Here is a 57,671-nt window from a genome sequence, read left to right as displayed (position 1 = left end):
TGCTCGCACACGTAGCTCATCCCGTGCTCGAACACGCGGCCCTTGCACTTCGGGCACGCGCCGACCGGCTCCTGCGCGGAGAAGTCCGGCGCCTCGCCTTCCTCGCCGCCCTGGTCCTGGCCGAAATCGAACTCCAGCTTGTAGTTCTTCGTCTCGTCGTCGAACGAGAGCTTCAGGATTGCCGAGAACGGCCGCCCCATCTTGCTGCGGAAACCGGACAGCGGGCCGATTTCCTTCTTCTGCAGCAGCTCCTCGACTTCCGCGATCTCGAACTGCCGGCTGCCCGGGATCTTCGAGATCGAGAACTCGCACTTCGTGCACGCGAAGCGCCGGTAGTTTTCCTTCACCTGGCCGCCGCAGTTCGGGCACGGCGTCTCGAGCGTCGCGTAATCGCCGGGGATCGTGTCGGAATCGTATTCCTTCGCGCGCTTGACGATCTGCTGCGTCATGCGGGCGATTTCCTGCATGAACGCGTCGCGCCCGAGATTGCCGCGCTCCATCTGCGACAGCTTGTATTCCCATTCGCCGGTGAGCTCCGGCGCGGTCAGTTCCTTCACGCCGAGCCCGCGCAGCAGGGTCATCAGCTGGAACGCCTTCGCGGTCGGGATCAGCTCGCGGCCTTCGCGCACGAGGTATTTCTCGCCGAGCAGCCCTTCGATGATCGCCGCGCGCGTGGCCGGCGTGCCGAGCCCCTTCGCGGCCATCGCCTCGCGCAGCTCGTCGTCCTCGACCAGCTTGCCCGCGCCTTCCATCGCGGAAAGCAGCGTCGCTTCCGAGTAGCGGGCAGGCGGTTTCGTCACGAGCGCCACCGCGGCGATCTCGTCCGTTTTCACCTTCTCGTCCTTCTGCACCGGCACGAGGTTCGCGTCCGCGCCTTCGGCGTCGCGGCCGTACACCTGCAGCCAGCCCGGCTCGACGAGCACCTTGCCTTCGGTCTTGAAGTGATGGCCGGCCACTTCGGTGATCCGCGTCGTGACCTTGTATTCCGCGGCGGGGAAGAACACGGCGAGGAAGCGCTTCACGACGAGGTCGTAGAGCTTCTGTTCCGGCTCGGACAGCGATTTCGGCGCCTGCAGCGTCGGGATGATCGCGAAGTGGTCGCTGATCTTCGAGTTGTCGAAAATCCGCTTGTTCGGCTTCACCCAGCCCTTGTCGAGCACCTGCTTCGCATGCGGCAGGTAGTTGTGGCTCTCCTTGAGCATCTCCATCGTCGACTTGACCGTCGCGATGTAGTCTTCCGGGAGCGCGCGCGCATCGGTACGCGGATAGGTCAGCACCTTGTGCTTTTCGTACAGCGCCTGCGCGAGACCGAGCGTGTTCTTCGCGGAGAAGCCGAAGCGGCTGTTCGCTTCGCGCTGCAGGCTCGTCAGGTCGAACAGCAGCGGCGAGAGCTGCGTCGACGGCTTCGATTCCTCGCTGACCGTGCCGATCTGGTCGCGGCAGGCCGCGACGATCGTCTCGGCAGCGGGCAGGCTCCAGAGCCGCGAGTCGCGCTTTTCCGGATCGAATTCGTCGCGCTTGAATTTCGGGTCGTACCACTTGCCTTCGTAGAAGCCGCCCGCGCACGCGAACGCCGCCTTCACTTCCCAGTAGTCGCGCGGAACGAAACGGCGGATTTTCTCTTCACGTTCGACGACGATCGACAAGGTTGGCGTCTGAACGCGGCCGACCGTGGTCAGGAAGAAGCCGCCGCCCTTGCTGTTGAACGCGGTCATCGCGCGGGTGCCGTTGATCCCGACGAGCCAGTCGGCTTCCGAGCGGCAGCGGGCCGCGTCGGCGAGCGGCTGCATGTCGGAGTCGCTGCGCAGGTGCGCGAAGCCGTCGCGGATCGCCTGCGGGGTCATCGACTGCAGCCACAGGCGCTGGACCGGCTGCTTCGCCTTCGCATGCTGCACGATCAGGCGGAAGATCAGCTCCCCTTCGCGCCCCGCGTCACATGCGTTGACCAGGCGGTCGACGTCCTTGCGCTTCATCAGCTTGGTCAGCACCTTGAGGCGCGACTCGCTCTTGGCGATCGGGTTCAGGTCGAAATGCGGCGGAATGACGGGCAGGTGCGCGAAGCTCCACTTGCCGCGCTTGACCTCGTACTCTTCCGGGGCCGCGATTTCGAGCAGGTGGCCGACAGCGGACGACAAGACGTATTCGTCGCTCTCGAAGTAATCGTCATGCTTCGTAAAGCCACCCAAAGCGCGCGCGATGTCGTTCGCGACAGAAGGCTTTTCCGCAATGATCAGAGCTTTGGACATGACTGTGTGTGTGGTAGACCGGGTTTGCCGGTTGTGGGTCCCTTTTACGACGGCTTTATAGCACACGGCGCCATGACGGCGGCTCGGCGTGCAAAAAGCGGCTCATCATAGTGGGGGGGCGTGACGGCGGCAAGCGTGCGGCGCAGCAGAGTGCGCTTTCGCGCGAAATACCGCGGCGCCGGCATGCGGCTTAGGCCTCGACGTTCAGGATGTTGCGCAGTTTTGGTGCATGCGGCACGCCCGGCAGCGCGGTCAGGTCGGACAGCATGCGCTCGACGATGGCCGCGTGCGGAAGCACCGTGCCGAAGAAGCGCGCGGCGTTGGCGTCCTCGATCAGGATCGTCGGGAAATTCTCGACGTCGAGATCGTCGAGCCGGTCGGCATGCGTTTCGATGTCGATCCACGCGAAGCAGGCGTCGGGATGCGCGTCGGCGAGCTGGTCGAAGGCGGCGCGGTATTCGCGGCAGGTGCCGCACCAGTCGGCGCACAGGCAGGCGACGAGCAGCGTGTCGGGATGGCCGAGGCGCTCGGCGATCCGATCCGCGTCGGTGTCGAGATTCAGCGCGGGCATGGGTTTCCTTGCATGAAGTCGGCGGGCGGCGCAGCCGCCCCTATGCGGGGGAATGTAGCACGCCGCGCGCAAGCTGCGGCGCGGCGGGACCGCCGAGCCGGACGAAGCGGCCGCCCGGCAGGCTCGCGACGCGGCCGGCCAGTTCGAGCGCGAGGAGCGCCCGGTGGAGCGCGTCGTCGGACAGGCCGCTGCGCTCGGCCAGCCATTCGTAGGTCACGGGGCCATATCCGAGCGCGGCGAGGACGGCCTGCTCGGCCGCGTCGCCGGATGTCGCCGCGGCCGGCGGCGCGTCGCCCGGCGATTCGGTGCGCAGCCCATATTCGTCGAGGACGTCCTCGGGCGTCGCGGTGAGCTTCGCGCCGTCGCGGATCAGCGCGTGGCAGCCTTGCGCAAGCGGCGCGTGGATCGAGCCCGGCATCGCGAACACGTCGCGGCCCAATTCGTTGGCGAGCCGCGCGGTGATCAGCGAGCCGGAACGCGGCGCGGCCTCCACGACGAGCGCGCCGCTCGCCAGTGCGGCAATCAGCCGGTTGCGCTGCGGGAAGTGCGCGGCGCGGGCCGGCGTGCCGAGCGGCCACTCGGAGACGATGGCGCCGTGCGCGGCGATCTCGTGCGCAAGCGCGCGGTGCCGCGCCGGATAGACGAGATCGGCGCCGGTGCCGATCACCGCGATCGTGCTCGAGCGGCCGTCCAGCCCGCCCCGGTGCGCGGCGCCGTCGATGCCGAGCGCCAGCCCGGAGACGATCGCGAGCCCGGCGTCCGACAGGATGCGCGCGAAGTGCGTCGCATCCGCGAGGCCCTGCGGCGTTGCGTGCCGGCTGCCGACGATCGCGATCCCGCGCGCGTGCAGCAGCGCGACGCGCCCCTTTACATATAGCAGCGCCGGCGGGTCGTGCAGGTCGAGCAGCCGCGGCGGATACGCGGGATCGCCGAGCGGGACGATGCAGTTGCCGGGCGCGTCGCGCCACGCGAGCGCCGCGGCGGCCCGTGCGTCCAGGTCGGCGCGCTCGCTCGCGCGCACGGCTTGCGCCGCCGCCGGGCTGCTCGCGGCGGCGATCGCGTCGTCCGGCGCGTCGATGAGCGCGCGCGGCGAACCGAACGCGTCGAGCAGCACACGCAGCACCGCGGGCGTCAGTCCGGGCGCTTCGGCGAGTTGCAGCCACGTGCGCAGCTCGGCGGCGCTCAGCGGGTGCGGCGACATGAGGAAACCGTCGAATGCGACGGCCAGCGAGACGCGTGTCGCCATGTTAAAATTTTCATCATCCGAAATAATCCGATGAGGCTGCGCGCAGGCGCGCGGCCGGTTGCAGGTCGCGTGATCCGCGGGCGTTGATACGCCGCGCGTCCGCCTCATCTTCATTGCATCCCCGCGGCTGGGCCAGTCGGCCGGATGGCCGACGCGAACCGCCGATTTACCGATTACCGAACGCCATGGCTTTGCTGAACATCATTCATTACCCCGACAAGCGGCTGCACAAGGTCGCCAAGCCCGTCGACAAGGTCGACGACCGGATCCGCAAGCTCGTCGCCGACATGGCCGAAACCATGTATGCCGCGCCGGGCATCGGCCTTGCCGCGACGCAGGTCGACGTGCACGAGCGCGTGATCGTGATCGACATCTCGGAAGACAAGAGCGAGCTGCGCGCATTCATCAACCCCGAGATCGTGTGGTCGAGCGACGCGAAGCAGGTCTACGAGGAAGGCTGCCTGTCGGTGCCGGGCGTCTACGACGAAGTCGAGCGTCCGGATCATGTGCGCGTGCGCGCGCTCGACGAAAAGGGCGAGACGTTCGAGCTCGACTGCGAGGGCCTGCTGGCCGTGTGCATCCAGCACGAGATGGATCACCTGATGGGCCGCGTGTTCGTCGAATACCTGTCGCCGCTCAAGCAAAGCCGCATCAAGTCGAAGATGAAGAAACTCGAACGCGCGATGTGACGCGTGTTCGCCCTGCCTGACCTCGATCCGTTGTCATGACACATTCGTTGCGCGTCATTTTTGCCGGCACGCCGGAATTCGCCGCGGCCGCACTCGCCGCGATCCACGAGGCCGGGTTTCCGGTGCCGCTCGTCCTCACGCAGCCTGACCGCCCCGCCGGGCGCGGGATGAAGCTGCAGGCGAGCGCCGTGAAGCGCTATGCCGTCGAGCACGGCATGCCCGTCGCGCAGCCGCCGTCGCTGCGCCGCGCGGGCAAGTATCCGGCCGAGGCGGCCGAAGCGATCGAACTGCTGCGCGCGACCCCGCACGACGTGATGGTGGTTGCCGCATACGGCCTGCTGCTGCCGCAGGAGGTGCTAGACATTCCGCGCCACGGCTGCATCAACATCCATGCGTCGCTGCTGCCGCGCTGGCGCGGCGCCGCGCCGATCCATCGCGCGATCGAGGCGGGCGACGCTCAGACGGGCGTCACGCTGATGCAGATGGACGCCGGGCTGGACACCGGCGCGATGCTGCAGGACGCGCGCGTCGCGATCGCGCCCGACGACACGACCGCGACGCTGCACGACCGGCTCGCAGCCGAAGGCGCGCGCCTCATCGTCGACGCGCTGGCGCAGCTCGAGCGCACCGGCAGCCTGCCGGCCACGCCGCAGCCGGCCGACGGCGTGACGTACGCGGAGAAGATCGGCAAGCACGAGGCCGCGCTCGACTGGCGCGAGCCCGCGGACGTGCTGGCGCGCCGGGTGCGCGCGTTCGATCCGTTCCCGGGCGGCGTCGCGACGCTCGACGGCGCGGCGCTCAAGCTGTGGGCGGCGGCGCCCGTGGACGCACGCGGCGACGCGGCGCCGGGGACGATCGTCGACGCGGGCCCGGAGGGCGTGATCGTTGCGTGCGGCAGCGGCGCACTGCGCGTCACGCAGCTGCAGAAACCGGGCGGCAAGCGGCTGCCGGCGCGCGAATTCCTGGCCGGCGCGCCGCTGGCCGCAGGCCAGCGGTTCACGCTTCCCGACGCGTCCTGAGCGTCATTCGACACGGCTCGCCGGTGGCGCGCAATCGGCCGAACGGCCGAGTCGCAACGTACGGCGCGCGCGCGTAGAATTTCCTTGCGCTTTCCCGGCTCCGAGGTTTCCATGCTTGGCATCACCCATTTCGGCTTCTTTCTCCTGGCGGTGTTCCTGCTGAACGTCACGCCCGGTCCCGACACCGCGTACATCATCGGCCGCAGCGTCGCGCAAGGCCGCGGCGCCGGGCTGATGTCCGCGCTCGGCATCTCCGCCGGCTGCTGCGTGCACGCGCTCGCCTGCGCGTTCGGCCTGACCGCGCTGCTGGCCGCGTCGGCCACGGCGTTCACGGTGATCAAGCTGGTGGGCGCGGCCTACCTGATCTACCTGGGCGTGCGGATGATCCTCGCGAAGCCGGCGGCCGGCGCCGGGACCGACACGGCGCGGGCTGCGCCGGTCGCGGCCGCCAAGCCGTTGCGCCAGCTGTTCATGCAGGGCTTCTGGACGAACGTGCTGAACCCCAAGGTCGTGCTGTTCTTCGTGTCGTTCTTCCCGCAGTTCGTGTCGGCCGACAGCGCGCACAAGGCGCTGGCGTTCCTGACGCTCGGCGCGGTGTTCGTCGTGATGAGCACGATCTGGAACAGCATGCTCGCGTGGGTCGCGGGCAGCGTGACGCGCCGTTTTTCCGGCAAGCCGGGCGTGAAGAAGTGGCTCGACCGCACGGTCGGCAGCGCGTTCGTCGGGCTCGGCCTCCGGCTCGCGGCTTCGCAACGCTGAGATTGAATTTTTCCGATACGCACATATCTAACAGATCGCTTACAATTTTCCGCCGCGCCTCGAGGCATCCGGCGGGTGCTGCATTCGGACAAGGAGTGGACGTATGTTCAATTGGGTCAAAACCGCGATGCTGATGGCCGCGATCACGGCCCTGTTCATCGTGATCGGCGGGATGATCGGCGGCTCGCGCGGCATGACGATCGCGCTGCTGTTCGCGCTCGGCATGAATTTCTTCTCGTACTGGTTCTCCGACAAGATGGTGCTGCGCATGTACAACGCGCAGGAAGTCGACGAGAGCACGGCGCCGCAGTTCTACCGGATGGTGCGCGAGCTGGCGACGCGCGCGAACCTGCCGATGCCGCGCGTGTACCTGATCAACGAAGACGCGCCGAACGCGTTCGCGACGGGCCGCAACCCCGAGCACGCAGCCGTCGCGGCGACGACGGGCATCCTGCGCGTGCTGTCGGAGCGTGAGATGCGCGGCGTGATGGCGCACGAGCTCGCGCACGTGAAGCACCGCGACATTTTGATCTCGACGATCACCGCGACGATGGCGGGCGCGATTTCGGCGCTCGCGAATTTCGCGATGTTCTTCGGTGGGCGTGACGAGAACGGCCGTCCGGCCAATCCGATCGCAGGCATCGCAGTCGCGCTGCTCGCGCCGATCGCCGGCGCGCTGATCCAGATGGCGATCTCGCGGGCGCGCGAGTTCGAGGCGGACCGCGGCGGCGCGCAGATTTCCGGCGATCCGCAGGCGCTCGCGACGGCGCTCGACAAGATCCATCGCTACGCGGCGGGCATCCCGTTCCCGGCGGCCGAGGAGCATCCGGCCACCGCGCAGATGATGATCATGAACCCGCTGCACGGCGGCGGCCTGCAGAACCTGTTCTCGACGCACCCGGCCACCGAGGAGCGCATCGCGCGCCTGATGGAAATGGCGCGCACGGGCCGTTTCGACTAAGCCTCCCTGCCGCCTCACGCGCGGCAATGGACGCGCACGCTTTGCCCCACCCCGCATGCGCTGCGGGGTGTTCCATTTGTGCGTCCCGAAAAAGGGCGCGGATGCTCCCACGCTACAATGCGCGGTTTGGGATCGCGGCGGCCACGCAGCCGCCGCGGCTCCCGTTGCTTGCCGACGCCTCGATCCGATGACACGAAACCGCACCTCCGCCAAACCTTCGTCCGGCCGCCCGGCTCGCCTGTCCGCACTGCATCTCGCGCCCGAATCGCTCGGTTTTGCGCTCGATGCGGCCGCGCAGGCGGTCGACGCGGTGCGCCGCGGCACCGCGCTGCCGGCCGCGCTGGCGACGGTGTTCGCGGGGATGGCGTCCGGCGCGCAGGCGTTTGCGCGCGGCGCGACGCAGGACGTCGCCTACCGGACGATGCGCCGCCTCGGCAGCGCCGACTGGCTGATCGGCCGGCTCGTCAGCAAGGCGCCGCCCGCGCATGTCCAGGCCATCCTCGCGTGCGCGTTCGCACTGCTGCTCGATGAAGGCGACGCCGCCGCGTATCCGGCGTTCACCGTCGTCGACCAGGCCGTGACCGCGATCGGCGCGCGTCGCGAGGTCGCATTCGCGAAAGGGATGGTCAACGCGGTGCTGCGGCGCTTCCTGCGCGAGCGCGATGCGCTGGTCGCGGCGATGCAGGACGATCCGGTCGCGCGCTGGAACTACCGTGCGTGGTGGCGCGACGCAGTGCAGGCCGCGTGGCCCGACGGCTGGCAGGCGATGCTCGCGGCCGGCGACCGTCCCGGCCCGCTGACGCTGCGCGTGAATGCGCGCCGCACGACCGTCGACGCGTATCTCGACACGCTGCGCACGCACGGCATCGACGCGGCCGCGATCGGCAAGCATGCGGTGCGCCTCGCGTCGCCGCTGCCGGTCGAACGAATTCCGGGCTTCGCCGACGGCGTCGTCTCCGTCCAGGACGCGGGCGCGCAGCTTGCCGCCGAATGGCTCGGCGCGGCCGACGGGATGCGCGTGCTCGACGCCTGTGCCGCGCCCGGCGGCAAGACCGGGCATATTCTCGAGCTCGCCGACGCGGAAGTCGTTGCGCTCGAAAGCGACGCCACCCGCGCGACGCGCATCGGCGAGAATCTCGCGCGGCTGTCGCTGGTCGCGGACGTGCGCGTCGGCGACGCGGGCGCGCCCGGCGAATGGCACGACGGCCGGCCGTTCGACCGCATCCTCGCCGACGTGCCGTGCTCGGCGTCCGGCATCGTGCGCCGTCATCCCGACATTCGCTGGCTGCGCCGCGAGGCCGACATTCCTGCGCTCGTCGCCGAGCAGCGCCGCATCCTGTCGGCGCTGTGGCCGCTCGTGAAGCCGGGCGGCGAACTGCTGTACGTGACCTGTTCGATCTTTCCGGAAGAGGGCGAGCTGCAGGCGCGCTGGTTTGAAGCGGCCTGTGAAGATGCGGTACGATTGGACGCGCCCGGCCAGCTGCTGCCGCGCGCCGCCTCGGGCGGGGCGCAGGCAGGCGCGGCCGGTCCCGACCAGAACACCGATCACGACGGATTTTTCTACGCGCGGTTTCAGAAACGGTGACGATCAAACACCTTTTTCCAATTCGGCTCGCGGCCGTGCTGACGGTCGCACTGGCCCTGTGCCTCGCGGTCGCGAGGCCGGCGCGCGCCGAATCGATCGCCGTGCAGCGCGCGTCGCTGCAGTTCGACGGCAGCGGCTGGAGCCTCGACGCCCGCTTCGACTTCGAGCTGAATTCGAACCTCGAGGACGCCGTCAACAAGGGCATCCCGCTTTACTTCACGACCGATTTCGAGCTGAGCCGCGCGCGCTGGTACTGGTTCGACGAACAGCCGGTGTCGGTGTCGCAGACGATCCGCCTGTCGTTCCAGCCGCTCACGCGCGAATACCGCGTGTCGACGGGCGGCCTGCAGCTCGGCTTCGGCACGCTGAAGGACGCGCTCGCGGTCGTCAAGCACATCACGTCGTGGCACGTGATCGACCGGAACCAGGTGCACCAGGGCGAAACCTATACGGCCTCGGTGCGGATGCAGCTCGATACGGCGTTGATGCCGAAGCCGTTCCAGGTCGACGCGGTGAACAACCGCGACTGGACGCTCGGGTCGGACTGGAAGCGCTTTACCTTCACGGTGACCGAACGTGCTAAATAGAGTGCGCCGCGCGGCCAGCGGAAAGAGCCTGCTCGTGCGCGTGATCGTTACGACCGTTGCACTCACCGCGCTGCTGCTGCTCGTGCTGCTGGCGGCCGCGAGCGCGAACACCGAATTCTTCGACCGCTACTACTCGTGGCTGTACGCGACCAACATCGTCGTCGCGCTGGTGTTCCTGCTCGTCGTGCTCGGCCTGATCGGCATGATCGTCGTGCGCCTGAGGAAGGGCAAATTCGGCACGCGGCTGCTTGCGAAGCTCGCGGTGTTCTTCGCGCTCGTCGGCGTCGTGCCGGGCGGCATCATCTACATCGTGTCGTACCAGTTCGTATCGCGCAGCATCGAATCGTGGTTCGACGTGAACGTCGAAACCGCACTGACCGCCGGCCTTAATCTCGGCCGCGGGATGCTCGACGCATCGCTGTCGGACCTGCAGACGAAGGCGCGCCTGATGTCCGACCAGCTCGCGAGCGCCGATACGAACACGAACGGCACGACGCTCACGCTGCTGCGCCTGCGCGACCAGTTCGGCGTGCAGGACGCGACGATCGTCGAGCCCGGCCGCAACGGCCCGGGCGCCGCGCCCGACCTGCACATCGTCGCGCAGGCGTCGGGTAATTTCGCGGCGCTGATCCCGGACGACCTGCCGACGCCGCTGATGCTGAACCAGGCGCGCGAACGCGGCGTGTACGCGGCGATCGAGGGTGAGGTCGACGGCGATCCGCATGCGCACGGCGCGAAGGGCGCGCTGCGGCTGCGCGTCGTGCGGCCCATCCCGGATGCGTCCACGTCGCTGCTGCAGCCGGCCGAACGCTTCCTGCAGCTCACGCAGCCGGTGCCGCCGACGCTCGCGCACAACGCGGACGCCGTGCAGCGCGCGTATCGCGAGTACCAGGAAAAGGCGCTCGGCCGCACGGGCCTGCGCAAGATGTACATCGGCACGCTGACGCTCGCGCTGTTCCTCGCGACCTTCATCGCGATGATGCTCGCGCTCGCGCTCGGCCAGCAGCTCGCGCGGCCGCTGTTCCTGCTCGCGCAGGGGACGAAGGAAGTCGCGGAAGGCGACTACACGCCCAAGCGCGAGATCAAGTCGCGCGACGAGCTCGGCTTCCTCACGCAGGCGTTCAATGCAATGACGCGCCAGCTGTCCGAGGCGCGGCTCGCGGTCGAGAACAACCGCATCGCGCTCGAGCATTCGAAGGCCTATCTCGAGAGCATCCTCGCGAACCTGACCGCGGGCGTGTTCGTACTCGACCGCCAGTTCAGGCTGACGACCGCGAACCGCGGCGCCGAGCGAATCTTCCGGCAGCCGTTCGATGCGCTGATCGGCGCGACGCTCGACCAGGTCGGCGTCGTCGCGGAATTCGGCGCGATGGTGCGCAAGGCGTTCGCCGATCGCGAGGCGGCGTCCGACGGCGGCAGCGGCGATCACGGCCATTGGCAGCAGCAGTTCGCGGTCGAAGTGCCGGGTGAAGCCGATCCGCTGACGCTGCTCGTGCGCGGCACGCGTCTCGTGTCGACGGTGGAAGGACAGGCGGACGATCCGCAGACGTCCGGCTACGTCGTCGTGTTCGACGACATCTCCGACGTGATTTCCGCGCAGCGCTCGGTTGCGTGGGGCGAGGTCGCACGGCGGCTCGCGCACGAGATCAAGAACCCGCTGACGCCGATCCAGCTGTCGGCGGAGCGGCTGCAGATGAAGCTGTCCGACAAGCTCGCGCCGACCGATGCGGACGTGCTGAAGCGCGGTGCGACGATGATCGTCAACCAGGTCGCGGCGATGAAGCGGATGGTCGACGATTTCCGCGAATATGCGCGCACGCCGCCGGCGGTGCTCGCGAACCTGCAGCTCAACGAACTGGTGAGCGAGGTGCTCGGGCTCTACGGCGTCGGCGAGGGCAAGAGCACGATCGTCGTCGAGCTCGCGCCGCTGCCGGTGATTCGCGGCGACGCGACGCAACTGCGCCAGGTGATCCACAACCTGCTGCAGAATGCGCAGGATTCGGTGGCGGATGTCGCGCAGCCGCGTGTGTTGATCGAAACCAAGACAGTAGAATATGGCGATCCCGACACCGAGGGCAAAACGCGTGTCGCGGTTCGCCTGACCGTGTCCGACAACGGTCCGGGCTTTCCGGCACGCATCCTGACCCGCGCATTCGAGCCTTACGTGACGACGAAGGCGAAGGGCACGGGCCTCGGGCTGGCAACGGTGAAGAAAATCATCGACGAGCACGGCGCGCGGATCGATCTGCGCAATCGCATGCACGGCGAGGTCGTCGAGGGTGCGCAGGTGTCGATCCTGTTCCTCCAGCTGGCGAGCGATGCGCCGGACGCCGGGCATGGCGTACAGGGCGTGCAGGGCGGGACGGCCCCCGCAAAGACAAAAGCAAGTGTGCAGACAAAGGCAGCGTAAATGGCAACCATCCTGGTGGTAGATGATGAAATGGGCATCCGGGAATTGCTCTCGGAGATCCTCAGCGACGAAGGACATGTCGTCGAGGCGGCGGAGAACGCGCAGGCCGCGCGTGACTACCGCCTGAATCAGACGCCCGATCTCGTGCTGCTCGATATCTGGATGCCCGATACCGACGGCGTCACGCTGCTCAAGGAATGGGCGGCGCAGGGGCTGCTGACGATGCCCGTGATCATGATGTCCGGGCATGCGACGATCGACACGGCCGTCGAGGCGACGAAGATCGGCGCACTCGATTTCCTCGAGAAGCCGATCGCGTTGCAGAAGCTGCTGAAGGCGGTCGAACACGGGCTCGCGCGCGGCGCGGCGCCGGCGACCGTCAACGCGGCGGCGAAGCCCGGAGCAGGGCCGGCCGCGGGGCCGGTGGCGATCGCGTCCGCGGCCGCGTTGCCGACGCTCGGCGACGACATGGTCGCGACGCTCGGCCTCGCGGGGCAGACGGCGGCAATTCCGTTCGACATCCCGTTGCGCGAGGCGCGCGACGCGTTCGAGCGCGCGTACTTCGAGTATCACCTCGCGCGCGAGAACGGCAGCATGACGCGCGTCGCGGAGAAGACGGGCCTCGAGCGCACGCACCTGTATCGCAAGCTCAAGCAGCTCGGCGTCGAACTCGGCAAGAAGCCGCCGGAAGGCATCGCGTAAAAATTTTCACGAAAGTGCTTGCGCAACGCCATATACGCCGATATACTTTCTCTTCTTCGTTGGCCCGGTAGCTCAGTTGGTAGAGCAGCGGATTGAAAATCCGCGTGTCGATGGTTCGATTCCGTCCCAGGCCACCAGCATTTCGAACCCCAAGAATCGCCAGATTCTTGGGGTTTTTCGTTTGTGGTGGCGCGCGCCGCCCGGCGGCTTTCGCGGCGACGTGATAAAATCCGTGCCCGCTCAATGACTTAGCGCGTCGTTTCGCGAGCATCGCGAAGCGCGCGGTCCGGCATCGCGCCGCTGTGAGGCGCCGCTGTCGCGCGATGGGCGGCATAAGCGTCCCGTCGTCTTTGAAGCAGGCGGCCCCGCCTATACTGGTCGAGCCGGCGCAGCCGGCACGCGTCGGGCCGCTCTCGCGACAGCCGGTCGCTCGGTCGCGACGCGAGCCTACACATTCACGGAGTATCACGGTGATTCGGACAGACGCTAAAGACGGCGCGCTCGTGTTGTTTTCCGGCGGGCAGGACTCGGCCACGTGCGTGGCGTGGGCCCTCGAACGCTATCAGACGGTCGAGACCCTCGGCTTCGACTACGGTCAGCGCCATCGCGTCGAGCTGGAGTGCCGCGAAGGCGTGCGCGACGCGCTGAAGCACCAGTTTCCCGCATGGGCGGGCCGGCTCGGCGACGATCACATGATCGACCTGTCGGTGCTGGGCGCGATCAGCGACACCGCGATGACGCGCGCGATCGAGATCGAGACGTCGGCGAACGGCCTGCCGAACACGTTCGTGCCGGGCCGCAACCTGCTGTTCATGACGATCGCCGCGGCGATCGCCTACCGCCGCGGGCTGCGCGTGCTGGTCGGCGGGATGTGCGAGACCGACTTCTCCGGCTATCCGGACTGCCGCGACGACACGATGAAGGCGCTGCAGGTCGCGCTGAACCTCGGCATGGACACGCGCATCGTGCTCGAGACGCCGCTGATGTGGCTCGACAAGGCGCAGACCTGGCAGCTCGCCGAGCAGCTCGGCGGCCAGGCGCTCGTCGAGCTGATCCGCGTCGAGACGCATACGTGCTACGTCGGCGAACGGGCGGAGCTGCACGACTGGGGCTTCGGCTGCGGCGAATGCCCGGCGTGCAAGCTGCGCAAGCGCGGCTACGAGGCCTACCTGAAGGGCGAGCGCGTGACCGAAGCGCCGCTGTGACGCCCGTGCGCCGGCGGCGCACAATGATGAACTGATCGAGAACGAGCGGCGCGAGCCGGATCCAGGACGATGACTTACGCGGTCAAGGAAATTTTCTACACGTTGCAGGGCGAAGGCGCGAACGCAGGCCGTCCGGCCGTGTTCTGCCGGTTCGCCGGCTGCAATCTGTGGTCGGGCCGCGAGGAAGACCGTGCGGAGGCGGCGTGCCGCTTCTGCGACACCGATTTCGTCGGCACCGACGGCGAGAACGGCGGCAAGTTCAAGGACGCGGCGGCGCTCGCCGCGCAGGTCGCGAGCCTGTGGCCGGACGGCGAGGCACACCGCTTCGTCGTCTGCACGGGCGGCGAGCCGATGCTGCAGCTCGACCAGCCGCTCGTCGACGCGCTGCATGCGGCAGGCTTCGAGATCGCGATCGAGACCAACGGCTCGCTGCCGGTGCTCGAATCGATCGACTGGATCTGCGTGAGCCCGAAGGCCGACGCGCCGCTCGTCGTCACGAAGGGCAACGAGCTGAAGGTCGTGATCCCGCAGGACAACCAGCGGCTCGCCGACTATGCGAAGCTCGACTTCGACTATTTCCTCGTGCAACCGATGGACGGCCCGTCGCGCGACCTCAACACGAAGCTCGCGATCGACTGGTGCAAGCGCCATCCGCAGTGGCGCCTGTCGATGCAGACCCACAAATATCTGAACATTCCCTGATTCACCGGCTTTTGACATCGTGCTGATTACCCGAAAACTCGAATTCGACGCGGGACACCGCATTCCCGATCACCGCAGCCAGTGCAGGAACCTGCACGGCCATCGCTACGTGCTCGAAATCACGTTGCGCGGCGATCTCGTCGATACCGAGGGCGCGCCCGACCGCGGCATGGTGATGGATTTTGCCGACGTGAAGGCGCTCGCGATGGAGCACCTGGTCAGCAAGTGGGATCACGCGTTTCTCGTCTACGCGCGCGACGAGGTCGTGCGCTCGTTCCTCGAGCAGATGGCCGATCACAAGACCGTCGTGATCGACCGGATTCCGACCGTCGAGAACCTCGCGGCGATCGCGTTCGACATCCTCGCGAACGTCTACGACGCGCATTACGGGATCAACCTGCGCCTCGAGCGCGTGCGCCTGTACGAAACGCCGAACTGCTGGGCCGACGTCGAGCGCGAGCCCGGCCGCTGAGCTTCCCGGCGCGGCAGCTCCGCCCGGTCGACGCGGACTGCCGCCGCGGTCCATGGCGGTAATCCCTTAGCCGTTCCGCCCCTTCCCACATTCCGCCGCGTGCCGCGCTATGATCGTTGCGTGGCGTCGCAAAACGCGTCGGCGTTTCTGCGCCGGCGCCGCCGCTGAACGGTTCCGCCGGCGCAGCCCGGCGCGTCGCGCCCCGTCCCGCCCGTTGCTTGTCCCTTTCGAATGCCCGTCCGTCTGGAGGCCGTTTCGATGAGCACGCTGACCAATTCCCTCAAACAACGTCTGCACGACGGCGACGATCCGCTGTACGGCCTGTGGCTGACGCTCGCGAGCGACGCCGCCGCCGAGGCGCTCGCTCACGCCGGCTACGACTGGCTCTGCATCGACATGGAGCATGCGCCGAACGACAGCGACGACGTCGCGTCGCAGCTGCGGGCGCTGGCCGCCGCCCATCTGCCGAGCGAGCCGGTCGTGCGCGTGCCGGCGCGGGAGCCGTGGCTCGTCAAGCGCGCGCTCGATGCGGGCGCGCGCACGCTGATGTTTCCGAACATCGAAACCGTGGACGACGCCGCGCACGCGGTGCGGCTCACCCGCTACCCGTCGCCGGAATCGCCGGACGGGCTGCGCGGCGTGGCGGGCATGGTGCGCGCGGCGGCGTTCGGGATGCGGCGCGATTACCTGCAGACGGCGAACGCGCAGGTCGCGGTGATGGTGCAGATCGAATCGGCGCGCGGCGTCGACGAAGTCGAGCGGATCGCCGCGATACCGGGCATCGACTGCCTGTTCATCGGTCCCGCCGATCTCGCGGCGAGCCTCGGGCATCTCGGCGACATCCGGCATCCGGCCGTCGAGGCCGCGATGGCGCGCGTGCTCGCGGCGGGGCGGCAAGCTGGCGTCGCGGTCGGCATCTACGCGGCCGATACGGCCGCGGCGCGGCAATACCGCGACGCCGGCTACCGGGTCATTTCGCTGTCCGCCGACGTCAGCTGGCTGCTGCGCGCGACGCGGCAGGCATTGCAGGAGGTGCGGTCATGAACGCGAGTGCCGGCGCGTGTCGCCGCAACTGCGCGCGCGCGTTGCGGGCGGGCGGCGCGGCGCTCGGCCTGTGGGCCGTCTGCGGCGCTGCGTTCGCGCAGGGCGCGCGAGCGCAGCCGGAGCCGGCGCGCGAGACGGAGTCCGCGATCGCCGATTACAACGCGGGCAATTTCCGGGCGGCGCTCGTGCAGTTTCACGATGCGGCCGAGCGGGGCAACCGTCTCGCGCAGTTCAATTACGCGATGATGCTGATCACGGGCGAGGGCGTGACGGCGAACGTCGACGAGGGGCTGCGCTGGCTGAGGCGCGCGGCCGACGCGAACATGTCGCACGCGCAGTACGTGTACGGCCGGATGCTGGATGACGGCGATTTCGTCGCGCGCAATCCGGCCGAGGCGCATCGCTGGTTCCTGAAGGCGGCGAAGCAGGGCCACGTGCAGGCCGCGCTGTCGCTCGCGAACCAGTTCCTCGACGGACGCGGCACGCCGCGCGACAACCGTCAGGCGTTCGTCTGGTACAAGCAGGCCGCCGATGCGGGTGATCCGACCGCGCAATACGTGACCGCGTCGTTCTACGAGCGCGGCGGCGACGGCGTCGAGCAGAACCTGAACATCGCACGCGCGTACTACGCGGCGGCCGCCGCGCAGGGCGACGAGACTGCGGGACTCAAATTCAAGGAACTCAGCCAACGCGTGAAGGCGCAGGGCCCGGCGAGCGGCGGCGGCGCCGGCGCCGGCGCGGCGCCGCCGCAATGACGAAGCGGCGCATGATGCGCCGCCGCAATGACAAAGCGGCGCATGTTGCGCCGCTTCGAGTTGATTTTCCGCGCGGGTCAGGTCTTCATCAGCCGCCTTTGCCGGCCGACGCTCATGATCATCCCGATCGCGATGCCGAGCGTCGTGAGCGCGGTGCCGCCGTAGCTCATGAACGGCAGCGGCACGCCGACGACGGGCAGCACGCCGCTCACCATCCCGATATTGACGAACGCATAGACGAAGAACGCCAGCGTGAGCGACCCGGCGAGCAGCCGGCCGAACTGCGTCGCGCCCTGCGCGGCGATGTACAGCCCGCGCGCGATCAGCGCCATGTACAGCGTGAGCAGCACGAGGCCGCCGGCGAGGCCCCATTCCTCGGAGAACACCGCGAAGATGAAGTCGGTGTGCTTTTCGGGAATGAATTCGAGGTGCGCCTGGGTGCCCTTCAGGTAGCCCTTGCCGAGCGCGCCGCCCGAGCCGATCGCGATCACCGCCTGGATCGTGTGGAAGCCCTTGCCGAGCGGGTCGGACGTCGGGTCGAGCAGCGTGCAGACGCGGTGCTTCTGGTAGTCGTGCATCAGCGGCCACTGCACTTCCGGCTGGCAGATCCGCTCCTCGAATACCGCGATCGAGCCGACCGCGATCACGCCGGCAATCAGCACCGGCACGATCAGCTTGAACGACAGGCCCGCGAGATAGATCACGAAGAAGCCCGCCGCGAACACGAGCAGGCCGGTGCCGAGGTCCGGCTGCTTCGCGATCAGCCCGACCGGCACCAGCAGGATGCCGAACGCGGCGATGAAGTCGTACCAGCGCACGCCGCCTTCGCGGCGCTGGTAGTACCACGCGAGCATCAGCGGCGTCGCGATCTTCAGGATCTCGGACGGCTGGATCACGACGCCGACGTTCAGCCAGCGCTTCGCGCCCTTCTTGGTCATCCCGAACAGCGCGACGGCGATCAATAGCGCGACGCCGAACGAATACAGCGGCACTGCGAAGCGCATCAGCGTCGTCGGCGGGATGTTGGCGATCACCCACATCAGCACGAACGTCAGCAGGATGTTGCGCAGTTGGTCCTCGACCCGGCCCGGCATGTCGATGCTCGCGCTGTACAGCGTGACGATGCCGACGCACAGCAGCAGGAACACGATGAGGGCGAGCGGGCGGTCGAAGCCCGCGAACATCTGCTTGATCTTGTCGAGCCAGGCGCGCTTGTCGAATTGCATGCCTTTCTCCGTCAATGAGCGGTGCCCGCGTCCGCCGCCTTCGCGGGGGGCGCTGCACGGTTGTCGTTGCGTGGCGCGGCGGCGAGCGGCTGCGCTTCGCCGGCCGGCTTGTGCGGCCGATGCGGCATGCGCCGGAACGGCGGCATGCTCGCGGCGGCCGGCGCCGCGGCGCTTGCCGTGACGGGCGCGGAAAGCTCGGCGGCGTTCGCGCCCGATGCGGGATTCGCGCCCGGCGCCGATGCGCCCGACGCCGCTTCCGCCGCGCTGGCCGCGCCCGGCACGACCGGCTGCGGCAGCATCTTGAAGCCGGCCGCGACGGTGACGGCCTTCGACGCGTCGCCGATCACCGGCGCGTTGATCGGCTCGGTCGCCGAGGCCGCGGCGGCCACCGCGGCCGCCTCGTTTTCCGGTTTCTGGCGCTCGACGAGGTAGAAGTCGAGCACGCGGCGCGCGATCGGTCCTGCGGACTGCGCGCCCCAGCCGCCGTTCTCGACGATCAGCGCGAGCGCGATCTGCGGATGGTCGACCGGCGCGTACGCGATGAACAGCGCGTGATCGCGCAGGTGCTCGGCGAGCAGGTGGCCCTTGTAGTTGCCGCCCTGCAGCGAGAACACCTGCGCGGTGCCGGTCTTGCCGGCCGCGAGGTACGGCGCGCCGCGGAACACCTTGTACGCGGTGCCGGACGGGTTCTCGATCACGTTCTCCATCCCGCGCTTCACGACCTCGATGTCCGACTGCTTGAGCGGGATCGTGTCGCTTTCCTTCGGCACGGTCAGGTGGCGCCCGCGCGAGATCGGATCCTCGACTTCCTTCACGAGGTGCGGCTTCATCACGACGCCGTCGTTGGCGAGCGTCGCGGTCGCGTGCGCGAGCTGCAGGATCGTGAACGAGTTGTAGCCCTGGCCGATCCCGAGGCTGATCGTCTCGCCGTCGAACCACTTCTGCTGCGCGGCCTTCTTGAAGGTCTTGCGCTTCCAGTCCGGCGACGGCAGGATCCCGCGCGCCTCGCCCTGGATGTCGATGCCGGTGATCTGGCCGAAGCCGAACGGCTTCATGAAGTTCGCGATCGCGTTCACGCCGAGGTCGCGGGCGAGCATGTAGAAGTAGGTGTCGTTCGACACCATGATCGCCTTGTTCATGTCGACGAAGCCCTGGCCCGAGCGCACGTCGTTGCGGAACGTATGGCCGCCGAACGTGAAGTAGCCGGGATCCTGGATGCCCCAGCTCGGCGTGCGCTTGCCGAGCGTAAGGCCCGCGAGCGCCATGAACGGCTTGTACGTCGAGCCCGGCGGGTAGGTGCCGTGCAGCGGGCGGTTCAGGAGCGGCTTGTCGGGCGAGTTGTTCAGCTCGTCCCAGGTCTGCTGGTCGATGCCGTCGACGAACGAGTTCGGGTCGAAGCTCGGCGACGACACGAACGCGAGCACGTCGCCCGTCTTCGGCTCGATCGCGACGAGCGCGCCGCGCTTGCCGGCGAACGCCTGCTCGGCGACCTGCTGCAGCCCGATGTCGAGCGACAGCACGAGGTTGTTGCCGGGCGTCGCCTGCGTGCGCGACAGCGTGCGCACCGGCCGGCCGCCCGCCGTCACCTCGACTTCCTCGAAGCCGGTCAGGCCGTGCAGCTCGGTCTCGTAGCTCTGCTCGACGCCGATCTTGCCGACGTAGTCGGTGCCCTTGTAGTTGTTCGCGTCGCGGCGCGGATCGTAGTGCTCCGGGTCGCTGTCGTTGTCGTCGCTCATCGCGTCGATCCGGTCCTGGTCGCGCTTCGAGATGCGGCCGATGTAGCCGATCACGTGCGCGGCCGTCGTGCCGAGCGGGTACTGGCGGAACAGCCGCGCGCGCACGTCGACGCCGGGGAAGAGGAAGCGCTGCGCGGTGAAGCGCGCGACTTCGTCGTCGGTGAGCCGGGTGCGGATCGGCAGGCTTTCGAAGTTCTTCGAGTCTTCCTGCAGCTTCTTGAAGCGGCGGCGGTCGCGCGCGTCGATCTGGACGATCGTCGCGAGCTTGTCGATCGTGTTCTCGAGCGTGTCGGTGAGCTTCGACGGCGTGATTTCGAGCGTGTATGCGGAGTAGTTCTTCGCGAGCACGACGCCGTTGCGGTCGGTGATGATGCCGCGGTTCGGCACGATCGGCGCCACCGAGATGCGGTTTTCCTCGGCCTGCAGCGCGTACTTGCCGTGCTGCCAGAGCTGCAGGTAGAAGAAGCGGCTCGCGAGCAGCCCGAAGCAGACGAACACGAACACGCCCGCCGCCGCGACGCGCAGGCGGAACCTCGAGAGCTGCTGTTGGGTGTCGTTGAATTCGGTCATGCGGTTACGGTCGAGCGGACCCCGGCGCGGCGGGTGGAGGGGCGGCGGGTGTTCAAGGCAGGTCCTGGCGGCGCGGGCGCGCTCAGATGGGGCGCGTGTCGTCCGGATCGACCGGGCGGCGTTGCGGCATCAGCAGCAGATGGCTCGCGATCGGCCACAGCGCGGCCTCGACGAAGCCGTCGACCAGGTAGCGCCAGCCCGGGAACGCGGCGCCCATCAGCAGGCGGATCACGAACGGCACGAGCTGCGCGACGACGAGGAGCGGCGTGACGTACAGCACCTGCACGCCGATCGGCATCCACAGCACGCGGCGGTGAAGCGTGATCGCGCCGTACGACAGCAGCGTGTAGGCGAGCGCATGCTCGCCGAGCAGGCCCGCTTCGTGCACGTCCATCAGGATGCCGAGCGCGAATGCGACGCCCATCCCGACCTTGCGCGGCTGGTGGATGTTCCAGAACAGCAGCACGAGCGCGACGAAGTCGGGCACGCCGGGCAGGTGGCCCCACGGCATCAGGTTCAGCAGGAACGCGGCGGCGAGGCTGAAGACGATGAAGTACGGGTTGACCGGCTGCAGGATGTATTGCGGGCGATTCATCGCTGGGCTCCTGATTGCCCGGCGGCGGGCTTCGCGGGCGCGGCGGGCTTGGCCGTTGCGGCAGGGGCCGCAGGGGCCGCAGGGGCGGCGGGCGCAGCCGGCGCGGGCGTCGCGCCGGGCTGGGCTGCGGCGCCGGCCGCCGGCTTCGCGCCCGCGTCGGCCGCCTTGTCGCCTTTGTCACCCTTTTCGCCCTTGGCGGCGCCCTTCGCGCCCTTCTTGCCGCCCTTCGCGTTCTTGTCGGCCGACTCCGGCTCGGCCGGGCGCGGCGGAATGGCGTTCTGGTAGTGCAGCACCAGCATCTGGCGCGCGCCGCGCACGGCCGCGACCGGCGCGCAGGTCACGCGCGCGAACGCGGTGTCGGCGAGCTTGTCGACGCGCATGACTTTCGCGACCGGCAGGCCGGGCGGATAGACGCCGTCGAGGCCGCTCGTGACGAGCTCGTCGCCGGCGACGACGTCGGCGCTCGTCGGCACGAAGCGCAGGTCGAGCGAATCGCCGCGCGGGGTGCCGTAGATCACGCTGCGCAGGCCGGTGCGCAGCACCTGGACCGGAATCGCGAGATCGCGGTCGGTGATCAGCGTGACTTCGGCCTGCAGCGGGAACACGCGGGTGACCTGGCCGACCACGCCGTCCTCGCTGACGACGGGCGCGCCGCCCTGGATGCCTTGCTGCATGCCCTGCCCGATCACGATCTTCTGCGTGAACGGGTCGGCGGTGTCGTACTGGATCTCGACGGGCGTCGACTGCGTCGCGATGTGCTGGCGCAGCTCGAGCACCGCGCGCAGATGCGCGTTTTCCTGCGTGAGCACGGCGGCCTGGTTGGCCTGCGTCGACAGCTGCAGGTTGCGGGCGCGCAACTGATCGTTCTCGTGGCGCAGCGTGGCGCCGGTGGTCGCGATTTCGGCCGCGCCCATGAACAGGTCGCGCGGCACGAGCGCCACGCGCTGCAGCGGATACAGCACGGTGCCGAGCACCCCGCGGACGATTTCGAGCGTGTTGAAGCGCGCGTCCGACACGAGGAGCGCGATGGCGACCGTGACGAAGAAAATGAGCCGCGCGAGGGCGGGCGGACCTTGCTTGAAGAGGGGCGGCGGACTGTATTCCATGGTCGGCGCCGGGCGCGAATGATCGGTTAAATGATGCTCAGACGCGCAAACGGCGCGGCGGTTCGTTCTGAACGAGCGAGCCGGCCACGCCGCGGGTGCGTCATATCAAACTGGACTGCTTAGACGATCACTCGTACGAGAAGATGCTGCCCAGCTTGTCCATGCGCTCGAGCGCCATGCCCGAGCCGCGCACCACGCAGGTGAGCGGATCTTCGGCGACGAGCACCGGCAGGCCGGTCTCTTCCGCGAGCAGGCGGTCGAGGTCGCGCAGCAGCGCGCCGCCGCCCGTCAGCATCATCCCGCGTTCGGCGATGTCCGCGCCGAGTTCCGGCGGGGTCTGCTCGAGCGCGATCTTCACCGACGACACGATCTGGTTCAGCGGATCGGTGAGCGCCTCGAGGATTTCGTTGCTGGAGATCGTGAAGCTGCGCGGGATGCCTTCCGACAGATTGCGGCCCTTCACTTCCATTTCCTTGACTTCGGAGCCCGGGAACGCGGAGCCGATTTCCTTCTTGATCGCCTCGGCCGTCTGTTCGCCGATCAGCATCCCGTAGTTGCGGCGGATGTAGTTGACGATCGCCTCGTCGAACTTGTCGCCGCCGACGCGCACCGAGCCCTTGTAGACGATGCCGCCGAGCGAGATCACGCCGACTTCGGTCGTGCCGCCGCCGATGTCGACGACCATCGAGCCCGTCGCTTCCGACACCGGCAGGCCGGCGCCGATCGCGGCCGCCATCGGCTCCTCGATCAGGTAGACCTGCGACGCGCCGGCGCCGTGGGCCGCTTCCTTGATCGCGCGGCGCTCGACCTGGGTCGAGCCGCACGGCACGCAGATGATGATGCGCGGCGACGGCGAGAACATGCGCGACTCGTGGGCCGTCTTGATGAACTGCTTGATCATCTGCTCGGTGACGGTGAAGTCGGCGATCACGCCGTCCTTCATCGGGCGGATCGCCTCGATGTTGCCCGGCACCTTGCCGAGCATCTGCTTGGCTTCCTTGCCGACCGCCTGGATCGTCTTCTTGCCGTTGGGGCCGCCTTCCTGGCGGATCGACACGACGGACGGCTCATCGAGCACGATGCCCTTGCCGCGCATGTAGATCAGGGTGTTTGCGGTACCGAGGTCGATCGCCAGATCGTTGGAGAAGTAGCTGCGCAAAAAACCGAACATTCAGAATCCTGTTTCGCTCTGCGCCGGCCCTGCATAGCGAGCGCTGAGGGCGGCAGCGGAAAAAATAACAGCCTCGGATCGTGGCGGAAGCGGCCGCCGCGGCGCTCGAAGCTGCGAATGAAATTTACCGGGAGCCGCTCGAAGCCCGCACGGCTTGCCGACAAGGGGCTCAGCGGTACGGGAAAAGGCTGCCGGGTTTGGGTCGAACGCGTAATGATACCTTATAATTTCGCCGTATTTGAATCGAAACGGACGGTATTTTTCCCGCTTCGTACCCGATTTTTGAGGGTGGGATCGCACCCTCCAACCCACGCCGCAGCGCCGCTTTTCGCGCGCTGCGCCGCCCTGTTTTCCGGTGATTGCATGGCTCTGACCCTGACCGACGTGAAACGCATCGCGCACCTTGCGCGCCTCGAAATGGCCGACGCCGACGCCGAGCATACGCTCGGCCAGCTCAATGAATTCTTCGGCCTCGTCGAGCAGATGCAGGCGGTCGACACCGCCGGCATCGCGCCGCTCGCCCATCCGATCGAACAGATCCAGGAAGTCGCGCAGCGCCTGCGCGACGACGCCGTCACGGAAACTGTGAACCGCGACGACAACCAGCGTCCGGCGCCGGCCGTGCAGGACGGCCTGTATCTCGTGCCGAAGGTGATCGAGTAAGCGTTCGATGACAAGCGTGCGCGCCGCTTCACGCCGCACGCGCCCCAGAATTCCCAGGAAAACCACTCAATGCACGCAAAAAGCCTGACCGAACTGCGCGCCGCGCTCGCCGCCAAGGAATGCTCGGCCGTCGAGCTGGCGCAGCACTATCTGAAACGGATCGACGCCGCGCAGGACCTGAACGCGTTCGTCCACGTCGACGCCGACCTCACGCTCGCGCAGGCGAAGGCCGCCGACGCCGAGCTCGCGCGCGGCGCGGCCGGCCCGCTCGCCGGCCTGCCGATCGCGCACAAGGACGTGTTCGTCACGCGCGGCTGGCGCTCGACCGCCGGCTCGAAGATGCTCGCGAACTACGCGAGCCCGTTCGACGCGACCGTCGTCGCCCGCCTGTCGGCGGCCGGCATGGTCACGCTCGGCAAGACCAACATGGACGAGTTCGCGATGGGCTCGTCGAACGAGAATTCCGCGTTCGGCCCGGTGAAGAACCCGTGGGACACCAACGCGGTGCCGGGCGGCAGCTCGGGCGGCAGCTCGGCCGCCGTCGCCGCGCGCCTCGCGCCGGCCGCGACCGGCACCGACACCGGCGGCTCGATCCGCCAGCCGGCGTCGTTCGCCGGCGTGACCGGCATCAAGCCGACCTACGGCCGCGTGTCGCGCTACGGGATGATCGCGTTCGCGTCGTCGCTCGACCAGGGCGGCCCGATGGCGCAGAGCGCCGCCGACTGCGCGCTGCTGCTCAATGCGATGGCGGGCTTCGACGAGCGCGACTCGACGAGCCTCGAGCGCGCCGACGAGGATTTCACGCGCCACCTCGGCCAGCCGTGGGCGCCGGGCAACGACGCGGGCAAGCCGCTCGCGGGCCTGCGCATCGGCCTGCCGAACGAATACTTCGGCGACGGCCTCGCCGCCGACGTGCGCGCGACGGTCGACGCGGCGCTCAACGCTTATGAAGCGCTCGGTGCGACGCTCGTGCCGGTGTCGCTGCCGAAGACCGAGCTGTCGATCCCCGTTTACTACGTGATCGCGCCGGCCGAGGCGTCGTCGAACCTGTCGCGCTTCGACGGCGTGCGCTACGGCCACCGCGCCGCCGAATACGGCGACCTGCTCGACATGTACAAGAAGTCGCGCGCCGAGGGTTTCGGCCCGGAAGTGAAGCGCCGTATCCTGATCGGCACCTACGTGCTGTCGCACGGCTACTACGACGCGTACTACCTGCAGGCGCAGAAGATCCGCCGCATCATCGCGCAGGATTTCCAGGAAGCGTTCAAGTCCTGCGACGTGATCATGGGCCCGGCATCGCCGACGGTCGCCTGGGACATCGGCGCGAAGGGCGACGATCCGGTGCAGATGTATCTCGCGGATATCTATACGCTGTCGGTGAGCCTCGCGGGCCTGCCCGGCATGAGCGTGCCGTGCGGTTTCGGCGCGGGCGCGAATGAGAAGCGCCCGGTCGGCCTGCAGATCATCGGCAACTATTTCAACGAAGCCCGGATGCTGCAGGTCGCCGACGCGTTCCAGCGCGCGACCGACTGGCACAAGCAAGTTCCGGCGGGGGTGTAAGCAATGACTCAGTGGGAAGTCGTCATCGGTCTCGAGACGCATGCGCAGCTGTCGACCGTCTCGAAGATTTTCTCCGGCGCGCCGACGCAGTTCGGCGCGGAACCGAACACGCAGGCCTGCCCGGTCGACCTGGCGCTGCCGGGCGTGCTGCCGGTGCTGAACCGCGGCGCGGTCGAGCGGGCGATCCGCTTCGGCCTCGCGATCGGCTCGACCATCGCGCCGCGCAGCATCTTCGCGCGCAAGAACTACTTCTACCCGGATCTGCCGAAGGGCTATCAGATCAGCCAGTACGAGATTCCGGTCGTGCAGGGCGGCCAGATCACGATCCAGGTGCCCGCCAACGAAAAGGCCGGCAAGGAAGCGTATTCGAAGACCGTCAACCTGACCCGCGCGCATCTGGAAGAAGATGCGGGCAAGTCGCTGCATGAAGACTTCGCGGGGATGACGGGCATCGACCTGAACCGCGCGGGCACGCCGCTGCTCGAGATCGTCACCGAGCCGGAAATGCGCAGCGCGGCCGAGGCGGTCGCCTACGCGAAGGCGCTGCACGGGCTCGTCGTGTGGCTCGGCATCTGCGACGGCAACATGCAGGAAGGCTCGTTCCGCTGCGACGCGAACGTGTCGGTGCGCCCGGTCGGCCAGGAGAAATTCGGCACGCGCGCCGAGATCAAGAACCTGAACTCGTTCCGCTTCCTCGAGGAGGCGATCAACTATGAAGTGCGCCGCCAGATCGAGCTGATCGAGGACGGCGGCGAAGTCGTGCAGGAAACCCGCCTGTACGACCCGGACAAGCGCGAGACGCGCTCGATGCGCAGCAAGGAAGACGCGCACGACTACCGCTACTTCCCCGATCCGGACCTGATGCCGCTCGTGATCGGCGCGGACTGGGTCGAGCGCGTGAAGGCCGGCATGCCCGAGCTGCCGGCCGCGATGCAGCAGCGTTTCGTCGAGCAGTACGGCGTGTCCGCCTATGACGCGGGCGTGCTGACGTCGAGCAAGGCGATGGCCGCGTACTTCGAGGCGGTGGTCGCGAAGGCGGGTGCGGCGAACGCGAAGATCGCCGCGAACTGGCTGATGGGCGACGTGTCGTCGCAGCTGAACCGTGACGGCATCGAGATCGACGGGATTCCGGTATCGGCCGCGCAGCTCGCGCTCGTGCTGCAGCGGATTGCGGACGGCACGATCTCGAACAAGATCGCGAAGGAAATCTTTGCGATGATCTGGGACGAGAAGGCGACCGACGAAGCCGCCGCCGATCGCATCATCGACGCGAAGGGCCTGAAGCAGATCTCCGACACCGGCGCGCTGGAAGCGATCATCGACGAGGTGCTCGCGGCGAACGCGAAGTCGGTCGAGGAATTCCGCGCCGGCAAGGAAAAGGCGTTCAACGCGCTGATCGGCCAGGCGATGAAGGCGACGAAGGGCAAGGCGAACCCGCAGCAGGTCAACGAGCTGCTGAAGAAGAAGCTCGGGTAAGCGGCGCACGCGCCTGAATCGCGCTTGACCACGGGCCGCCGCCGAACCTGTTCGGGGCGGCCCGTTGCAACTGGTGCGCACGCGGCGTGCGCGCCGTCACACGGAGGAACGCATGGCGAAACAACCGTCGCTCGACGATTACCGGGTGCCGTACCACACGCGCGAGAAGGACGCGGCAGCGTTCTCGCTCGGCACATACGATCCGTCCGCGAAGCCGTTCTCGTCGGGTGCGAAGGAAGCCGACCGCGAACGGCTGTCGGCTGTGTCGATGGAGCTCGACGTGCAGCAGGAGCGGCTGCACACGCAGCAGAAGAAGCGCGTACTGCTGGTGCTGCAGGGGATGGACACGAGCGGCAAGGACGGCACCGTGCGCGCGGTGTTCCGCGAAGTCGACCCGCTCGGCCTGCGCGTCGTGTCGTTCAAGGCGCCGACGCCGCTCGAGGCCGCGCACGATTTCCTGTGGCGCGTGCATGCGCAGGTGCCGGCGGCCGGCGAGCTCGCGATCTTCAACCGCAGCCATTACGAGGACGTGCTCGTGCCGCGCGTGCTGGGCGCGATCGACGAGAAGGAGTGCGAGCGCCGCTACCGGCAGATCCGCGACTTCGAGACGATGCTCGTCGAAAACGGCACGACGGTCGTCAAGTGCTTCCTGCACATCTCGAAGGACGAACAGCGCGACCGGCTGCAGGCGCGTATCGACGACCCGGTCAAGCACTGGAAATTCGACATCTCGGATCTCGATGCGCGCAAGCACTGGGATGCGTACCAGGACGCGTACCGCGACGCGCTCGCCGCGACGTCGGCCGAGCATGCGCCGTGGTACGTGATTCCGGCGAACTCGAAGACGCACCGCAACGTGATGATCGCCGAGCTGCTGCTACGCACGCTGACCGACATGAAGCTGGAATTCCCGCCGGCCAAGCCCGAGCTGGAAGGCGTGAAGATCCGGTAAGCAGGCGCTACGATACGAACGAATATTGAACGGAAACCCGACATGATGCGAGTGATTACCGCCAACCTGAACGGCATCCGCTCCGCCGCGAAGAAAGGCTTCTTCGAATGGCTCGGCGAGCAGAACGCCGATTGCGTGTGCGTGCAGGAGATCAAGGTGTCGGCCGACGACCTGCCGGCCGAATTCGTCGAGCCGCACGGCCTCAGGAGCTATTTCCATCACGCCGAGAAGAAGGGCTACAGCGGCGCGGGGCTGTACAGCCGCCACGAGCCCGATGACGTGATCATCGGCTTCGGCAGCAGCGAATTCGATTCCGAGGGGCGCTACGTCGAGGCCCGCTACGGCAAGCTGTCGGTCGTGTCGGTGTACGTGCCGTCCGGCTCGAGCGGCGACGAGCGGCAGCAGGCGAAGTACCGCTTCATGGACGAATTCATGCCGCACCTCGCCGAGCTGAAGAAGAAGCGCGAAGTGATCCTGTGCGGCGACGTGAACATCGTCCACAAGGAAATCGACATCAAGAACTGGAAGAGCAACCAGAAGAATTCCGGCTGCCTGCCGGAAGAGCGCGCGTGGCTCACGCAGCTGTTCGACGACGTCGGCTACGTGGACGTGTTCCGCACGCTCGATCCGCGTCCCGAGCAGTACACGTGGTGGAGCAACCGCGGCCAGGCGTATGCGAAGAACGTCGGGTGGCGGATCGACTACCAGATCGCGACGCCGGGCGTGGCCGGCACCGCGAAAAGCACGTCGATCTTCAAGGACATCAAGTTCAGCGATCATGCGCCGCTGACGGTGGATTACGACTACAAGAAGTGACGCGCGCCGCGCGTGGCGCGGGCGCCGGATGCAAAACGGGCTGCGAAATGCAGCCCGTTTTGTTTGTCGCCTGCTGCTTACGCCTTGATCGACGCCATATCGATCACGAACCGATACTTCACGTCGCTCTTCAGCATCCGCTCGTAAGCTGCATTGATCTGCTGCATCGGAATCGTTTCGATATCCGACGTGATCCCGTGCTCCGCGCAGAAATCGAGCATTTCCTGCGTCTGCGCGATCCCGCCGATCAGCGAGCCGGCCAGGCGGCGCCGCTTGAAGATCAGGTTGAACACCTGCGGCGACGGGTGGTCGTGCTCGGGCGCGCCGACCAGCGTCATCGTGCCGTCGCGCTTCAGCAGGTGCAGGAACGGGTTCAGGTCGTGCTGCGCGGCGACCGTGTTCAGGATGAAGTCGAAGCTGTTCAGGTGCGCGCTCATCTGCGCTTCGTCCTTCGAGATCACCACTTCGTGCGCGCCGAGCCGCTTGCCGTCCTCGACCTTCGACGGCGACGTCGTGAACAGCACGACCTGCGCACCCATCGCGCGCGCGAGCTTCACGCCCATATGGCCGAGGCCGCCCAGGCCGACGATGCCGACCTTCTTGCCCGGGCCGACGTTCCACTGGCGCAGCGGCGAATACGTGGTGATGCCCGCGCACAGGAGCGGCGCCGCGCCGGCCGGATCGAGCGTATCCGGCACACGCAGCACGAACGCCTCGTCGACGACGATCTGCGTCGAATAGCCGCCGTACGTCACGTCGCCGCTCACGCGGTCGCGGCCGTTGTAGGTGCCGACGAAGCCGTTCTCGCAATACTGCTCGAGCCCTTCCGCGCAGCTCGGGCAGGTCCGGCACGAATCGACGAGACAGCCGACGCCGACCAGCTCGCCGACCTTGAAGCGCGACACCTGCGGGCCGGTCGCGCTCACGCGGCCGACGATTTCATGGCCCGGCACGACCGGGTAGATCGTGTTCCGCCATTCGTTGCGCGCCTGATGCAGATCGGAGTGGCAGACGCCGCAATAAAGAATCTCGATCTGCACGTCGAGGTCGCGCAGCGCACGCGGCTGGAATTCGAACGGGGCAAGCGGCGACTGGGCGTCGGTCGCTGCAAAGGCATAGGTTGTGCTCATGCGGGGCTCCTTGTTCGGCAAAAGTCACTGCCGTCGCGCCATATGGCGGCGCGGCGAGACAGGACGCCATCGTACGGAGCGCCGCGTCGGCGCGAAATACCTGAAGGTCTCGAAGATTTGCCTATTTCTCTCGAAGTGCGGCCAATACCCCGCTAAAACAGCGCCAAAGTGCTACATTGCAAGCCTGTTTCTCTTGCCGTCCAGGATTGCGCCGATGAGCTTCCAGCCCCTTTTTGCCGATGCCGGCGACCGTGTGCAGCGCCGCATGATCGACCTGCTCGCGCGTCTCGCGCCGAACGAGGGCTTTACGCATGCGGATATGGAAGGCGTGCGCTTCATCCGCGCGAACCGGCCGGTGCCGCGCATGCCGGTGCTGTACGAGCCGAGCATCGTCGTCGTCTGCCAGGGGCGCAAGCACGGCTATCTCGGCGATCAGTCATTCATCTACGACGCGCAGCAATATCTGGTGCTGTCGGTGCCGCTGCCGTTCGAATGCGAGACGTTCGCGAGCGAGGACGAGCCGTTTCTCGCGATCTCGGTCCGCGTCGATCTCGCGGTGATCGCGGAACTGGCGATCCTGCTCGACGAAACCCGCGGCGTTGCCGTCAGCGAGCCGCGCGGCGTGTATTCGACCCCGCTCGACGCGCCGCTCGCGGACGCGGTGCTGCGCCTGCTCGAAGCGCTCGCGTCGCCGCACGACACGCGTGTGCTCGGGCCGTCGATCATGCGCGAGATCGCGTACCGCGTGCTGACCGGCGCGCAGGGCGACGCGATCCGCGCGGCGCTCGTGCAGCAGCATCAGTTCGGCCGCATCGCGAAGGCGCTGCGCCGCATTCACGCGGACCTGACCGGCGACCTCGATGTCGATACGCTCGCGCGCGAGGCCGGCATGAGCGTCGCGGTGTTCCATGCGCAGTTCAAGAGCGTCACCGCGACGTCGCCGATGCAGTACGTCAAGACGACGCGCCTGCATCAGGCGCGGCTGATGATGGTGCAGGACGGCATCGGCGCGGGCACGGCGGCGGCGCGGGTCGGCTACGCGAGCGCGTCGCAGTTCAGCCGCGAGTTCAAGCGATTGTTCGGCCGCAGCCCCGGTGACGAGGTGCGCTGGATGCGCGAGATGGGCAGCCGCACGATCGGCGGCGGGGCGGTCATCGACTACTGGACGGATGAGCGACAGGTCGGCGCGTAACGCGGCCGGCGAGATCGGGCTGGCGGGTGTCGGCGCGCGGCGCACGCCGCGCCATCCGCTCAGCGCCGCGAGACCTTGCGCCGCTGCGCGCTGATTCCCGCGTAGTCGGGCAGCGCGTCGACGCGCTTGGCCATAGCTTTCGCATACAGCGGCAGCAGGTCAGGCAGGCGATTCAGCAGGTCCTGGCGGCGCGCGGCGTCGTACGGGTGCGTGTAGATGAAGCCCGATTCCCTGTTCGCGCGCGTCGCAGCGGCCAGCTTGTCCCACAGCGTGATTGCGGCGCGCGGGTCGAAGCCGGCGCGGGCGGCGATGTCGCCGCCGATCACGTCGGCCTCGGTTTCGTCGGTCGGGTCGTAGCGCAGCGTCTGCAGACGCGCGTCGAGGTTAAGCGGCTGCGGCAGAGGATCGCCGACGCCGAACAGCGGCGGCAGCGCCGCCGCGCGCAGCGACGTTTGCGACGTATCGCTGAAGCTGCTGCGCGCGTGCTCGCGCAGCGCATGCGCGATGCCGTGCGCAAGCAGCACGCCGAGCTCGTCGTCGTTCAGGCGGACGCGGTCGAGCATCCCGCCATAGACGAGGATCTTGCCGCCGGGCAGGCACGATACGCGGATGTCGCGCGAACGGACCGCGTTGACGTCCCACGCCCACGTCTTGACCCGGTCGTTCCATTTCACCGAATACGGCGCGAGTTTCGCGACGATTGCGCGCAGGCGCTTCACGCGCGGCTGGTTAGCGGGGAGCAGGCGATTGTTCTGCGCCGCCGCCTGCACGATCTGCGCGTATTCGTTCGCGGTCAGCTGCTCGAGGAGCGGCGACGGAATCAGCGTGCGGAACGCCACCGCATTGCCGAAGCGCACTTGCTGCGGCGTCGGCGTGTAGGCTTTCGCGGACGCGGCGGCGCCTTGCGGCTGCGCCGGCTCGGCGGTCGCGGACGGGGTGGACGACGGCGCGGGCGCGGCCGGCGGCGCCGAGCCGGGCGCCGCCGCGGAACCCGCGGAACCGGTGTCGCCTGCGTGCGCGCCGAGCGCCGCGATGCCGACGCTCAGCGATGCGGCCAGGTGCGCGATGCGGCGCAAGCGGTCACTGCGCACGGGTCGCCTCGCCATTGCGCGCGTCGCCGCGCCACGGCGCGATCTTGAACAGCAGCATCATGCCGGGGATGGCGAGCGCGGTGCACATCAGGAAGTAGTCGAACCAGCCGGTCTTCGCGACGATGAAGCCGCTCGCCGCGGACGCGAGCGTGCGCGGCACCGACGCGAGGCTCGTGAACAGCGCGAACTGCGTCGCGGTATAGCGCGGGTCGGTCGTGCTCGCGATGTATGCGACGAAGGCGGCCATCGTCAGGCCGGTCGTGAAGGTTTCAAAGCCGTAGACGAGCGCGAGCGCCACCGTCATCGGGCTGAGCTGCGGCGTGACCTCGATGCCGACGACCGACAGCACCGACGCGATCGCGTGGCTCGCGGCGACCGTGAAGTCGTAGAGCGTCGCGAGCACCGCCGAGCCGGGGCCGACCTGCGCGAGCCACGCGAAGCCGAGCGTCGACACCATCTGCAGCGCACCGAAGATCCACAGCCCGCGGCCGATGCCGATCTTCACGAGCCAGACGCCGCCGATGATCCCGCCGGCGACGCTCGCGACGAGCGCGGTAGTTTTCGCGACGATGCCGATTTCCGTGCGCGAGAAGCCGATGTCCAGGAAGAACGACGTCGACAGCGTCGTCGCCATCGTGTCGCCGATCTTGAACAGGAAGATGAACGCGATCACGAGCAGCGCGCCGGCCCAGCCGTCGCGCAGGATGAATTCCCGGAACGGCAGCACGATCGCGTCGCGCAGGTTGCGCGGCGGCGCGCCGACCACTTCCGGCTCGCGCACGAGCAGCGTCATCACGATGCCCGGCAGCATGAACGCGCCGGTGATCGCGAACACGACGTCCCACGGCAGGTGATCGGACAGGATCAGCGCCAGCGAGCCGGGGATCAGCGCGGCGAGCTTGTACGCGTTCACGTGCACCGCGTTGCCGAGGCCCTGCTCGGTGTCGCGCAGCAACTCGCGGCGATACGCGTCGATCACGATGTCCGCGCTCGCGCCAAAGAACGCGACGAGCGTGGTGAGCGCGGCGACCGTCCAGATCGAATCGCGCGGCGACACGAAGCCGAGCGCGGCGATCGCGCCCGCGACGAGCAACTGCGTGAGCAGCATCCAGCCGCGCCGGCGCCCGGGCCGCCAGCCGGGCAGGCGCGGGAGATAGCGGTCCATCAGCGGCGCCCACAGGAACTTCCACGTATACGGGAACTGGATCAGCGCGAACAGGCCGATTTCCTTCAGGTTCACGCCTTCCGAGCGCAGCCATGCCTGCACGAGGTAGACGAGCGTGAAGAGGGGCAGACCGGACGTGAAGCCGAGAAACACGCAGATCAGCATGTGCGTGTTCAGGAATGCTCGCCAGCCGGGGTGATCCTCGTGAGCGGTGAGTGCGGTCGCCTCGTGTGGCGTTTTCGACATGGGAATGGAACTGGGTAGCGTTGACGTTATGGCGGCGGCAGCGCGCGGCAGCCGCCCGCGTGGCTGCGGGCCGGGCCAACCGGCCGTGCCTGACCGTGACCGGCCGTGCCGCCCGTCAACGGCGCTCCGGCTCAGCTGCGCTTGACGCGATAGACAGCAAGACTACCACGCCAGTTCGCTCCCCATCGAATCGGCTGCCCTTCGTGCAGCACGACGCGGTCGAGGATCGTGACGCCGACCTCGGGCGCGAGCGCCTCGAAATCCTTGATCGTCAGCACGCGGACGTTCGGCGTGTTGTGCCACTGGTAAGGCAGCGACTTCGACACCGGCATCCGGCCGCGCAGCACCGACAGCCGGTGCGCCCAGTAGCCGAAATTCGGAAACGACACGATGCATTCGCGGCCGACGCGCGCGGTCTCGCGCAGGATCGCGGCGGTCTGGTGGATCGTCTGCAGCGTCTGCGACAGGATCGCGATATCGAAGCTGTGGTCCTCGAACAGGCGCAGGCCGTCCTCGAGGTTCTGCTGGATCACGTTGATGCCGTTCTTCGCGCTCGCGAGCACGCCCGCGTCGTTCAGTTCGATGCCGTAGCCGGAGACGTCCAGTTCCTCCGTCAGCAGCGCCAGCAGCGAGCCGTCGCCGCAGCCGAGATCGAGCACGGTCGAGCGCGGCTCGACCCAGCGGGCGATCGTGCGGAAGTCCGCGCGCGCGGACAGGGAGTTCAGCGCCTGCTGGTTCATGCACCCACCTCGTTGGCGATTCGTTCGTAATACGCGCGGATCAGGTTGTGATAGCGCGCGTCGTCGAGCAGGAACGCGTCGTGGCCGTGCGGCGCGTCGATCTCCGCGTAGCTCACGGTGCGCTTGTTGTCGAGCAGCGCCTTCACGATCTCGCGCGAGCGCGCGGGTGCGAAGCGCCAGTCGGTCGAGAAGCTCGCGATCAGGTATTTCGCCTTGGTGTGCGCGAGCGCGGCCGTCAGGTTGCCGTCGAACGCCTTGGCCGGATCGAAGTAGTCGAGCGCGCGCGTGATCAGCAGGTAGGTGTTCGCGTCGAAGTAGTCGGCGAACTTGTCGCCCTGGTAGCGCAGGTACGACTCGACCTCGAACTCGACGTCGAAGCTGAAGTTGTACGCGTCGAGCGCGCCGTCGGCGCGGCGCAGCGCGCGGCCGAATTTCTCGGCCATGTCGTCGTCGGAGAGATACGTGATGTGGCCGATCATCCGCGCGACGCGCAGGCCGCGCTTCGGCTTCACGCCGTGCGCGTAGTAATCGCCGCCGTGGAAATCCGGGTCGGACAGGATCGCCGAGCGCGCGACCTCGTTGAACGCGATGTTCTGCGCGGACAGCTTCGGCGTCGACGCGATGTCGATGCAGTGCGCGACGCGCTCCGGATACATCAGGCTCCAAGCGAGCGCCTGCATCCCGCCGAGGCTGCCGCCCATCACCGCGGCGAAGCGCTCGATGCCGAACGCATCGGCGACGCGCGCCTGCGCGTGCACCCAGTCCTCGACCGTGACGACCGGAAAGCGCGCACCGTACGGTTGGCCGTTCGACGGATCGATGCTCATCGGGCCGGTCGAGCCGAAGCACGAGCCGAGGTTGTTCACGCCGATCACGAAGAAGCGGTTGGTGTCGAGCGGCTTGCCCGGCCCCACCATGTTGTCCCACCAGCCGGTGCTGCGCGGATCGTCCGCGTAGACGCCGGCGACGTGATGCGACGCGTTGAGCGCGTGGCAGACGAGCACCGCGTTCGAGCGCGCGGCGTTGAGCTCGCCGTACGTCTCGACGACGAGCTGATAGTTGCCGATCACGCTGCCGCTTTGCAAGCGCAGCGGTTCGGCGAAGTGCATGGTCTGTGGAGCGACGATGCCGATCGATTCCATTCGTTCCGCCTTATGCCATATGACTGGGCGGCTAAACGGTGTCGGCGATGCGCGGAGTCGGAGATGCGCGGCTGACGACCTCTTTAGCCGCATTTGTAGTGAACCGCCGGGACGAAGACAAATCAAGGCCCCGGCTGGTTCGCGCGCCCGCAATCGAGTCAGCAAATCGGCGCGTCGTGCAGACCGGCCGCCCGTGGAGGGCCGGCTGCTGGCGTCAAGTATAGCGGAAATCCGTCGGGCGGCGAATCCGTCGGGCGGTGCGTGCGGGACTGCCGGGCCGGTACAGATGGGGAGGCTGTTGCTGGCGGCTGGAACGTCGTGCGAAGAGGCGCAGGCAGTTTTCCTTTTCATGATCACCTGCCTCTATCAGGTGAAAAGGAAATCGTTACATCGAATTAACAAATGTTGAGTGAATTGTTAATTGGAGGAATTGAAAGTTCGTTATTCGGGCGAATCAGGTGCGCTTATCTCGGATTTGCCGTATGCGGGAGACAAGAGTTCTTTCAAATTTGAACTTGTCCTATATCTCCGAGGAAATAGTGTCGCTAGCATTTCTCCCGGGTTCAACTGAACGAGATAAGCGCGGCATGCATGGGCGGTGCGGCGTCTCGCGGACCTGGCCGACGAGGTCGGCGTACTTTTTATTCGAGTAGGAGAGTCAAGTGAGCAAGAAAGCATTGAGTATTTTTACTGCGGCACTGCTGGGTTCGATGGCGGCATCGACCGCATTCGCGCAGACGGCCGTTACGCAAGGCAAGGTGACGTTCGACGGCGAGTTGACCACGAGCACGTGTTCGATCAAGGCGGGGGACCAGGACAAGAAAGTGATTCTGCCGAAGGTCTCGACGGTCGATCTGGCGAAGCGTGGCGATACGATCGGCTCGACGTCGTTCGATATCACCGCGACGAATTGCGCGACTGACGTGAACAAGGTCGCTGCCCACTTCGAGATGACCAACATGGATCCGGATACCGGCAACCTCAAGAACCTGCTCGAGGGTGATGGGGCGGCAAAGAACGTCGTCGTGCAACTGGTGAACAGCGACGGTACGGGGATTCGGGCGGGTTCGACCGGCCGGTACTACGACGTGACGGGTACGGGCACCGACCGTGGCGCGACGATGTACTACGGCGGCCAGTACTTCGCGACCGGCCAGACCACCGCGGGTAAGGTGAATTCCTTCGCGCGCTTCACGCTCGCCTATCAGTGATCCCGAGTCGCAAGTAGTCCGCAAGCGGGCTCCGGAGGCTTCGCTGCGAAGCCTCCGGAGTGCGCGCGACGATCGATCAAGGAGGTTTGCGTGAGGTCATGGAAATGGAAGGGCATCACGGCCGCTTTTGCGTTGGGCATGGCGGCGCTGTCGGCCCAGGCGGCGATCGTGATAACGGGTACGCGGGTCGTGTACCCGGAGCAGAGTCGCGAAGTCAATGTGCGGTTGACGAACATCGAGACGGCGCCCGTGCTGGTGCAGTCGTGGATCGACGACGGTGATTCGGATGCCAATCCCGATCAGATCAAGGTGCCGTTCGTGCTGACGCCGCCGGTGTTTCGCGTCGAGCCGAAAAAGGGGCAGACGTTGCGCATCATGTACACGGGCACGAATCTGCCGGCTGATCGCGAGTCGCTGTTCTGGCTCAACGTGCAGGAAATTCCTCCGCAGCCGACGAATGCCGAAGACACGAATCTGCTGCAGCTTGCCTTTCGCACGCGCATCAAGCTGTTTTTCCGGCCGGCCGCGCTTCAGGACGGGCCTTCGGGTGAGTTGCTGAAGTGGAGGGTCGTGCACGACGGCAAAGGGCAGAGCGTCCTGCGCGTCGACAATCCGTCGCCCTATTACGTGTCGTTCAGCCATGTGGCATTGAAGGCCGGTGACAAGGAAATCCAGTTCGACCCGTCCATGGTGGCGCCGTTCGGCCATGTGTCGTTTACGCAGCAGCCGGGTACGCGTAGCACGCTCGCGCGAGGCGCGATTTCTTACAAGCTACTCAACGATTACGGCGCGGAGGTGGCAGGTTCGGCCACAGCTGAATAACCAGCCGACTGTGTCGGAAACGATGAGGATCGAAGAGTGGTTCGAGCAGCAAAAAATATCGTGCTTGACGGTGTTCACGATGTCGATCTGAGCGTCTTTCGCCGCCGGCGGGTGGCTTTGGCGGTCAGTCTGGCGTTTGGCATGGGCTTGCTTGGCGACGACGTTTGCGCGGCAGAGCTGGACTGGCTCGATGCCGAGCAACAGGCGGGTGCCGAGCCGGTGCTGCACATGGCGGCCCGCGCGACGACGGAGCCGGCGATGTACATGGCGGCTCGCGCGACGACGGAGCCGGCGATGTACATGGCGGCTCGCGCGACGACGGAGCCGGTGATGCACGTGGCGGCTCGCGCGACGACGGAGCCGGTGATGCACGTGGCGGCTCGTACGGCGATGGATCCCACTGTGGTGGCGTTCAACCCCCGGCTGTTCGCCGGCAGTGGCGTCGATCTGTCGCGTTTCGCGAAGGGTAATCCGGTCGAGCCAGGCAATTACGCTGTCGACGTGAGCGTCAACGGCAAAGGACGCGGGCGTCACGACGTGCTGTTCCGCGCGGTGCCCGGCAGCGACGTCGCCATGCCATGCTTCTCGCTCGAGATGCTGAAGCAGTTCGGTGTCGACGGCGACAAGGTCGCGAGCCGGCTTCAGCAACCGAAGCCGGAAAGCGATGACGGCGCCCCGGCCGCGCATGAGTCGGGGCCGGACGTCTGCCTGGCGCTCCGCGAAACGATACCCGACGCGACGTATACGTTCGATAGCGCGGATCTGAAGCTCGATCTGACGATTCCGCAGACCGAGATGAGCAAGACGGCCCAAGGCTACGTCGATCCGTCGCGCTGGGACGAGGGGATCAACGTCGGGCTGCTGCAGTACAACGTCAACGGGTACACGAGCGAGAGCAACTTTTACGGGCACAACTTCAGCAGCCTGTATACCGGCTTGCAGTCGGGCGTGAATGTCGGTCCGTGGCGTTTTCGCCACCGATCGACGCTGAACTGGGCGAGCCGCGGGCAGGGCGTATCCTGGCGTAGTCTCGAAACCTTCGTTCAGCGGGACATCACGGCGCTGCGCAGCCAGATCGTGCTCGGCGACAGCTTCACGAGCGGCGATATCTTCGATTCCTTCAGCGTGCGCGGTGCCCAGTTGTCGAGCGACGACCGCATGCTGCCGAATTCGCTGCAGGCCTATGCGCCGACGATCCGCGGCGTTGCGGACACCAATGCGCGGGTGGTCGTGCGGCAGGGCGGCAACACGGTCTATGAAGAGACCGTTTCACCGGGGCCGTTCGAGTTCAACGATCTGCCCGCCACCGGCTACGGCGGTGACCTCGAGGTGACGGTTACCGAATCGGACGGGCGCGTGCGGCGCTTCTCGGTGCCGTTCGCCGCCGTTCCGCAACTGTTGCGGCCCGGTCGGCACCGCTTCAATGTCACTGTCGGGCAGTACCGGGACGGTTTTTCCGATGTGAAGCCGTGGGTCGCCCAGTTGACTTACCAGCGCGGCATCACGAACCTCGTCACCGCCTATGCCGGTGTGTTGTCGTCGGCCGGCTATGGTTCCGGCCTGTTCGGCTTGGCGTTCAATACGCCGGTCGGCGCATTTGCCTTCGACGTCACGTCCGCCCACACGAGTGTGCCCGGTCGGAGCACGTACCATGGCGTCAGCTCCCGTGTGACCTACAGCAAGATGATGACGTCGACCGGAACCAATTTTTCGGTGGCCGCGTACCGCTATTCGACGTCGAACTTCTTCAATCTCCAGGACGCGGTGAATGCGCGCAAAGATTGGAATGGTTCAATTGGTCAGTATAACTATCGGGCTCGTACGCGCTTTCAGGTTAACGTCAACCAGCGCCTGGGCGATCGCAGTGCGATCTACATTACCGGTAGTTCGCAGGACTACTGGGGAGGCGAGCGGGGGCGGGATCTGCAGTTTCAGGTCGGCTTCAACAGCACATTCCGGCGCATGTCGTATTCGGTGTATGCGCAGCGCGCCCGTAACGGCGGCGACCGGACGGTCACCCAGGTCGGCATCAACCTGACGATTCCGCTCGGCAAGCAGACGTCTACGCGGAGCAGCATCTTCAATTCGTTGACCACCTCGGCTTCGCGCGATTCGCGTGGCAACAGCGCCGTTCAGATGGATCTGTCCGGCAGCAAGGGAACCATTGCGCCGTTCAGCTACGGGGTCAACGCATCACGCATCGTCGGCGACGGCGACCGTCTCTCTTCGCTCGGCGGCTATGGTACTTACCGGTCGTCTGTCGGCACCTACAGAGCGAACGCATCGCTCAGCAACCGGATGCGTCAGGCGTCGTTCGGCGCGAACGGTGCGATGCTCATGCATCGAGGAGGGGTCACGCTGAGCCCGCCGCTTGGTCAGGCGGCGGCGCTGATCGAAGCGAAGGGCGCGACGGGCGGACAGATCGTCAACGGGCAAGGGGCATCGATCGATCGTTTCGGCTATGCGGTGATTCCTTCGCTTACGCCGTATCGCGTCAACACGGTCGAGATCGACCCGTCCCGTCTCCCCGACGACGTCGAACTCGGGAACACGAGCGAGGAAGTCGTGCCACGCAACAACTCGGTCGTATTCGTGAAGATGAGCACGGTGCGCGGCCGGCCGGTGTTCGCGGCGATGGAAAAACAGGACGGCTCGCCGCTACCGATGGGTACCCAGTTGTTCGATGGTGCGGGAAAGTCGATCGGCGGCGTCGGCCAGGGCGGCATGGCATTCCTGCGCGGGCTGGAAGGCTCCGGCGAACTGACCGCAAAGTGGGGAATCGGGGCCGCCAACCAGTGCAGTTTGCCCTATGTGGTGCCTGCCGTACCGGCGGGCGCGGAGAAGGTCAAGATGGCGACGCGCGTGCGATTACGCTGCAGCACGACGGCGATGCAATGACGCGCCTGCATCAAAGTGAGGCAGAGCTAATGGACAGAACGATACGAACGCTTGCATCGAAGTGGATCGGGTGCATCGCATTGGGTGCCGCGGCCGCGATGTTCGCGTGGCCGGGGGGCGTCGCGTGGGGGGCTGGCAATCCCACCGTCACGATCAAGTTTCAGGGATCCTATAACTCGGTGACATGCACGGTCGTTGGCGGCCAGGAAAACCAGTTGGTGACGTTGCCGAGGATTTCCACGTCATCACTGACGTCGGCGGGGCAGACTGCGGGCTCCACGGCGTTCACCATTCCGTTGCGCTGCGACGGCAGCATCCAGGCGGTCCGCGTCTACTTTCAGCGGGGCGCCACGACGAACGCGAACGGCAATCTCGACGTCGAGGACCCGAACGATCCGGCAAGCGCGAAGGGGGTCCAGATCCAGTTGTTGAACGGTGACGGATCGCCGATTCAGGTGGGCAACGCCGCGACGATGACGACGGTGAACCTGGATGCATCGACCACGACGCCTGTTCCGTTTGGTGCCCGGTATTACGCGACCGACGCGACGACTGCCGGCAAGGTGCGCACGTATGCGACCTTCGTGATCCAAATGCCGTGACGGCACTCCGCCGACACGCTTTCCCGTTTTCCAGATGAAATTCGATAGTTCAGGCGCAGCGTTGCGTGCGTCGCTTCAAGAGACCGTGCTTCATATCGCGTTGCTTGTGCAGGGCGCGTCGATACCGGAAATCCACGTGTGGCGTGCGCGTTGCATCGGGCTCGTCGAGCGGCTCGATCAGGCGATGCGCGACGACGGTTGCGCAAGCGACGTCGTGCGCGACGTCGGCATCGCGCAATGCGCGCTGCTGGACGAGGTGACGTTGCGCCATCTGCCGGCGGGCAGGCGGGACGAATGGATGCGCGAGACGATGCTGTTCCGTTTTCATCGTGTGAGCAGCGGCGCGGACCGGATTCGGGCGCGAATCGAGGCGCTGCTGAACGAGTCGCGTTCGGAGCCGCAATTGCAGGACATGTATGCGACGCTGCTCGATCTCTGGCTGCCGCTCGAACACGACGCTTATCGGCAGCATGTCGGCGCGGCGCGTCCCGTGGCGTCGCCGCTCGACCCGGACGCGGCCGATGCGGCGGGCGAACCGCAGACGCAGCGTGCTGTTGCCGCGGTCGCGACGCGCGCGTGGCCGCCACTTCGCCGGATGCTGCCTGCGGCGGTGCTGCTGGCGGCCGTATGGATCGGATGCGACGTCTCGTTGCAGCGTGCGGTGGAGCGCTTGCCCGACACGGGGCCGAGCATTGCGCAGAACGGCGGGGAGGCGCGGCCGTGAACATTCGTTCGATGCGGGAGACCGGGCTGGTCTGGATCGTGATGCCGGTCGTCGTGATCGGCGGTGCGTGGGTGCTCGCCGGGCTGGCGGATTGGCTGATCGCGACGTTCGTCGCGCTGGCAGTCGCGTCGCTCGTTTGCGTCGCCGGCTGGCATGAGCGACGGCGCGCGGCGCGCGCGGTTTCGAATTCCGCCGAGTCCGCCGATGCGATCGGGAGCGTCGCGCAAGAACTCGCGGTGATCGTCGTCGTCGGGCCGTATGCCGCCGGACTGTTTCCGCGCGATGGCGGGCGGACGACGCTCAGGCGCGACGATCGGGCGGTGTGGCTGCTGGCCGATACGCCGGAGCGGCTGAACGACGTCATGGCGCAGGTAAAGGCGTCGCGGGGCCGCTTCCCTGACGCCGCGCTGCTGCCCGTGGTGCCGGAGGGCGACGACGAAAGCGTGCTGCGCCGTGAGTTTGTGCAATGGCGGATCGCGCTGCAGGCAACGTACTGCCATCCCGAATGCGTGTTGCCTTGTCATGTTGCCGTGTATGCATGTCTGGGGCCCGGCGAGGACGCCGTGACACAGGTGCAGTGGTTTGGCGATCCGCTCGACATCGGCGTGCCGCGCCTCGAGGAGGCGATTCGGCTTTACGATCGGCTGCCGGCGATTCGTCGTCAATTGGCGTCGTCGCGGCAAACGGGGGTGGTGGTCCGGAGCGCGCTAGGACTCTCGGTGTTCGAATGGCTCGACGAGGCCGCGTTGCTGTCGTTGATCTCCGCGCTCGCGAATACGTCGCCGTTCGCGCTGCAGGGCGTGTCGCTGGCGGACGTCGGCCATACGCCGGTCCGGCCGGGCGCGTGGACGCGCTGGCTGATCGCCAGAACCGGCCTGCAGCCGGGCGTCACGAAGCCGGTGACGGGGCCGCTCCCGCCGCCGCTCGTCCATGCGTCGACGCGTGTTGCCGGGCGGCACGCCGCGCCGCCGCCGACCAGCGGGGGATGGTCGCTCGCGTCGCACGTCCTGCTGTCGAGTGTGGTGGCGCTGATCGTGGCGGTGGCGATGTCGGGCTGGGTGAATTACCGGATCGTCGAGCGTATCGCGGGCGACTTGTCTACATACTGGAACACGCCAGGCGACCGGATCACCGCGAAGATCGACTCGTTCGAGCGGGTGCGCGAGGCTCGTAACGAAGTGGCGCGCAACCTGCGCGACGGCGCGCCGTTCGGAGCGGGCTGGGGGTTGTATCCGGGGCGTGCGTTGTCGGCCCGCCTCGACGCTGCTCTGGCGGCTTACCAACCGCCGCTTACGACTGCGCGGATCGATAGCCTTTCCTTGTTTGCGAGCGGCAAGGCGACGTTTTCCCCGGAGAGCGCGCATCGCGAACTGGCGCATGTGCTGCGGCTGATCCGGGTGAATCCGGACCAGCGTGTGCTGATCGAAGGGCATGCGGACAGCGAAGGATCGCACGAGGCGAATCTTCAGCTATCCGAAGCGCGGGCTCGTGCGATCCGTGATTGGCTGGTCACCGCGGGCGGCTTGCCGGTCACTCGTTTCGCGATCCAGGGAATGGGCGACATCCGCCCGATCGCGGACAACCACAGTGAGGCTGGCCGGGCGCTGAACCGGCGCGTCGACATTTCCCTGATTCCGGATCGCGTGCGTCATTGACGACGTCACGACGCGTTGGCAGACCGCGTCGCGATGTCGTCGTGGCTGCCTGTCTGTTTTGCGTGGCCGCGCCGGCTGCAATTCGATGGTCCGCGTGCGGAAATCACGCAATTTATCCGAATATAAATTTATCTCCATTGGGACAATTGATCGACATTTTGAGACCACTGGCGCGTGGTTTAGAACTTTTACTAAGACGATTTCTATCTCGTTATTTTTGAACATAAAACTTAGTACTGTTCCTATATAAAGATGATGCCGAGTGCCGTAATATCGGCTCGGTTTACGCTGACGAGGCGAAACGGGCGAGCATTCGCTCAATGATTTTTACCTAATCGGAACCCAGCTGGAGAGCTTATGGCTATATCCAACAGTGCACAGAAGTTCATCGCGCGAAATCGTGCTCCGCGCGTCCAGATCGAGTACGACGTCGAGATCTACGGCTCGGAAAAGAAGGTTGAGCTGCCGTTTGTGATGGGCGTGCTCGCCGATCTGTCCGGAAAGCCGCTGGAGTCGCTTCCGGCTGTCGGCGACCGCAAGTTTTACAACATCGATATCGACAACTTCGACGAGCGGATGAAGGCGATGAAGCCGCGAGTTGCGTTTTCGGTGCCGAATACGCTGTCCGGCGACGGTCGGTTGATGGTCGACATCACGTTCGAGAGCATGGACGATTTTTCGCCGGCAGCCATTGCGAAAAATGTCGACGCGCTGTCGCAGCTGCTCGACGCGCGCACGCAGCTCGCGAACCTGCAGACCTACATGGACGGCAAGTCTGGCGCGGAGAACCTCGTCAGCCAGGTGCTGAAGGATCCGGCACTGCTGAGCGCGCTTGCGAAGGCGCCGAAGCCTGAAGCGCGGAAAACGGACGCTCTGGAGCCGCAAGAGCAGCAATGAGGCCCCGGGCGGCAAACCACGATCTAACACTGGTGCAAAGGAAGAAAATGGCTGTACGTGAATCGCAGGCGCGCGCTGCCGAGGCGCAGCTCGGCGCCCAAACGGATTTCAACGCGCTGTTGTCGCGCGAGTTCAAGCCCAAGACGGAGCAGGCGCGCGAAGCGGTGGAGTCCGCCGTCAAGACGCTGGCCGAACAGGCGCTGGCGAATTCGGTGACGATGTCGGACGACGCCTACAAGAGCATCGAGGCGATCATCGGCGAGATCGATCGCAAACTGTCGGAACAGATCAACCTGATCCTGCATCACGACGATTTTCAGAAGCTGGAAAGCGCGTGGCGCGGATTGCATCACCTCGTGACGAACACGGAAACCGACGAGAAGCTGAAAATCCGCTTCATGGACGTGTCGAAGGAGGATCTGCGCCGCACAATGAAGCGATACAAGGGCGTGGCGTGGGATCAGAGCCCGTTCTTCAAGCAGATCTACGAAGAAGAATACGGGCAGCTGGGCGGTGAGCCTTACGGCTGTCTCGTCGCCGACTACTATTTCGACCACACGCCGCCGGACGTCGATCTGCTGGCGTCGATCGGCAAGGTCGCCGCAGCGGCGCATGCGCCGTTCATCACGGGTGCATCGCCGTCCGTGCTGCAGATGGATTCGTGGCAGGAACTGGCGAACCCGCGCGACCTGACCAAGATCTTTACGCAGAATCTCGAGTACGCGCCCTGGAACTCGCTGCGCAACTCGGAAGACTCGCGCTATATCGGCCTCGCGATGCCGCGCTTCCTCGCGCGCCTGCCGTACGGCATCCGCACCAATCCGGTCGACGAATTCGATTTCGAGGAATCGACCGACGGATCGAATCACGCCAAGTACACGTGGGCGAACGCGGCCTACGCGATGGCGGTCAACATCAACCGCTCGTTCAAGCACTACGGCTGGTGCACGCTGATTCGCGGCGTCGAGAGCGGCGGGGTCGTCGAAAACCTGCCGTGTCATACGTTCCCGACCGATGACGGCGGCATCGACATGAAGTGCCCGACCGAGATCGCGATTTCGGACCGGCGCGAGGCGGAGCTTTCGAAGAACGGTTTCATTCCGCTGATCCACCGCAAGAACACCGACTATGCGGCGTTCATCGGCGCGCAGTCGCTGCAAAAGCCTGCCGAGTACTACGATCCGGACGCGACGGCGAACGCGAACCTTTCCGCGCGCCTGCCGTATCTGTTCGCGTGCTCGCGCTTTGCGCACTATCTGAAATGCATCGTGCGCGACAAGATCGGCTCGTTCAAGGAACGCGACGAAATGCAGCAGTGGCTCAACGAATGGATCATGTATTACGTCGACGCCGATCCCGCCAACTCGTCCCAGGAAACCAAGGCGCGTCGTCCGCTCGCCGCTGCCGAGGTGGTCGTGGAAGAAGTCGAGGGCAACCCCGGCTACTACCAGGCCAAGTTCTTCCTCCGTCCGCATTTCCAGCTGGAAGGTCTGACGGTGTCGCTGCGTCTCGTCGCGAAGCTTCCGTCGGTCAAGGCCGCTGCTTGACCGTACACGCGACTGCGGTGGCCGGCTGCTGAACGGCGAACCCGTCGGGCGCACCGACATCGCATCGAGGAGGCCGGCGTTCCCGGAAATCCCGGCGTGATGGCATGCCGGTGGCGTGGTGGTCAGATGCATCATAGATATTTCTGATCCATCGATTAGTAGTACTAGAAATTTAACCAAGACGTAAGGAGTGATGCCATGGCACACGATATTTTCCTCAAGATCAACGGTATCGACGGTGAATCCAAGGATGCCACTCACCAGAACGAAATCGAGGTCTTGAGCTGGTCGTGGAACGTAAGCCAGCAATCGAACATGCACCTCGGCTCGGGCGGTGGCGCAGGCAAGGCTACGGTGGACGATCTGCAGTTCGAGCATTTCATCGACCGGGCGAGCCCGAACCTGATCCAGTACTGTCTGCTGGGCAAACACATCGACGAAGCGAAGCTCACGGTGCGTAAGGCAGGTGGGAATCCGCTCGAGTACATCCTGCTGACGATGAACGACGTGCTGGTGACCCAGGTGAGCCCGTCGGGCGTTGCAGCCGACGAATCGCGTCCTCGCGAGATCGTCCGTCTGTCGTTCTCGCGCCTCAAGCAGGAATACGTGGTGCAGAACGCGCAGGGCGGCAGCGGTGGCGCGATCACGGCGACGTTCGACATCAAGAAGAACGCGGCTTAAGCGTTAACGCCCGTAGTTTCGGTGGTTCCGCCGGCGCCGGCGGAACCGCGGGCCTTTGACGAGGGTGTTTGCGCAATGCGCGGGGCCCTGGTCAAAGGCTGCTTCGGGTACGACAGGGTCTTCCATATGGTTTTTCGATTTCCGTTCGGCACGAAGACGCGCCAGACACGCCGTGATGCGATCAAACGCATCGCGGTCGGGCTGTCATGTCTGTCGCTGGCTGCGTGTGGAGGTATGCCGTCCCGAAAGGAGCAGGCGTCGCTCAATCTGAAGATCAAGGTGAGCGATGGCGTCAATCCGGACGAGCTGGGGCGCCCTGCGCCGATCATGGTGAGGATCTACGAGTTGAAGTCGGCGTACACGTTCGACAACGCCGATTTCTTCTCACTGCAAAGCGACAGCAAGAAGGTGCTGGGCGAAGACGCAATCGTGATCGATGAGTTCGTGCTCCGTCCGGGAGACGTTCGGGACATTCGTCGGCGCCTGAATGCCGCGACGACGGCGATCGGCGTGCTGGCGGGATATCGCGAGCTCGGTAAGTCGGTGTGGCGCGGGGCTTACCGCTTGCCGCCTCCGCCGGACGAAGCGTGGCTCCGGGTGCTGACGGCGCACACGAAAATCAAATTGAACGTGGATATCGGCCAGCGGGCCGTTCTTGTTACTGAATTGGATTGACTCATGAGTTGGCATAACAAGGTCGTGTGGAGCGAGGGCCTTTTCCTGCTTCCACAGCTGTTTCAGCAGCAAGAGCGCTATTTCGAACATTTCGCGCACAAGCGCTCGGCGCCGCTCAGTCCTTTTTTCTGGGGATTCAGCCAGTTCGAGATCGATCAGGAGTCGCTGGCGTTCGGCAAGCTGGTATTCAAGAGCGGGACCGGCGTGTTTCCTGACGGTACGCCGTTCGACGTGCCGGCGCATGCGCCGCCGCCGCCGCCGCTGACGATCGCGCCGGAGCACCAGAACCAGGTGATCTATCTGGCTGTCCCGCTGCGTCTGCCCAATACCGAGGAGACCGTGTTTCGCGAGCAGACGGCCTCGCTTGCCCGTTACCTCGCTTTCGAAAACGAGCTGCGCGACAGCAATACGATCGGCCAGGGGCCCAAGCCCGTGCAATTGGCGAACCTGCGCCTGCGGCTTCTGCCCGAGAAGGAGTTGACGCAGTCGTGGATCGGCATCGCGCTGACGCGCATCAAGGCATTGCGCGCGGACGGCTCGGTGTCGCTGCACGATACCGACCACATTCCGCCCGTCAGCCAGTACGGCGCCGACCCGCTGCTGCGAGACTGGGCGACGCAGCTGCATGGCCTGGCGAAGCTGCGCGCCGATGCGCTTGCCACCCGCCTGTCCGGCAGCGACGGACGCGCGGGCGCGGCGGCGGAAGTGGCCGATTACCTGCTGCTGCAGGTATTGAATCGCTATGAGCCGCTGCTCGCGCATATCTGCCGGATTCGCGAGACGCCGCCCGTGGAGTTCTATCGAGAGCTTGCGATGATGGCCGGCGAACTGTCGACGTTCGTTCGTCCGCAGACACGTCGTCCGTTGCCGACGCCCGGCTACGATCATGCGCAGCTGTATGCGAGCATCCGGCCGCTCGTCGAGGAAGTCCACTACCTGCTCAACCAGGTGCTGATACGTGGTGCGCAGCCGATTCCGCTCACCGAACAGCCGCACGGCATCCGTGTCGCCGCGGTGATGCCGGCCGAACTCTCGGGCTATTCGAGTCTCGTGCTCGCGGTCGGCGCGCAGATGTCGCCGGACGTGCTCCAGCAGCAATTCGCGTCACAGACGAAGATCAGCCAGCCGCAGCGTCTGCCCGAGCTGATCCGTTCGCACCTGCCGGGGCTCACGATGGTGCCGCTGCCGGTGCCGCCGCGACAGATTCCGTTCAACTCGAGCTACATCTACTACGAATTGTCGCGCAGTGGGCCGTTCTGGGAGCAGATCGCGCAACAGGGTGGGCTCGCGATGCACATCGCCGGCCACTTCCCCGAACTGAAGCTCGAATTGTGGGGAGTTCGCCATAAATGAACTCGGCTACGTTCGACAAAGACGCGTTCGATTTTCTCGCGAGCGATTCCGGGACGTTGCCCGAGCCGCAGAAGGAGCGCGCCGGCCATGAAAGGGGAGCACCGCGTCAGCCGATCGACATCGGCGAGTTCGACGCAGTCGTCGATATCCAGCAACGTCTCGACGAGGTGCTCGCGGCAAGCAATCCGCTGCTCGAAGCGGCGCGGCCGCTGCTCAGGATGCTCGCCGACATGCCTGCCACGCTCGATACGTCCGAGGCGGTCGGCAGCTTGCGGACCCTGCTCGTGCGCGAGGTCAGCCTGTTCCAGAAGTTGTGCGACAAGGCCGATCTGCCGTGGAAGCACATGGCGGTCGTTCGCTATTGCCTGTGCACCGCGCTCGACGAGGCGGCCAACCGCACCAGCTGGGGCGGGGGCGGCGTATGGGCGGAGCAAAGCCTGCTGATCACGTTCGAGGGCGAAGTCGACGGCGGCGAGAAGTTCTTCCTGCTGATCGGCCGGATGGCGACCGATCCTCAGGAATACGTCGATATCCTCGAAATCCTGTATCGCGTGCTCGGTCTCGGATTCGAGGGGCGCTACAGCGTGGTGGCCGACGGGCGTCGCTATCTGGAACAGATTCGCCAGCGGCTGTGGACGCTCATCACCGGCGCGCGCGACGCGCTTCAGCCCGAACTGTCGCCGCACTGGCGGGGCGCTCGGCCCGGCAGGCTGCCGTTGTTGCGCAGCGTGCCGGTCTGGGCCTCCGCGGCCTGCGCGGTGCTCGCGCTGTTCGCGCTGTTCGTGTTCTACCAGTACAACCTGCTCTCCCAGCGCTATGCACTGGAAACGCGGATTCTCGAGATCGGCAAGGAACGGCTCGCGTCTGCGCCGCAGCGTCTGCGGCTGTCGTACCTGTTGAGGGACGAGATCGCGCGCGGTCTGCTGACCGTCGACGAGGATGACAGGCGCAGTCTCGTCGTGTTCAAGGGCGATTCGATGTTCGCGTCGGGCCAGAGCACGGTGTTGCCGGAGATCGAGCCGATCCTGAACAAGGTTGCGCGCGAAGTTGCGCGTGTCGGCGGAAACGTGCTCGTGAGCGGGCATACGGACAATCAGCCGATCCGCAGCGCGGCTTTCCCGAACAACCTCGTGCTGTCGGAAAAGCGCGCCGCGTATGTCGCGCAAATCCTTCAGCGGGACGGTACGCCGGCGGATCGGATCCGCGCGGTCGGCAAGGGCGACTCCCAGCCGGTTGGCGACAACGCTACGGTGGCTGGCCGGGCGCTCAACCGCCGCGTCGAAATCATGGTCACGCTGTAGCACCGGAATTCAGCATGTCTTATTTGAAACGTCTTTTCCGATGGTTTTTCTCGTGGCGGATGCTGGCGTGCGTGGCGGTTTTGCTGGTGTGCGTCGCGGTCTGGTTCCTGGGCCCGCTATTCGCGTTCGGCGAATTGCATCCGTTTGCCGGCGTCGCGATCCGCTTGATCGTGATCGCGCTGCTCGTGGGCTTGCTCGTCTTGCGCCTGCTGAGATGGCCGCTGAGCCCGATCTGGGTGATCGCGCTCTGCGTCGTGGTCTGGCACGTGGGGCCGTTGTTCGGGCTGGGCGACCATCATCCGGTCGAGCCGATCTGGGTGCGCGTCCTGCTGATCGCGACGATCGCTTTTTGCTACATGGTCTACGGCCTCTACAAGTTGTGGCAGGCACTGCGGTCGAACGATGCGCTGCTGAAGCGCTTCCTCGAGCCGAAGGGCGATAGGCCGGTCGAAGCCGGTCGCGACGAGGTGCGCGCGGTCGCCATGGTGGTGTCCAAGGCGATCGCGCAGTTGAAGCGCCTGCGTGGCGGCACGCTGGGATGGCGTCGCCTGCTCGAGGTCGACCGGCATCTGTACGGGTTGCCGTGGTACATGATGGTGGGCACGCCGGGGGCCGGCAAGACGACCGCGATCCTGGGTTCAGGCCTGCAATTCCCGCTGACCGAGCAGATGGGCGCGGTGTCCGTGCACGGCATCGAAAGCACCGCGAACTGCGAATGGTGGTTTGCGAACGAAGCGGTGCTGATCGACACCGCGGGCCGCTATGTCGAGCAGGACGATCCGCAGGACGAAGCGGTGACGGCTGTCAACGCGGCGGAATGGAAGGAACTGCTCGGCCAGTTGCGCAAGCATCGGCCACGGGCGCCGCTCAACGGCGCGATCCTGGCGGTCAGTGCCGCCGATCTGGTCAACCGGTCGGACGCCGAGCGCACCGTGCTCGCCGCGAGCTTGCGTGCCCGGCTCGGCGAACTGCGCCAGCAACTCGGGATTCGTTTCCCGGTATACGTGTTCGTGACGAAACTGGATTTGCTGCCGGGCTTCACCGAGTATTTCCAGTCGCTGACTGCGGAAGGGCGTACGCAGATATGGGGGTTCACGTTGCCCTGCGACGAGTCCGGCGCGGCGAGTGTCGACGGGCTGCGGCGCCACTGCGCGCATGAGCTGACGCTGCTCGAAGCGCGGATCGACGCCGGCCTGAACAACCGCTTTCTGGAGGAATACGAAGGGGATCGCCGCAAGCGGCTGTATCCGCTGGCGCAGGAATTCCGCAGTCTGTCGACGCTGGTCACGGATCTGCTCGATCTGGTATTCCTCGACTCCCGCTACGATGACGTGCAGTTGCAGAATACGCTGCGAGGCGTGTATTTCACGAGCGCCGAGCAGACGGATCAAGTCATTGCCGCGGATCGCGAGACGGTGCTGCAGCGTCTGAGGCGCAAGCTGGCGCGCATGCGCACGAACAGCGACGCGGCTGCGCAGGTGCGCGGCGAGGGCCTGGTATCGGGGCATCGCAGTTTCTTCCTGCGTAACGTGTTCCAGCATGTGATCGTGCCGGAAGCGCATCTGGTCCGTGCGGACCTGAAGTGGGAGATTCGCTTCAGAGCGATGCGCTGGGCCGGTCATCTGCTCACCGCGACCCTGTTCGTATGGCTCGTGTTCTCGCTCACGGTGAGCTACGACAACAACCGCAACTATCTGACTGCGATCTCCGGCAAGACGACGGCGCTCGCCGCGCGGGCCGCCGCCTACAACAAGTCGCCGAAGGCGGCCGCGATCGGCGGTCTGCTGGACAGCTCGCGGGACCTGCCGCGATACGGCGACCTCGATCTCGACGCGCCGGGCGGTGCGTACCGCTACGGCCTCTATGTCGTTCCGGCTATCGTCAAGGCATCGGATACCACTTACCTGAGCCTGCTGAAGCAGACCTTGCTGCCTCAGATCGTGCGGCGCGCCGAAAGCGAGTTGAGCACGCAGATCAATGCGCAAAACGCGGACGATGTCTACCGGACGCTGACCATCTACCTGATGTTGTACGACGATGATCGTTACGACGCGAAGGCGGTGAGAACGTGGGTGTTGCGCGACTGGGAGCGTTCCGACAGTGCTGCGGCGATGGGCGGGCGCAACCTGATGTTGCGGCATCTGGATGCGCTGTTCATCGAAGATCGCCCCGTCAAGCCGACCGTGGCCCAGGACGCCGCGCTCGTGCAGCGGGCGCGGCTCTTCCTGAGCCAGAACCCGGCGCCGAAGCGGCTTTACGAGCGGGCGATCGGCGCGATGGAGAAAGAGGCGCCCGAAAATTTCACGCTCGCGCAGGCGCTCGGGCTGCAGGGCGCGTCGCTTTTCAAGCTGGTGGACGGATCGCGCTTCGAGCAGGGCGTGCCGGGGCTCTATACGTATGACGGGTACCACGCGCTGTTCAACCAGCGCCTGCCGGAATTCCTCGCGCGTGCGCAGGACGACGACGGTTGGGTCATGGGGCGCGCCGGCAAGCGTTCCGACCTGACTGCGTCGATACAGGGCATGCGCGTCGTGGCGGCGAGATCGTCGCTGGCCGACGACATTCGCCGCCAGTACCTGATCGATTACGGAAACTATTGGCAGCAGTTTCTCGCGGATATTCGACCGGCCACGAGCGGCGAGAACGGCCGGGACGGCACGCTGGCGCTCGATCAGGCGACGTTGCGCGCGCTCGCCGCGCCGGATTCGCCGCTGGTGCGGCTGGCGCGCGCGGTGGTCCGGGAAACGTCGCTGTCGGTCGTCGATGTGCAGGAACCGTCCTCGCTGAACGATCTCGCGCTGACGGCGGTGGGCCGCAGATCCTCCACGGCGAGGACCGCGGCGCTCGAGGCCCGGAAGCTGGCCGCGCAGCGGCCGGAGCAGCGGCTCGAGAAGGAATTCGTCGACAACCGCTTCGCGGCGCTGCGCGAGGTCACGACCGGCCAGGCCGACACCGGCAGCGGTCCGGCGATGACGGATACGCCCATCGCGGCGGGCGGCAAGGCATTGCAGCTCGACGCGATCCTGACGCTGATCAACGAGCAGTACACGCGTCTGGTCGTCGCGAGCAACGCATTGTCGGCCAACAGCATGCCGCCCGCGCTCGACATCGGCACGACGTTGCAGACGGAGGCCGAAAAGCTGCCGGCGCCGTTGAGGCTCGTGCTCGGCGGCATCGCGACGCAGGTCGCGGACAAGGTCGGGCAGGAGGTCGGCGGGCTGCTCGCGATGCAGGTCGATACGAGCGTCGGGCAAAGCTGCCGGCGCACGATCGACGGGAAATATCCGTTCGTGCGCAGCAGCCAGGAAGTCGACGTCGAGGACTTCAACCGGATGTTCGCGGCGGGCGGCGTATTCGACGAATTCTTCCAGAAATCGCTGGCGAGCTACGTCGACACGAATGCCAAGCCGTGGCGCTACAAGTCGCTGAGCCCCGGCATGCCGCCGATCAAGGGGCCGAGCCTCGAGCCGTTCGAACGCGCGTCCGCGATCCGCGAAGTGTTCTTCCGCGATCAGGGTGCCAAGCGGATGGCCTGGAAGATGGACGCCAAGGTGGCGTCCATCGATCCGGAGATCACCGAATTGCTGATCGACGTTGACGGTCAGACGCAACGTTACGTGCATGGCCCCGTCACGCCGTTCGCACTGAGCTGGCCCGGGCCGCGCGGCGGCGCGATGGCCGAAGTCGCGGCCAAGCCGGCAATCCGGCCGGATACGTCGACGATCGTCGCGACGGGGCCGTGGGCGCTGTTTCGCTTGATCGAGCGAGGCCGGCTGACCGGTACCGCTTCGGCCAGCCGCCTGACATTGGCTTTCGATTTCGATGGCAGGCATGCGGCGCTCGAGTTGATGACGAGCGGTCAGTTGAATCCGCTGACGAGCAACCTGCTGACGGGCTTTCATTGTCCGGGAGGTCTTGCGTGACGCCCGGCCTGCCTGCGCTATGGGGACGGCTCCCCGCGTGCGGCGAGCAGATTCGCCACCGGACGACCGTCACGCAGGTCCATCAATGGCAGCACTGGCTCGAGCGCCATCCCGATCTGCTCGCGCGGCTGTCCGGCGAACGCGCGTCGCATGCGTTGCCGTGGAGCTTTGTGCTGGCGCCCGCATGCTCGCCGTTCGGCGACGGGCGCCATGTCGTCGGCGTCATGGCCGGGTCGTGCGATCGGAGTGGACGGCGGCATCCGTGCATCGTCTGCTGCACCGTGCCGCGTCGCTGGCTGGGGCGCCGGCTGAGCGAGCCTCGCGGCGTGCTGTTCCGGATGGCTCGACTGCTGGCGATGCACGTGCCGCCGCGTGCGCGGCAAACGGGTGCGGATACGTCCGTCGTGCCGTTGCATGCGCAGCTGGACGAGATATGGAACGCAGATCACTCGCTTGCGTGGCGTTTCTTGAACGGCCGCGGCCGGAAGGCGGCCGCGTTGCCGGCGACCGAGGACGCGTTGCCGGCGGAGCGAGACGCCGATCCGGCGCTGGTGCTGACCGGCGTGCCCGTCGCGCCATGGGCGGAATGGCCCCAATGCGCGGCACGTGGCGACGGCGGATGGTTCTGGCAACAGGACGACCGCGGCGGCTACGTCGATTGCTTGTGGATCGCCGGCGCGCCGGCATGCGAAGCGGGCGCAGGGTTCGATGTCGACGAACTGAAATCGGATGCGGACGGGCGCCAACGTACCGTCGATTTCGAGCAGAGGCTGATTCATGAACATACGGGACGCTGATACGTACACGTTCGACAAGCTGCCGAGCGAGCACGAAATGTGCACGCGGGCACTCGAACGGGCGATTGCTTCGAATTGCACGACCTTGCGCAGCCGGCATCGCGAATACCGCGAGCTGGTCGCTTTTCGCCGAATGCCGCACACCAGGAAGCTCGAACGCGCATTGTGGCTGGCCGCATGGCAACTGCGGGGCGTGGACGACGCGAAGGTGGCGGCGCTATGCGGCAGCGGCAATCTGGCGACGATCGCGAGCATGCTGGGCGAGTGGCTGGGCGTGCACGCCACGCCGGTCGGATGGATCGTCGGCATCGATCCGGCGGACGGGGCACCGCCGGTTCCGGATGCTCGCGCCGTCTACAGCATGCGGCGCGTCGTTGCGTTCGGGCGGAAGGTCATCGATGCACGTGAGGCGAGCGACCTCGAGCTGGCCGCGAGCTATCTGGGCGATGCAGCGACGAGTATCGGTGCCGACTTGCTGATCGACGTGCTGCTCAAGCGCGCGACGGTGCGTGTACGGTATCCGGCGCGCGCGGCCGGCACATGACCCCGGTCGGGGCATCACGACGGCGCCGGACGTCGACGTTTAGGGCGAAGCGCGGGGGCGCGCTTGTTTGTTTTGGGTGAGTAGGAGCGAAAGGACCGCATGTCAATGAACTCTTCGGAAGGACGGATCAATCAGGAGCGCACGGTGACGATCCGCAGCGATGCGATGCCGCAGCTGCTCGGCCAGCCCGCGCTCCGGTTCCTGTCGCTTCGCGGTGAAGAACACCTTGGGAAGCTCTACGCGTACGAGCTGCTGTTGCGCACGCCGGATGATTTTCATGTGCCGCTGTCGACCAGCGCGAATCTCGATCTGAAGGCGATGATCGGAACGGAGATGACCGTCAGCGTGCAGCTGGATGGCATCGGTACGGGAGCAGAGGGCGGCGTCGGCGCCGGTGGCCGGGAAATCAGCGGTCTCGTCGTGAAAGCCGGTTTCCTGCGCACCGAGGGGCGCTACAACGTTTACCGGATCGTGTTGCGGCCGTGGCTCTGGCTTGCAACGCTGACGAGCGACTACAAGATCTTTCAGGACAAGACGGTGGTCGAGATCATCGATACCGTGCTGAGCGATTATCCGTACCCTGTCGACAAGCGGCTCGACATCGACAAGTACACGGTGCAAGGCGAGAGCAAGCGCAACGAGCCGCGGGCGTTTCAGGTGCAGTATGGCGAGACGGATTTCGATTTTATCCAGCGCCTGATGGAGGAGTGGGGGATCTACTGGTTCTTCGAGCACTCCGACGGCAAGCACCGGCTCGTGCTGTGCGATCACATCGGCGCACATCGCCGCTCGCCCAGCGCCGCCTATCACGAAATCAGGTATCACCCGGAAGGCGGCAAGATCGACATCGAGTATCTCAATTATTTCTCGACGGACGAATCGCTGCGATCGGGGCGCGTGGTGGTCGACGACTTCGATTTCACGCGGCCCAGGGCGTTGCTCGTCACGTCGAATCATCAGCCGCGCGAGACGAACTGGGGTGAGGGCGAGCTTTTCGAGTGGCCGGGCGACTACACGGACAGCAAGCATGGCGACCTCATCAGCCGGGTCCGGATGGAAGAGCGCCGCGCGCCCGGCACGCGTGCGTTCGGCAAGGGCAACGTGCGAGGCATTGCGTGCGGCCAGACCTTCACACTGACGAAACACAAGCACGAGGAAGCCAATCGCGAGTACCTGATCATCGAAGCGGCGTTGATGCTGACCGAAATCGCCGACGAATCCGGCAGCGGTTATCGCTACGAGTGCAATAACGAGCTGATCGTGCAGCCGACGAGCGAAGTGTTCCGGATGCCGCGCGAGACGCCGAAGCCGACCACGAGCGGCCCGCAGTCGGCGATCGTCGTCGGCCCGCCCGGGCACGAAGTGTGGACCGACGAATTCGGGCGCGTGAAGGTGCGCTTCCTGTGGGACCGGTACGCGCGCAACGATGCGACGGATTCGTGCTGGGTGCGAGTGAGCCAGGCATGGGCTGGTGTCAACTTCGGCGGCATCTATATCCCGCGGATCGGGCAGGAAGTCATCGTTGGCTTCATGAACGGCGACCCGGATCGGCCGCTGATCCTCGGCAGCTTGTACAACACAGTGACGCCGCCGCCGTGGGATCTGCCTGGAGACGCGACGAAGAGCGGCTTCAAGAGCAAGTCGATCAGGGGCGGCCGCGAAAACTACAGCGGTATCCGCTTCGAAGACAAGCTGGGTGCCGAGGAGTTCCACATGCAGGCGGAGCGGGACATGAACCGCCTGACGAAGAACAACGAGTCGCATACCGTCGGCGTGAATTTGTCGATGGGCATCGGGCTGACGCATACCCGTGCGGTGGGCGGGATGTTCAGCAGCATCGTGGGCGGCGCCGCCAGCTACGCGGTAGGCGGCGCTGAGTCGACGATGATCGGCGGCGCTTGTGCGCTGAACGTCGGCGGTGCATATGCGATCGCGGTGGGCGGCGCGATGTCGACGTCGGTTGGTGGCGCATATGCGCTGAACGTCGGCGGCGCGCTTTCCATCGTGTGCGGCGCATCGGCCATCAATATGACGGCCGACGGCACGATCAAGCTGGTCGGCACGAGGATCCGGATCGTCGGCAGTGACGAGGTCGTGGTTCAGGGTTCGCCGCTGCAGTTGAATCCGGGATGCGGCGATGGCGCAGGTGCGGGCGGCGGTGGCGGTGGTGGTGCAATTCCGCCGATACCGATGCCGTCCTTCTACCTGAAGATGACCAAGCCGGTTTTGCCGCCGCCGCCGCCGCCGCCGACCGCGCCGCCACCGCCGCCGAGCGGAGCGCCGCCGTCGAGCGAAACGCCGCCGCCGAGCGAGACGCCGCCGCCGAGCGAGACGCCGCCGCCGAGCGAGACGCCGCCGCCGAGCGAGACGCCGCCGCCGAGCGAAACGCCGCCGCCGAGCGAAACGCCGCCGCCGAGCGAAACGCCGCCGCCGAGCGAGACGCCGCCGCCGAGCGAAACGCCGCCGCCGAGCGAAACGCCGCCGCCGAGCGAGACGCCGCCGCCGAGCGAG

The 57,671-nt window shown here is 66.4% G+C and carries 47 protein-coding genes, 1 tRNA gene and 1 pseudogene (1 of these 49 running past the window's edge); 36 read left to right on the top strand and 13 right to left on the bottom strand.

What is annotated here, in order from left to right; translation table 11 throughout:
- The 3 genes from HWX31_RS26520 to dprA form a co-directional block, all read right to left on the bottom strand.
- On the bottom strand, positions 1 to 2,246 hold the 5' portion of the coding sequence (locus tag HWX31_RS26520) for a DNA topoisomerase III (protein WP_174961895.1). It extends 367 nt beyond the left edge of the window; 2,246 of the gene's 2,613 nt are visible here — the first part of the coding sequence; the start codon lies at positions 2,244 to 2,246; its stop codon lies beyond the left edge, outside the window.
- A 190-nt stretch (positions 2,247 to 2,436) separates the two neighbouring features.
- Positions 2,437 to 2,817 carry a thioredoxin family protein gene (locus tag HWX31_RS26515; RefSeq protein WP_059663483.1) on the bottom strand — a complete coding sequence of 127 codons (381 nt, stop codon included), beginning with the start codon at positions 2,815 to 2,817 and terminating at the stop codon, positions 2,437 to 2,439.
- Positions 2,818 to 2,857: 40 nt separating this feature from the next.
- Positions 2,858 to 4,063 (bottom strand): DNA-processing protein DprA, encoded by a 1,206-nt coding sequence (dprA, locus tag HWX31_RS26510; RefSeq protein ID WP_174961897.1) that lies wholly within the window; start codon positions 4,061 to 4,063, stop codon positions 2,858 to 2,860.
- A gap of 185 nt (positions 4,064 to 4,248) precedes the next feature.
- Between dprA and def the strand changes: the two genes are divergently transcribed.
- From def to HWX31_RS26440, 14 genes are all read left to right on the top strand, one after another.
- On the top strand, positions 4,249 to 4,752 hold the full coding sequence (gene def / locus HWX31_RS26505; RefSeq protein ID WP_174961899.1) for a peptide deformylase: 504 nt from the start codon (positions 4,249 to 4,251) through the stop codon (positions 4,750 to 4,752).
- 35 nt (positions 4,753 to 4,787) lie between these two features.
- Complete coding sequence (gene fmt, locus HWX31_RS26500) at positions 4,788 to 5,771, top strand: methionyl-tRNA formyltransferase (protein WP_174961901.1); 984 nt, start codon at positions 4,788 to 4,790, stop codon at positions 5,769 to 5,771.
- Positions 5,772 to 5,882: 111 nt separating this feature from the next.
- On the top strand, positions 5,883 to 6,530 hold the full coding sequence (locus HWX31_RS26495; protein ID WP_174961903.1) for a LysE family translocator: 648 nt from the start codon (positions 5,883 to 5,885) through the stop codon (positions 6,528 to 6,530).
- 103 nt (positions 6,531 to 6,633) lie between these two features.
- Positions 6,634 to 7,491, top strand: coding sequence for a zinc metalloprotease HtpX (gene htpX / locus HWX31_RS26490; protein ID WP_059616472.1), 858 nt, complete (start codon positions 6,634 to 6,636; stop codon positions 7,489 to 7,491).
- A gap of 187 nt (positions 7,492 to 7,678) precedes the next feature.
- The gene (gene rsmB, locus HWX31_RS26485; RefSeq protein WP_174961905.1) at positions 7,679 to 9,076 is read left to right on the top strand and encodes a 16S rRNA (cytosine(967)-C(5))-methyltransferase RsmB; all 1,398 of its coding nucleotides are present in this window, start codon (positions 7,679 to 7,681) and stop codon (positions 9,074 to 9,076) included.
- Positions 9,073 to 9,663 carry a DUF4390 domain-containing protein gene (locus HWX31_RS26480; protein WP_174961907.1) on the top strand — a complete coding sequence of 197 codons (591 nt, stop codon included), beginning with the start codon at positions 9,073 to 9,075 and terminating at the stop codon, positions 9,661 to 9,663. Before rsmB ends, HWX31_RS26480 begins: the two co-directional genes overlap by 4 nt.
- Positions 9,653 to 12,073 (top strand): sensor histidine kinase EsaS, encoded by a 2,421-nt coding sequence (gene esaS / locus HWX31_RS26475; protein ID WP_174961909.1) that lies wholly within the window; start codon positions 9,653 to 9,655, stop codon positions 12,071 to 12,073. The genes HWX31_RS26480 and esaS overlap by 11 nt, the downstream gene beginning before the upstream one ends.
- Complete coding sequence (gene esaR / locus HWX31_RS26470; RefSeq protein ID WP_059749748.1) at positions 12,074 to 12,775, top strand: response regulator transcription factor EsaR; 702 nt, start codon at positions 12,074 to 12,076, stop codon at positions 12,773 to 12,775.
- 61 nt (positions 12,776 to 12,836) lie between these two features.
- Positions 12,837 to 12,912 (top strand) — tRNA-Phe (locus HWX31_RS26465).
- A 333-nt stretch (positions 12,913 to 13,245) separates the two neighbouring features.
- Positions 13,246 to 13,980 carry a 7-cyano-7-deazaguanine synthase QueC gene (gene queC, locus HWX31_RS26460; protein ID WP_059611953.1) on the top strand — a complete coding sequence of 245 codons (735 nt, stop codon included), beginning with the start codon at positions 13,246 to 13,248 and terminating at the stop codon, positions 13,978 to 13,980.
- A 69-nt stretch (positions 13,981 to 14,049) separates the two neighbouring features.
- Positions 14,050 to 14,682 (top strand): 7-carboxy-7-deazaguanine synthase, encoded by a 633-nt coding sequence (gene queE / locus HWX31_RS26455; RefSeq protein WP_059527159.1) that lies wholly within the window; start codon positions 14,050 to 14,052, stop codon positions 14,680 to 14,682.
- Between the two features lie 19 nt (positions 14,683 to 14,701).
- Complete coding sequence (queD, locus tag HWX31_RS26450) at positions 14,702 to 15,154, top strand: 6-carboxytetrahydropterin synthase QueD (protein ID WP_010090320.1); 453 nt, start codon at positions 14,702 to 14,704, stop codon at positions 15,152 to 15,154.
- Positions 15,155 to 15,412: 258 nt separating this feature from the next.
- A complete protein-coding gene (locus HWX31_RS26445) occupies positions 15,413 to 16,198 on the top strand; it encodes an HpcH/HpaI aldolase family protein (protein ID WP_174961911.1) in 786 nt (261 codons plus the stop codon).
- Entirely contained in the window at positions 16,195 to 16,953 is a 759-nt protein-coding gene (locus tag HWX31_RS26440) for a tetratricopeptide repeat protein (protein WP_174961914.1), read from the top strand. Before HWX31_RS26445 ends, HWX31_RS26440 begins: the two co-directional genes overlap by 4 nt.
- Before the next feature lie 77 nt (positions 16,954 to 17,030).
- Here HWX31_RS26440 and rodA read toward each other — a convergent pair whose 3' ends face one another.
- The 5 genes from rodA to HWX31_RS26415 all read right to left on the bottom strand — a co-directional run bounded on the left by rodA (position 17,031) and on the right by HWX31_RS26415 (position 23,357).
- Positions 17,031 to 18,179, bottom strand: coding sequence for a rod shape-determining protein RodA (gene rodA / locus HWX31_RS26435; protein ID WP_042586583.1), 1,149 nt, complete (start codon positions 18,177 to 18,179; stop codon positions 17,031 to 17,033).
- 11 nt (positions 18,180 to 18,190) lie between these two features.
- A complete protein-coding gene (gene mrdA / locus HWX31_RS26430) occupies positions 18,191 to 20,485 on the bottom strand; it encodes a penicillin-binding protein 2 (RefSeq protein WP_059611946.1) in 2,295 nt (764 codons plus the stop codon).
- A gap of 82 nt (positions 20,486 to 20,567) precedes the next feature.
- A complete protein-coding gene (mreD, locus tag HWX31_RS26425) occupies positions 20,568 to 21,080 on the bottom strand; it encodes a rod shape-determining protein MreD (RefSeq protein ID WP_042586581.1) in 513 nt (170 codons plus the stop codon).
- Complete coding sequence (gene mreC, locus HWX31_RS26420; RefSeq protein ID WP_174961917.1) at positions 21,077 to 22,186, bottom strand: rod shape-determining protein MreC; 1,110 nt, start codon at positions 22,184 to 22,186, stop codon at positions 21,077 to 21,079. The genes mreD and mreC overlap by 4 nt, the downstream gene beginning before the upstream one ends.
- Before the next feature lie 127 nt (positions 22,187 to 22,313).
- A complete protein-coding gene (locus HWX31_RS26415; protein ID WP_004189550.1) occupies positions 22,314 to 23,357 on the bottom strand; it encodes a rod shape-determining protein in 1,044 nt (347 codons plus the stop codon).
- A gap of 363 nt (positions 23,358 to 23,720) precedes the next feature.
- Between HWX31_RS26415 and gatC the strand changes: the two genes are divergently transcribed.
- From gatC to HWX31_RS26390, 5 genes are all read left to right on the top strand, one after another.
- Positions 23,721 to 24,020, top strand: coding sequence for an Asp-tRNA(Asn)/Glu-tRNA(Gln) amidotransferase subunit GatC (gatC, locus tag HWX31_RS26410; protein WP_042586579.1), 300 nt, complete (start codon positions 23,721 to 23,723; stop codon positions 24,018 to 24,020).
- Between the two features lie 69 nt (positions 24,021 to 24,089).
- Positions 24,090 to 25,580, top strand: a complete 1,491-nt coding sequence (gene gatA / locus HWX31_RS26405; RefSeq protein WP_174961920.1) for an Asp-tRNA(Asn)/Glu-tRNA(Gln) amidotransferase subunit GatA — start codon at positions 24,090 to 24,092, stop codon at positions 25,578 to 25,580.
- Between the two features lie 3 nt (positions 25,581 to 25,583).
- Positions 25,584 to 27,056: an Asp-tRNA(Asn)/Glu-tRNA(Gln) amidotransferase subunit GatB gene (gatB, locus tag HWX31_RS26400; protein WP_059611940.1), complete on the top strand. Its 1,473-nt coding sequence runs from the start codon at positions 25,584 to 25,586 to the stop codon at positions 27,054 to 27,056.
- A 112-nt stretch (positions 27,057 to 27,168) separates the two neighbouring features.
- Complete coding sequence (locus tag HWX31_RS26395) at positions 27,169 to 28,008, top strand: polyphosphate kinase 2 family protein (protein WP_174961922.1); 840 nt, start codon at positions 27,169 to 27,171, stop codon at positions 28,006 to 28,008.
- A 42-nt stretch (positions 28,009 to 28,050) separates the two neighbouring features.
- Positions 28,051 to 28,824, top strand: coding sequence for an exodeoxyribonuclease III (locus HWX31_RS26390; RefSeq protein ID WP_059966347.1), 774 nt, complete (start codon positions 28,051 to 28,053; stop codon positions 28,822 to 28,824).
- Between the two features lie 77 nt (positions 28,825 to 28,901).
- Here HWX31_RS26390 and HWX31_RS26385 read toward each other — a convergent pair whose 3' ends face one another.
- On the bottom strand, positions 28,902 to 29,954 hold the full coding sequence (locus tag HWX31_RS26385; RefSeq protein ID WP_059616460.1) for an NAD(P)-dependent alcohol dehydrogenase: 1,053 nt from the start codon (positions 29,952 to 29,954) through the stop codon (positions 28,902 to 28,904).
- A gap of 214 nt (positions 29,955 to 30,168) precedes the next feature.
- Here HWX31_RS26385 and HWX31_RS26380 point away from each other — a divergent pair, with 214 nt between their 5' ends.
- On the top strand, positions 30,169 to 31,146 hold the full coding sequence (locus HWX31_RS26380) for an AraC family transcriptional regulator (protein WP_059616458.1): 978 nt from the start codon (positions 30,169 to 30,171) through the stop codon (positions 31,144 to 31,146).
- Positions 31,147 to 31,205: 59 nt separating this feature from the next.
- On the opposite strand, the gene HWX31_RS26375 is transcribed toward HWX31_RS26380, so the two are convergent.
- From HWX31_RS26375 to metX, 4 genes are all read right to left on the bottom strand, one after another.
- Entirely contained in the window at positions 31,206 to 32,237 is a 1,032-nt protein-coding gene (locus HWX31_RS26375; RefSeq protein WP_175933984.1) for a M48 family metallopeptidase, read from the bottom strand.
- A complete protein-coding gene (locus tag HWX31_RS26370; protein WP_174964443.1) occupies positions 32,227 to 33,648 on the bottom strand; it encodes an AmpG family muropeptide MFS transporter in 1,422 nt (473 codons plus the stop codon). Before HWX31_RS26370 ends, HWX31_RS26375 begins: the two co-directional genes overlap by 11 nt.
- 131 nt (positions 33,649 to 33,779) lie before the next feature.
- Positions 33,780 to 34,388 (bottom strand): methionine biosynthesis protein MetW, encoded by a 609-nt coding sequence (gene metW, locus HWX31_RS26365; RefSeq protein WP_059611926.1) that lies wholly within the window; start codon positions 34,386 to 34,388, stop codon positions 33,780 to 33,782.
- Positions 34,385 to 35,530, bottom strand: a complete 1,146-nt coding sequence (metX, locus tag HWX31_RS26360) for a homoserine O-succinyltransferase MetX (RefSeq protein WP_174964442.1) — start codon at positions 35,528 to 35,530, stop codon at positions 34,385 to 34,387. Before metX ends, metW begins: the two co-directional genes overlap by 4 nt.
- A gap of 662 nt (positions 35,531 to 36,192) precedes the next feature.
- Between metX and HWX31_RS26355 the strand changes: the two genes are divergently transcribed.
- The 16 genes and pseudogenes from HWX31_RS26355 to HWX31_RS26280 all read left to right on the top strand — a co-directional run.
- Positions 36,193 to 36,741, top strand: a complete 549-nt coding sequence (locus tag HWX31_RS26355; protein WP_174964441.1) for a fimbrial protein — start codon at positions 36,193 to 36,195, stop codon at positions 36,739 to 36,741.
- Positions 36,742 to 36,831: 90 nt separating this feature from the next.
- The gene (locus HWX31_RS26350) at positions 36,832 to 37,563 is read left to right on the top strand and encodes a fimbria/pilus periplasmic chaperone (protein WP_415493788.1); all 732 of its coding nucleotides are present in this window, start codon (positions 36,832 to 36,834) and stop codon (positions 37,561 to 37,563) included.
- A gap of 36 nt (positions 37,564 to 37,599) precedes the next feature.
- Positions 37,600 to 40,461 carry a fimbria/pilus outer membrane usher protein gene (locus HWX31_RS26345; protein ID WP_415493786.1) on the top strand — a complete coding sequence of 954 codons (2,862 nt, stop codon included), beginning with the start codon at positions 37,600 to 37,602 and terminating at the stop codon, positions 40,459 to 40,461.
- A gap of 29 nt (positions 40,462 to 40,490) precedes the next feature.
- On the top strand, positions 40,491 to 41,063 hold the full coding sequence (locus HWX31_RS26340) for a fimbrial protein (protein WP_174964448.1): 573 nt from the start codon (positions 40,491 to 40,493) through the stop codon (positions 41,061 to 41,063).
- A 34-nt stretch (positions 41,064 to 41,097) separates the two neighbouring features.
- Entirely contained in the window at positions 41,098 to 41,787 is a 690-nt protein-coding gene (locus HWX31_RS26335) for a DotU family type IV/VI secretion system protein (protein WP_174964440.1), read from the top strand.
- A gap of 41 nt (positions 41,788 to 41,828) precedes the next feature.
- Positions 41,829 to 43,442: an OmpA family protein gene (locus tag HWX31_RS26330; protein WP_244143854.1), complete on the top strand. Its 1,614-nt coding sequence runs from the start codon at positions 41,829 to 41,831 to the stop codon at positions 43,440 to 43,442.
- A 357-nt stretch (positions 43,443 to 43,799) separates the two neighbouring features.
- Positions 43,800 to 44,339 carry a type VI secretion system contractile sheath small subunit gene (gene tssB, locus HWX31_RS26325; protein WP_059611911.1) on the top strand — a complete coding sequence of 180 codons (540 nt, stop codon included), beginning with the start codon at positions 43,800 to 43,802 and terminating at the stop codon, positions 44,337 to 44,339.
- A 47-nt stretch (positions 44,340 to 44,386) separates the two neighbouring features.
- Positions 44,387 to 45,886 carry a type VI secretion system contractile sheath large subunit gene (gene tssC, locus HWX31_RS26320; protein WP_059611909.1) on the top strand — a complete coding sequence of 500 codons (1,500 nt, stop codon included), beginning with the start codon at positions 44,387 to 44,389 and terminating at the stop codon, positions 45,884 to 45,886.
- Between the two features lie 198 nt (positions 45,887 to 46,084).
- Positions 46,085 to 46,567: an Hcp family type VI secretion system effector gene (locus tag HWX31_RS26315; protein WP_059527216.1), complete on the top strand. Its 483-nt coding sequence runs from the start codon at positions 46,085 to 46,087 to the stop codon at positions 46,565 to 46,567.
- A 126-nt stretch (positions 46,568 to 46,693) separates the two neighbouring features.
- A complete protein-coding gene (gene tssJ / locus HWX31_RS26310; RefSeq protein WP_174964446.1) occupies positions 46,694 to 47,242 on the top strand; it encodes a type VI secretion system lipoprotein TssJ in 549 nt (182 codons plus the stop codon).
- Between the two features lie 3 nt (positions 47,243 to 47,245).
- Complete coding sequence (tssK, locus tag HWX31_RS26305; protein ID WP_059611907.1) at positions 47,246 to 48,595, top strand: type VI secretion system baseplate subunit TssK; 1,350 nt, start codon at positions 47,246 to 47,248, stop codon at positions 48,593 to 48,595.
- Positions 48,592 to 49,896 carry a type VI secretion system protein TssL, long form gene (gene tssL / locus HWX31_RS26300; RefSeq protein ID WP_174964439.1) on the top strand — a complete coding sequence of 435 codons (1,305 nt, stop codon included), beginning with the start codon at positions 48,592 to 48,594 and terminating at the stop codon, positions 49,894 to 49,896. Before tssK ends, tssL begins: the two co-directional genes overlap by 4 nt.
- A gap of 14 nt (positions 49,897 to 49,910) precedes the next feature.
- The gene (gene tssM, locus HWX31_RS26295; RefSeq protein ID WP_174964438.1) at positions 49,911 to 53,819 is read left to right on the top strand and encodes a type VI secretion system membrane subunit TssM; all 3,909 of its coding nucleotides are present in this window, start codon (positions 49,911 to 49,913) and stop codon (positions 53,817 to 53,819) included.
- A pseudogene (gene tagF / locus HWX31_RS35425) lies at positions 53,816 to 54,172 on the top strand (type VI secretion system-associated protein TagF); the annotation flags it as partial. The gene tssM and the pseudogene tagF, both read left to right, overlap by 4 nt.
- 424 nt (positions 54,173 to 54,596) lie before the next feature.
- A complete protein-coding gene (locus HWX31_RS26285; RefSeq protein WP_174964436.1) occupies positions 54,597 to 55,160 on the top strand; it encodes a hypothetical protein in 564 nt (187 codons plus the stop codon).
- A gap of 105 nt (positions 55,161 to 55,265) precedes the next feature.
- Positions 55,266 to 57,671 (top strand): type VI secretion system Vgr family protein (locus tag HWX31_RS26280; RefSeq protein WP_425129533.1); only part of this gene is annotated, 2,406 nt, incomplete at its 3' end.

Source organism: Burkholderia ubonensis (assembly GCF_902833085.1).
GTDB classification, from domain to species: Bacteria; Pseudomonadota; Gammaproteobacteria; order Burkholderiales; family Burkholderiaceae; genus Burkholderia; species Burkholderia ubonensis.
This window is presented reverse-complemented; position numbering and strand designations above follow the sequence as displayed.

Excerpts from the sequence above, each read along its gene's own strand:
- HWX31_RS26515 (WP_059663483.1), bottom strand. The coding sequence starts at position 2,817 with ATGCCCGCGCTGAATCTCGACACCGACGCGGATCGGATCGCCGAGCGC.
- dprA (WP_174961897.1), bottom strand. The coding sequence starts at position 4,063 with ATGGCGACACGCGTCTCGCTGGCCGTCGCATTCGACGGTTTCCTCATG.
- def (WP_174961899.1), top strand. The coding sequence starts at position 4,249 with ATGGCTTTGCTGAACATCATTCATTACCCCGACAAGCGGCTGCACAAG.
- fmt (WP_174961901.1), top strand. The coding sequence starts at position 4,788 with ATGACACATTCGTTGCGCGTCATTTTTGCCGGCACGCCGGAATTCGCC.
- HWX31_RS26495 (WP_174961903.1), top strand. The coding sequence starts at position 5,883 with ATGCTTGGCATCACCCATTTCGGCTTCTTTCTCCTGGCGGTGTTCCTG.
- htpX (WP_059616472.1), top strand. The coding sequence starts at position 6,634 with ATGTTCAATTGGGTCAAAACCGCGATGCTGATGGCCGCGATCACGGCC.
- rsmB (WP_174961905.1), top strand. The coding sequence starts at position 7,679 with ATGACACGAAACCGCACCTCCGCCAAACCTTCGTCCGGCCGCCCGGCT.
- esaR (WP_059749748.1), top strand. The coding sequence starts at position 12,074 with ATGGCAACCATCCTGGTGGTAGATGATGAAATGGGCATCCGGGAATTG.
- queE (WP_059527159.1), top strand. The coding sequence starts at position 14,050 with ATGACTTACGCGGTCAAGGAAATTTTCTACACGTTGCAGGGCGAAGGC.
- HWX31_RS26445 (WP_174961911.1), top strand. The coding sequence starts at position 15,413 with ATGAGCACGCTGACCAATTCCCTCAAACAACGTCTGCACGACGGCGAC.
- HWX31_RS26440 (WP_174961914.1), top strand. The coding sequence starts at position 16,195 with ATGAACGCGAGTGCCGGCGCGTGTCGCCGCAACTGCGCGCGCGCGTTG.
- rodA (WP_042586583.1), bottom strand. The coding sequence starts at position 18,179 with ATGCAATTCGACAAGCGCGCCTGGCTCGACAAGATCAAGCAGATGTTC.
- mrdA (WP_059611946.1), bottom strand. The coding sequence starts at position 20,485 with ATGACCGAATTCAACGACACCCAACAGCAGCTCTCGAGGTTCCGCCTG.
- mreD (WP_042586581.1), bottom strand. The coding sequence starts at position 21,080 with ATGAATCGCCCGCAATACATCCTGCAGCCGGTCAACCCGTACTTCATC.
- mreC (WP_174961917.1), bottom strand. The coding sequence starts at position 22,186 with ATGGAATACAGTCCGCCGCCCCTCTTCAAGCAAGGTCCGCCCGCCCTC.
- HWX31_RS26415 (WP_004189550.1), bottom strand. The coding sequence starts at position 23,357 with ATGTTCGGTTTTTTGCGCAGCTACTTCTCCAACGATCTGGCGATCGAC.
- gatC (WP_042586579.1), top strand. The coding sequence starts at position 23,721 with ATGGCTCTGACCCTGACCGACGTGAAACGCATCGCGCACCTTGCGCGC.
- gatA (WP_174961920.1), top strand. The coding sequence starts at position 24,090 with ATGCACGCAAAAAGCCTGACCGAACTGCGCGCCGCGCTCGCCGCCAAG.
- gatB (WP_059611940.1), top strand. The coding sequence starts at position 25,584 with ATGACTCAGTGGGAAGTCGTCATCGGTCTCGAGACGCATGCGCAGCTG.
- HWX31_RS26395 (WP_174961922.1), top strand. The coding sequence starts at position 27,169 with ATGGCGAAACAACCGTCGCTCGACGATTACCGGGTGCCGTACCACACG.
- HWX31_RS26390 (WP_059966347.1), top strand. The coding sequence starts at position 28,051 with ATGATGCGAGTGATTACCGCCAACCTGAACGGCATCCGCTCCGCCGCG.
- HWX31_RS26385 (WP_059616460.1), bottom strand. The coding sequence starts at position 29,954 with ATGAGCACAACCTATGCCTTTGCAGCGACCGACGCCCAGTCGCCGCTT.
- HWX31_RS26380 (WP_059616458.1), top strand. The coding sequence starts at position 30,169 with ATGAGCTTCCAGCCCCTTTTTGCCGATGCCGGCGACCGTGTGCAGCGC.
- HWX31_RS26370 (WP_174964443.1), bottom strand. The coding sequence starts at position 33,648 with ATGTCGAAAACGCCACACGAGGCGACCGCACTCACCGCTCACGAGGAT.
- metW (WP_059611926.1), bottom strand. The coding sequence starts at position 34,388 with ATGAACCAGCAGGCGCTGAACTCCCTGTCCGCGCGCGCGGACTTCCGC.
- metX (WP_174964442.1), bottom strand. The coding sequence starts at position 35,530 with ATGGAATCGATCGGCATCGTCGCTCCACAGACCATGCACTTCGCCGAA.
- HWX31_RS26340 (WP_174964448.1), top strand. The coding sequence starts at position 40,491 with ATGGACAGAACGATACGAACGCTTGCATCGAAGTGGATCGGGTGCATC.
- HWX31_RS26335 (WP_174964440.1), top strand. The coding sequence starts at position 41,098 with ATGAAATTCGATAGTTCAGGCGCAGCGTTGCGTGCGTCGCTTCAAGAG.
- HWX31_RS26330 (WP_244143854.1), top strand. The coding sequence starts at position 41,829 with ATGCCGGTCGTCGTGATCGGCGGTGCGTGGGTGCTCGCCGGGCTGGCG.
- tssB (WP_059611911.1), top strand. The coding sequence starts at position 43,800 with ATGGCTATATCCAACAGTGCACAGAAGTTCATCGCGCGAAATCGTGCT.
- tssC (WP_059611909.1), top strand. The coding sequence starts at position 44,387 with ATGGCTGTACGTGAATCGCAGGCGCGCGCTGCCGAGGCGCAGCTCGGC.
- HWX31_RS26315 (WP_059527216.1), top strand. The coding sequence starts at position 46,085 with ATGGCACACGATATTTTCCTCAAGATCAACGGTATCGACGGTGAATCC.
- tssJ (WP_174964446.1), top strand. The coding sequence starts at position 46,694 with ATGGTTTTTCGATTTCCGTTCGGCACGAAGACGCGCCAGACACGCCGT.
- tssK (WP_059611907.1), top strand. The coding sequence starts at position 47,246 with ATGAGTTGGCATAACAAGGTCGTGTGGAGCGAGGGCCTTTTCCTGCTT.
- tssL (WP_174964439.1), top strand. The coding sequence starts at position 48,592 with ATGAACTCGGCTACGTTCGACAAAGACGCGTTCGATTTTCTCGCGAGC.
- tssM (WP_174964438.1), top strand. The coding sequence starts at position 49,911 with ATGTCTTATTTGAAACGTCTTTTCCGATGGTTTTTCTCGTGGCGGATG.
- HWX31_RS26285 (WP_174964436.1), top strand. The coding sequence starts at position 54,597 with ATGAACATACGGGACGCTGATACGTACACGTTCGACAAGCTGCCGAGC.